Source organism: Xanthocytophaga agilis, from assembly GCF_030068605.1.
GTDB classification, from domain to species: Bacteria; Bacteroidota; Bacteroidia; order Cytophagales; family 172606-1; genus Xanthocytophaga; species Xanthocytophaga agilis.
In genome coordinates this window covers 1-57,671 of sequence record NZ_JASJOU010000002.1, presented here as the reverse complement: position 1 = coordinate 57,671, position 57,671 = coordinate 1, and the positions used below count along the sequence as shown (strand labels likewise).

49 protein-coding genes and 1 pseudogene (1 of these 50 running past the window's edge) are annotated in these 57,671 nt (G+C 37.9%); 19 read left to right on the top strand and 31 right to left on the bottom strand.

All coding sequences use genetic code 11. From position 1 onward, the window contains the following. The 9 genes from QNI22_RS06905 to QNI22_RS06865 form a co-directional block, all read right to left on the bottom strand. Positions 1–1,131, bottom strand: partial view of an amidohydrolase gene (locus QNI22_RS06905; RefSeq protein ID WP_314509906.1) — the 5' portion only. Its footprint begins 528 nt before the window's first position; the window shows 1,131 of its 1,659 coding nt (coding positions 1–1,131); the start codon lies at positions 1,129–1,131; the stop codon falls past the left edge of the window. A 175-nt stretch (positions 1,132–1,306) separates the two neighbouring features. Beyond that, entirely contained in the window at positions 1,307–3,808 is a 2,502-nt protein-coding gene (locus QNI22_RS06900; RefSeq protein ID WP_314509905.1) for a zinc-dependent metalloprotease, read from the bottom strand. An 84-nt stretch (positions 3,809–3,892) separates the two neighbouring features. Beyond that, a complete protein-coding gene (locus QNI22_RS06895; RefSeq protein WP_314509904.1) occupies positions 3,893–5,455 on the bottom strand; it encodes a flavin monoamine oxidase family protein in 1,563 nt (520 codons plus the stop codon). A gap of 715 nt (positions 5,456–6,170) precedes the next feature. Further along, a complete protein-coding gene (locus QNI22_RS06890) occupies positions 6,171–8,144 on the bottom strand; it encodes a glycoside hydrolase family 9 protein (protein WP_314509903.1) in 1,974 nt (657 codons plus the stop codon). Positions 8,145–8,326: 182 nt separating this feature from the next. Further along, positions 8,327–9,064, bottom strand: a complete 738-nt coding sequence (locus QNI22_RS06885; RefSeq protein WP_314509902.1) for a hypothetical protein — start codon at positions 9,062–9,064, stop codon at positions 8,327–8,329. Positions 9,065–9,156: 92 nt separating this feature from the next. Beyond that, a complete protein-coding gene (locus tag QNI22_RS06880) occupies positions 9,157–9,894 on the bottom strand; it encodes a PPK2 family polyphosphate kinase (protein ID WP_314509901.1) in 738 nt (245 codons plus the stop codon). Between the two features lie 93 nt (positions 9,895–9,987). Next, positions 9,988–10,665 carry a hypothetical protein gene (locus QNI22_RS06875; RefSeq protein WP_314509900.1) on the bottom strand — a complete coding sequence of 226 codons (678 nt, stop codon included), beginning with the start codon at positions 10,663–10,665 and terminating at the stop codon, positions 9,988–9,990. Between the two features lie 82 nt (positions 10,666–10,747). Further along, a complete protein-coding gene (locus tag QNI22_RS06870; RefSeq protein ID WP_314509899.1) occupies positions 10,748–12,544 on the bottom strand; it encodes a hypothetical protein in 1,797 nt (598 codons plus the stop codon). Beyond that, the gene (locus tag QNI22_RS06865) at positions 12,522–13,082 is read right to left on the bottom strand and encodes an RNA polymerase sigma factor (RefSeq protein WP_314509898.1); all 561 of its coding nucleotides are present in this window, start codon (positions 13,080–13,082) and stop codon (positions 12,522–12,524) included. The genes QNI22_RS06870 and QNI22_RS06865 overlap by 23 nt, the downstream gene beginning before the upstream one ends. A gap of 221 nt (positions 13,083–13,303) precedes the next feature. Between QNI22_RS06865 and QNI22_RS06860 the strand changes: the two genes are divergently transcribed. Beyond that, complete coding sequence (locus QNI22_RS06860) at positions 13,304–13,579, top strand: CBU_0592 family membrane protein (protein ID WP_314509897.1); 276 nt, start codon at positions 13,304–13,306, stop codon at positions 13,577–13,579. Here the strand turns inward: QNI22_RS06860 and QNI22_RS06855 are convergent. The 3 genes from QNI22_RS06855 to QNI22_RS06845 all read right to left on the bottom strand — a co-directional run bounded on the left by QNI22_RS06855 (position 13,574) and on the right by QNI22_RS06845 (position 18,001). Next, positions 13,574–15,112, bottom strand: a complete 1,539-nt coding sequence (locus QNI22_RS06855; protein WP_314509896.1) for an NAD(P)H-hydrate dehydratase — start codon at positions 15,110–15,112, stop codon at positions 13,574–13,576. The two genes, QNI22_RS06860 and QNI22_RS06855, sit on opposite strands and share 6 nt — an antisense overlap. A 178-nt stretch (positions 15,113–15,290) precedes the next feature. Beyond that, complete coding sequence (locus QNI22_RS06850; RefSeq protein ID WP_314509895.1) at positions 15,291–16,964, bottom strand: CotH family protein; 1,674 nt, start codon at positions 16,962–16,964, stop codon at positions 15,291–15,293. A gap of 107 nt (positions 16,965–17,071) precedes the next feature. Continuing rightward, positions 17,072–18,001, bottom strand: coding sequence for a zinc dependent phospholipase C family protein (locus tag QNI22_RS06845; protein ID WP_314509894.1), 930 nt, complete (start codon positions 17,999–18,001; stop codon positions 17,072–17,074). A gap of 315 nt (positions 18,002–18,316) precedes the next feature. Between QNI22_RS06845 and QNI22_RS06840 the strand changes: the two genes are divergently transcribed. Beyond that, positions 18,317–19,138 carry a glutaminyl-peptide cyclotransferase gene (locus QNI22_RS06840; protein ID WP_314509893.1) on the top strand — a complete coding sequence of 274 codons (822 nt, stop codon included), beginning with the start codon at positions 18,317–18,319 and terminating at the stop codon, positions 19,136–19,138. A 40-nt stretch (positions 19,139–19,178) separates the two neighbouring features. Here QNI22_RS06840 and QNI22_RS06835 read toward each other — a convergent pair whose 3' ends face one another. Together QNI22_RS06835 and QNI22_RS06830 are read right to left on the bottom strand one after the other, a co-directional pair. Beyond that, a complete protein-coding gene (locus tag QNI22_RS06835) occupies positions 19,179–19,610 on the bottom strand; it encodes a DUF6174 domain-containing protein (RefSeq protein ID WP_314509892.1) in 432 nt (143 codons plus the stop codon). Between the two features lie 127 nt (positions 19,611–19,737). Continuing rightward, positions 19,738–22,563, bottom strand: a complete 2,826-nt coding sequence (locus QNI22_RS06830) for an outer membrane beta-barrel protein (RefSeq protein ID WP_314509891.1) — start codon at positions 22,561–22,563, stop codon at positions 19,738–19,740. Positions 22,564–23,045: 482 nt separating this feature from the next. Between QNI22_RS06830 and dnaK the strand changes: the two genes are divergently transcribed. Both dnaK and QNI22_RS06820 read left to right on the top strand, forming a co-directional pair. After that, on the top strand, positions 23,046–24,959 hold the full coding sequence (gene dnaK, locus QNI22_RS06825; protein WP_314509890.1) for a molecular chaperone DnaK: 1,914 nt from the start codon (positions 23,046–23,048) through the stop codon (positions 24,957–24,959). Between the two features lie 155 nt (positions 24,960–25,114). Then, positions 25,115–25,894: a DNA-formamidopyrimidine glycosylase family protein gene (locus QNI22_RS06820; RefSeq protein WP_314509889.1), complete on the top strand. Its 780-nt coding sequence runs from the start codon at positions 25,115–25,117 to the stop codon at positions 25,892–25,894. A 163-nt stretch (positions 25,895–26,057) separates the two neighbouring features. Here QNI22_RS06820 and QNI22_RS06815 read toward each other — a convergent pair whose 3' ends face one another. Continuing rightward, the gene (locus QNI22_RS06815; RefSeq protein WP_314509888.1) at positions 26,058–26,621 is read right to left on the bottom strand and encodes a lipocalin family protein; all 564 of its coding nucleotides are present in this window, start codon (positions 26,619–26,621) and stop codon (positions 26,058–26,060) included. A gap of 107 nt (positions 26,622–26,728) precedes the next feature. Continuing rightward, a complete protein-coding gene (locus QNI22_RS06810) occupies positions 26,729–28,270 on the bottom strand; it encodes a SulP family inorganic anion transporter (protein ID WP_314509887.1) in 1,542 nt (513 codons plus the stop codon). A 250-nt stretch (positions 28,271–28,520) separates the two neighbouring features. On the opposite strand from QNI22_RS06810, the gene QNI22_RS06805 reads away from it, so the two are divergent. Continuing rightward, a complete protein-coding gene (locus QNI22_RS06805) occupies positions 28,521–28,910 on the top strand; it encodes a BlaI/MecI/CopY family transcriptional regulator (protein ID WP_314509886.1) in 390 nt (129 codons plus the stop codon). Positions 28,911–29,055: 145 nt separating this feature from the next. Next, positions 29,056–31,293: a M56 family metallopeptidase gene (locus QNI22_RS06800; RefSeq protein WP_314509885.1), complete on the top strand. Its 2,238-nt coding sequence runs from the start codon at positions 29,056–29,058 to the stop codon at positions 31,291–31,293. Positions 31,294–31,530: 237 nt separating this feature from the next. Here the strand turns inward: QNI22_RS06800 and QNI22_RS06795 are convergent, their stop codons facing one another. Continuing rightward, positions 31,531–33,666, bottom strand: a complete 2,136-nt coding sequence (locus QNI22_RS06795; RefSeq protein ID WP_314509884.1) for a T9SS type A sorting domain-containing protein — start codon at positions 33,664–33,666, stop codon at positions 31,531–31,533. Then, positions 33,623–34,093 (bottom strand): hypothetical protein, encoded by a 471-nt coding sequence (locus tag QNI22_RS06790; protein WP_314509883.1) that lies wholly within the window; start codon positions 34,091–34,093, stop codon positions 33,623–33,625. The genes QNI22_RS06795 and QNI22_RS06790 overlap by 44 nt, the downstream gene beginning before the upstream one ends. A gap of 531 nt (positions 34,094–34,624) precedes the next feature. Here QNI22_RS06790 and QNI22_RS06785 point away from each other — a divergent pair. From QNI22_RS06785 to QNI22_RS06760, 6 genes are all read left to right on the top strand, one after another. Beyond that, positions 34,625–35,104, top strand: coding sequence for a DinB family protein (locus QNI22_RS06785; RefSeq protein WP_314509882.1), 480 nt, complete (start codon positions 34,625–34,627; stop codon positions 35,102–35,104). A 187-nt stretch (positions 35,105–35,291) separates the two neighbouring features. Beyond that, positions 35,292–36,542, top strand: coding sequence for an Ig-like domain-containing protein (locus QNI22_RS06780; protein ID WP_314509881.1), 1,251 nt, complete (start codon positions 35,292–35,294; stop codon positions 36,540–36,542). Positions 36,543–36,635: 93 nt separating this feature from the next. Next, positions 36,636–37,187, top strand: a complete 552-nt coding sequence (locus QNI22_RS06775) for an RNA polymerase sigma factor (protein ID WP_314509880.1) — start codon at positions 36,636–36,638, stop codon at positions 37,185–37,187. Continuing rightward, positions 37,171–38,922 (top strand): hypothetical protein, encoded by a 1,752-nt coding sequence (locus QNI22_RS06770; protein ID WP_314509879.1) that lies wholly within the window; start codon positions 37,171–37,173, stop codon positions 38,920–38,922. The genes QNI22_RS06775 and QNI22_RS06770 overlap by 17 nt, the downstream gene beginning before the upstream one ends. 155 nt (positions 38,923–39,077) lie before the next feature. Further along, the gene (locus tag QNI22_RS06765; RefSeq protein WP_314509878.1) at positions 39,078–39,494 is read left to right on the top strand and encodes an alkyl hydroperoxide reductase; all 417 of its coding nucleotides are present in this window, start codon (positions 39,078–39,080) and stop codon (positions 39,492–39,494) included. Positions 39,495–39,533: 39 nt separating this feature from the next. Next, positions 39,534–39,848 carry a hypothetical protein gene (locus QNI22_RS06760; protein ID WP_313974631.1) on the top strand — a complete coding sequence of 105 codons (315 nt, stop codon included), beginning with the start codon at positions 39,534–39,536 and terminating at the stop codon, positions 39,846–39,848. A 78-nt stretch (positions 39,849–39,926) separates the two neighbouring features. Here the strand turns inward: QNI22_RS06760 and QNI22_RS06755 are convergent, their stop codons facing one another. Together QNI22_RS06755 and QNI22_RS06750 are read right to left on the bottom strand one after the other, a co-directional pair. Beyond that, positions 39,927–41,486, bottom strand: a complete 1,560-nt coding sequence (locus QNI22_RS06755; RefSeq protein ID WP_314509877.1) for a M56 family metallopeptidase — start codon at positions 41,484–41,486, stop codon at positions 39,927–39,929. A gap of 25 nt (positions 41,487–41,511) precedes the next feature. Continuing rightward, positions 41,512–41,895 (bottom strand): BlaI/MecI/CopY family transcriptional regulator, encoded by a 384-nt coding sequence (locus QNI22_RS06750; RefSeq protein ID WP_314510573.1) that lies wholly within the window; start codon positions 41,893–41,895, stop codon positions 41,512–41,514. Positions 41,896–42,403: 508 nt separating this feature from the next. Here QNI22_RS06750 and QNI22_RS06745 point away from each other — a divergent pair. From QNI22_RS06745 to QNI22_RS06735, 3 genes are all read left to right on the top strand, one after another. Beyond that, positions 42,404–43,210 carry a universal stress protein gene (locus QNI22_RS06745; protein ID WP_314509876.1) on the top strand — a complete coding sequence of 269 codons (807 nt, stop codon included), beginning with the start codon at positions 42,404–42,406 and terminating at the stop codon, positions 43,208–43,210. A 215-nt stretch (positions 43,211–43,425) separates the two neighbouring features. Beyond that, positions 43,426–44,733, top strand: a complete 1,308-nt coding sequence (locus QNI22_RS06740; RefSeq protein WP_314509875.1) for an MFS transporter — start codon at positions 43,426–43,428, stop codon at positions 44,731–44,733. A gap of 205 nt (positions 44,734–44,938) precedes the next feature. After that, entirely contained in the window at positions 44,939–46,198 is a 1,260-nt protein-coding gene (locus QNI22_RS06735) for an aspartyl protease family protein (protein WP_314509874.1), read from the top strand. A 98-nt stretch (positions 46,199–46,296) separates the two neighbouring features. On the opposite strand, the gene rpmB is transcribed toward QNI22_RS06735, so the two are convergent. Both rpmB and QNI22_RS06725 read right to left on the bottom strand, forming a co-directional pair. Beyond that, positions 46,297–46,533 carry a 50S ribosomal protein L28 gene (gene rpmB / locus QNI22_RS06730; protein WP_313974622.1) on the bottom strand — a complete coding sequence of 79 codons (237 nt, stop codon included), beginning with the start codon at positions 46,531–46,533 and terminating at the stop codon, positions 46,297–46,299. 99 nt (positions 46,534–46,632) lie between these two features. Beyond that, on the bottom strand, positions 46,633–46,806 hold the full coding sequence (locus QNI22_RS06725; RefSeq protein WP_314509873.1) for a C1orf53 family protein: 174 nt from the start codon (positions 46,804–46,806) through the stop codon (positions 46,633–46,635). A 127-nt stretch (positions 46,807–46,933) separates the two neighbouring features. Between QNI22_RS06725 and rocD the strand changes: the two genes are divergently transcribed. Then, positions 46,934–48,166 carry an ornithine--oxo-acid transaminase gene (gene rocD / locus QNI22_RS06720; RefSeq protein ID WP_314509872.1) on the top strand — a complete coding sequence of 411 codons (1,233 nt, stop codon included), beginning with the start codon at positions 46,934–46,936 and terminating at the stop codon, positions 48,164–48,166. 48 nt (positions 48,167–48,214) lie between these two features. On the opposite strand, the gene QNI22_RS06715 is transcribed toward rocD, so the two are convergent. The 4 genes from QNI22_RS06715 to QNI22_RS06700 form a co-directional block, all read right to left on the bottom strand. Next, positions 48,215–48,586, bottom strand: a complete 372-nt coding sequence (locus QNI22_RS06715) for a nuclear transport factor 2 family protein (protein WP_314509871.1) — start codon at positions 48,584–48,586, stop codon at positions 48,215–48,217. 101 nt (positions 48,587–48,687) lie between these two features. Next, entirely contained in the window at positions 48,688–49,254 is a 567-nt protein-coding gene (locus QNI22_RS06710) for a Crp/Fnr family transcriptional regulator (RefSeq protein WP_314509870.1), read from the bottom strand. 191 nt (positions 49,255–49,445) lie between these two features. Further along, positions 49,446–50,345 carry a helix-turn-helix domain-containing protein gene (locus QNI22_RS06705; protein ID WP_314509869.1) on the bottom strand — a complete coding sequence of 300 codons (900 nt, stop codon included), beginning with the start codon at positions 50,343–50,345 and terminating at the stop codon, positions 49,446–49,448. Between the two features lie 100 nt (positions 50,346–50,445). Then, the gene (locus tag QNI22_RS06700; RefSeq protein ID WP_314509868.1) at positions 50,446–51,270 is read right to left on the bottom strand and encodes an SDR family NAD(P)-dependent oxidoreductase; all 825 of its coding nucleotides are present in this window, start codon (positions 51,268–51,270) and stop codon (positions 50,446–50,448) included. Positions 51,271–51,673: 403 nt separating this feature from the next. Here QNI22_RS06700 and QNI22_RS06695 point away from each other — a divergent pair, with 403 nt between their 5' ends. Further along, complete coding sequence (locus QNI22_RS06695) at positions 51,674–52,243, top strand: Crp/Fnr family transcriptional regulator (protein ID WP_314509867.1); 570 nt, start codon at positions 51,674–51,676, stop codon at positions 52,241–52,243. A gap of 78 nt (positions 52,244–52,321) precedes the next feature. After that, complete coding sequence (locus QNI22_RS06690; protein ID WP_314509866.1) at positions 52,322–53,185, top strand: SDR family oxidoreductase; 864 nt, start codon at positions 52,322–52,324, stop codon at positions 53,183–53,185. A 549-nt stretch (positions 53,186–53,734) separates the two neighbouring features. On the opposite strand, the gene QNI22_RS06685 is transcribed toward QNI22_RS06690, so the two are convergent. The 5 genes from QNI22_RS06685 to QNI22_RS06665 all read right to left on the bottom strand — a co-directional run bounded on the left by QNI22_RS06685 (position 53,735) and on the right by QNI22_RS06665 (position 57,207). Continuing rightward, the gene (locus QNI22_RS06685; protein WP_314509865.1) at positions 53,735–54,214 is read right to left on the bottom strand and encodes a PIN domain-containing protein; all 480 of its coding nucleotides are present in this window, start codon (positions 54,212–54,214) and stop codon (positions 53,735–53,737) included. A 2-nt stretch (positions 54,215–54,216) separates the two neighbouring features. After that, entirely contained in the window at positions 54,217–55,332 is a 1,116-nt protein-coding gene (locus QNI22_RS06680) for an XRE family transcriptional regulator (RefSeq protein ID WP_314509863.1), read from the bottom strand. Between the two features lie 7 nt (positions 55,333–55,339). Further along, positions 55,340–55,912 carry an Nmad2 family putative nucleotide modification protein gene (locus QNI22_RS06675; protein WP_314509862.1) on the bottom strand — a complete coding sequence of 191 codons (573 nt, stop codon included), beginning with the start codon at positions 55,910–55,912 and terminating at the stop codon, positions 55,340–55,342. A 9-nt stretch (positions 55,913–55,921) separates the two neighbouring features. Next, positions 55,922–56,647, bottom strand: a complete 726-nt coding sequence (locus tag QNI22_RS06670; protein ID WP_314509861.1) for an iron-containing redox enzyme family protein — start codon at positions 56,645–56,647, stop codon at positions 55,922–55,924. A 191-nt stretch (positions 56,648–56,838) separates the two neighbouring features. Then, positions 56,839–57,207: a transposase gene (locus QNI22_RS06665; protein ID WP_314509860.1), complete on the bottom strand. Its 369-nt coding sequence runs from the start codon at positions 57,205–57,207 to the stop codon at positions 56,839–56,841. A 70-nt stretch (positions 57,208–57,277) separates the two neighbouring features. Between QNI22_RS06665 and QNI22_RS06660 the strand changes: the two are divergent. Continuing rightward, a pseudogene (locus tag QNI22_RS06660) lies at positions 57,278–57,534 on the top strand (transposase); the annotation flags it as partial. Positions 57,535–57,671 lie beyond the last annotated feature (137 nt).

Genomic DNA, 57,671 nt, shown 5'->3' with positions numbered 1-57,671 from the left:
ATCTAATCCTGTAATTTTGGGAGCATTCATTTCTTTCTGGCTGGCTTTGGCCAGCATCTGATCTGCTTCAGTCCAGGTTGGCAGGCCTACGCGTTTGATATTTTCATACATTGTTTCTGCAATAGGCTTATTGAAGTGTCCAGGCCACGCACTTCCCATTACTTCATATGTCATCTTTGTATCTGTCATCATTGCTGCGCCGTTTGCAATCTTGATGCCTGCATCATAGAGTGATTTTATCTTGGGATAAGTCCGTTCTCTAAAGTAGTACCAGACAGAAGCCTTTGACGGAACAACATTGGGCTGATCGCCCCCATCAACAATCACATAATGAGAACGTTGGGTTGGTTCAAGGTGCTCTCTTTTAAAGTTCCATCCGATATTCATTAATTCTACGGCATCCAGTGCACTTTTCCCTCGCCAGGGTGCTCCTGCGGCATGAGCTGCTTGTCCTTCAAAGGTAAACTTGACAGATATCATTCCATTGTAACCTGCATCTCCCCAGGATACCGCCAGGTTGTCATCTACGTGTGTGAAAATACATGCATCTACATCTTTGAAGTAACCATCCCGAATATAGAAAGCTTTAGTTCCTAATTGTTCTTCTGCTACTCCAGGCCAAAGCATCAAGGTGCCAGGAATTTTTTCACGTTCCATGATTTTCTTTAAGGCAAGTACAGAAGTAATATTGAGTGGAACGCCTGAATTGTGCCCTTCCCCATGTCCTGGAGCTCCTTCAATAACAGGATCATGATAGGCAACACCCGGTTTTTGTGAGGCCTTAGGAATACAATCAATATCACTACCGACAGCAATCAGAGGCTTTCCTGTTCCCCATTTGGCAATCCATGCTGTTGGAACGCCTGAAATACCATACTCTATCCTAAAGCCGTTCTTTTTAAGAATATCTGTTAGGTATTTGGAGGTTTCAGTTTCCTGGAAACCTAGTTCGCCAAAACTGAATACCATATCTATCATTTCCTGAGTAAACTTGGCATTCTTGTCAATTTCCGTTACCAGTTCCTGTTTTAATGTTTCTAATTTTTCAGGAGAAATGGATGGCTGATTTTGGGCAGAGACCCACATGGGTACACATAACAAAAGACAGAGGAGGCGAATACAGCTTTTCATAATACATTGTTTGGTTTGGAGTTAATAGGTTATTCTGAACATCTATTGTTATCATGGTAATTCAGGATTTATAATGATCACAAACCATAGCTGTACAATCTTAACTATGATGTCTTGCCTAAAAAGAAATTGCCAACCTGAATGAAGTTACTTCATTCAGGTTGGCAATTTCTTTTTATCTGGAACTATTTTCCCAACTACACATATCCATATCCAGCCATTCATAACCAGGATCGATAGGGGCTCCATCCGGAGGTGTTAGTGGTGTAACTACTGTGGACTCGGCACCTTTCTGTTCGTATTCACTAATTTGATTCAACGCAAACAGATAATGGGCTTTCCAGTTTACATCTGTCTGTTTGCCGACACTAGCAGAAAGCCAGGTTTTAAGTTCATTAACTTTCAGATTGGCAATAGCTCGTGCTTGTTCAGATATATTTTTGTTGGCGGCTAATTGTATAATATTCTTTAAGACAAGATTATTTACGATTCGGCTTACTTCACCTGTATATCCATTTTGGGTGTTGCTTTTCCAGGTTGCCGCATATGTGTTTTCTATAATGTCTGCCAAGCTTGGTAGAGATGAGTCAATAGCTTGCTGGCTTACCAGGCGGGACGCCCGTTCCGGATTAAATAACAACCGTAATGTCATGCCCGCTGCTGCTTCCGCTGGTCCAAGTGGATCAAATGTCAGGCCTGTACGTCCTTTAAAGACCTCTCGCGGATTGGCATCGTATCCAAATGCACGAGGGGGTATTAACTTAAGAACTTTATCTGGCACTACCAATGCTTCAGGCTTTATAGTGGCTAACAACGCCGTTAAGGCTTGCTTTTGGTCAGATGCTGAAACAGGTTCATAGATTTTCTGACCATCACCACGTGCTGCGTAGGTATAGAAAGCTCCACCTATTACTTTGGCTGTGGCTTCAGTTTGATAACGATGAAACATATACATCGGAACAAGAACCTCTTCCAGGGTTGCCATCGGAGAACCTACAGGGATCTTCTTTTCTGAAAAATGATCCAATGCAATTTTTCGTATCTGCATCATTCGATTTAATTCCTCTGCCGCGCTTTTTCCATTGTCCCATAGGTGAGTAGTTGGATGTGCACTGCCTTCTGGACGGGCATCCTGGTCACTAAGGAAATAAAGACCTTTCTTTATGTAATCTGATAAAATCTTATCCAATGCAGTTTTTTCCTCTGTTCCTTTAGGAAAATCCTGATAGGCATAGTTTATGGCTACCTTGTCCCATTCTCCAATGCCAGTTGCATAGGCATTCGATAACTCCAGGTTGTTTCCTTTGATATCTACCAATGGATGAGGATAATCCATTACAGAGGCTCTGTCGTTGGTACTGGCAATATAATTGTGAGGCAATCCTAATGTATGTCCTACTTCATGGGCAGCTAGCTGGCGTAAACGTGCAAGGGCCATTTTCATCATGGCTTCTGACACAGGCTTTCCTTCTTCATAGGCTGCTACCAGACCTTGAGCAATCAGGAAGTCTTGTCTAACCCGCAGAGAACCTAAAGTTACCTTACCTTTCAATATTTCACCTGTACGAGGGTCAATAATGCTGCTTCCATATGACCAGCCACGTGTGGAACGATGCACCCACTGAATAATATTGTAACGTACATCCATAGGATCGGCATCTGCAGGTAATAACTTAACCTGAAATGCATCTTTATAGCCTGCTGCTTCAAATGCTTGATTCCACCAGGCTGTTCCTTCCATGAGTGCTGACCGGATAGGTTCAGGAGCACCTGGATCCATATAGTATACAATTGGCTTTACGGCTTCACTAACTGTTGCTGTTGGGTCTTTCTTCTCCAGTCGGTGGCGGATGATAAAACGTTTAATAATGGGTTCACTTACAGGAGTGGCATAGTCAAAATACTGCATAGGAATCATGCCAGAACGTGGATCGAATACTCTGGGTTTATACGTTTCCAGTTCTGGTAACTGAACAAAAGAGTAATGTTGACGCATTGTTACCATGGTAGGTGTCGGTACTACTTCCTGCAGGTATCCGCCTGGTTGATCTCCTACTAAAGTGATGGTTGCCTCAACTTCTGTATTTTGTGGAAAATTCTTTATGTGAGGTAGATAGAATGCACAGCGGGATGGGTCTATTCGAAAATTACCTTGTTTGGTGCGACTAATTGCCTGAACTGCACCCGCTGCATCTTGTATGAAGAAGTTAGTGGCATCAACCAGCACCTTACCATTTTCTTCAGCCATCACCTCAAAACCCCAATGTACAGACTGAGCAAATGATTCTGTAACTGCCTGTTGTTCCAATGGGTCTTTACTTATAGCTCTATATGCATAATTAGATTCAATCAGTAATACTTTGTTGCCGCTGCGTTGAAATTTTACGACATGCTCTTGGCTCAGCCGTCCACGATCTAGTCCAATATCATTTGATCCGATACCCGAAGCAAGGGATGGATAATATAAAAACTCAGTATCAAAGCGACTAATCTCAAGAAATATCTTTCCTTTTTTAGCATCCCAGTAAAAAGGAATAAATCCCTCCATGCGTTCAGCTCCCTGAGTGGCAGATGATAGTGAGGAAGCTGCAGATTCTGTTCCTGAGGCCTTCTTCTGTGCAAGTGCGACTTGAAAGCCAATGATAACTGCATAAAGTAGAATAAGTGATTTTTTCATAGGTTTAAAGGATTACACTGTTTTTTGCAGCATAACCTATCTGTGATTACAGGTGATAAGTGGTAGTTTGTTGTAATAGAATAATTAAGACTTTTGTACACGTTCGTGGATGGATTTTACTGTTTGATGTGCGGCTTCGAATGCACCAGCAATCCATGCGGTTAAGTAAGAAGTATGATCTCCTGCGAAATAGATATTGCCTTCTGCTTGTTGCAGGGCTGGATAATATTTATCACGTACGTCCTGTGGATACATAGCCCAGCCAGCCTGACTGTAACGTACCTTCTGCCAGGCCACAGAAAACGAACTTTCAAACTCTGTTTTGTATTGTGGATGTATCTTACTGCCTTGTTCTAATGCCAGTTTTTCACGATCTGCCAGAGATAGATTGCCAATGCGTTCCGCTGTAGATCCGTAATTATAGTAGCCGATAACCACTCCTTTTTTAGAAAAATAGCCTGTACTAGGATATACAATTTGAGTAATATCCATATTGGTACGACTAATTCCTCCAAATATATTATCATCTTCTTCCCAGAATCTTCGTTTGAACTGTAGTCCTATTTTACAGGCACTGTTATGTGGTATTAGATCAATGGCACGGGAGATATTGGAAGAAAAGTTGTGTTCAATGCTGCTCAAAACAGGTAATGGAATAGTGCAGATACAGAAATCACCTGTGATTTCATGTACAGAGCCTTTGGTTGTATCTTTGTAAGATACTTTTGCCCCATTTTCTGTTTTATATATCTTGGTGACTTCTGCATTGTAGGTGATTTTCTTGCCTAACTGTTTTGTAAATGCTTCTGTAAGTTTATCTGTTCCTCCGGAGACCATAAGCATAGTATTTTGTTGCTCATATGTGTATTCCGGAATGTTGTAAAAATAGGGATCATAAAAACCTGACTGAAGAAGGTCTACTAACGAAGGAAGAGGGGCGGGTTTACCTGCCTGACTATATGCCCCGGGAGGAACATCAAAACCGCGACGAGGTGATCCTTTGTATAATTTACTTTTATCCAATGCTCCTTCTGCCATCAGATATTCGATAATTTTCTCTTTGTCTTCTTTGGTGAGGGGTGTATCCAGTGAACTTTGATCCATCACTTTTGCCAGCATTTCTGACGTATATCCTCGTATATCATTGTGAATTTCCCGTTGTCGAATGCGTTTATTGGAGTAAGGACCTTTGCCTTCACTATAATAATAGGCTCCTTCATTGGTATTAGGGAAGTTTTCCATTGGCACACCTAATTCCCGGCAATATTGAATCACAGATGTATGATGGTGTGGAATACGCATGGCACCTGCATTGTAGAATTGTCCTTCATCAAATCGACAGGTTTGTAATGCTCCGTTCAGTTCTGTTTCTTTCGCACCTGGCCGGATTGTCCATACGCGTCCTCCTGCTCGTCCGCGAGCTTCAAGAATGGTACAATCATAACCAAGTTTGGTTAATTGATAGGCAGATGCCAGCCCTGCCATACCTGCGCCCAATATGATTACTTTTTTTCCGGCTTGCCCTTGTAATGATAGTGGTTTTGCTGGTGCTGCAGGGATCATGTCAAGGGCAACCATTGCAGTGTATCCAGACCCTGTAATAGCGGCAACCTTCTGTATAAAATTACGGCGTGTAAATGTGGTCATAGGTGGAAAGGTAAAAATGATCTTTGGTTTGTTGTATCAAGTGGTAACCAATATTATATTATTTCATAGTATACTCAAAATTTAATTCCAGTAATTTGGGATTATATAGTTTAATATTCTATTAGTGCTGTGTGTTTTGAAATATTCCAATAGCATTTTTGATTATAGCCAAAAATACATCTATCTCATGTGACGTTCCTATATCAATGCTGGTTTCTATACACTATTTGAGGCTATGAACCAATGAAGTTAGGCTATGACTTTAAATACATGGCAAAAGTAGGGGAGAAGATAATAGTATATCATCCCAAAGTTCAGTTAACGACTTGTCTACCCAGGAGATGGTAGTGGATTCACACCAATAGGTTTGAGACGCATATTTCGTTGTTGATAGGATGTTCTTTATGGTATCTCCGTAGTTTGTAGTGAATTCCGCTCAAAAAAAGTTTTGCCGTGAGTTATACGCAAACAAAAGTTTTGCTGTGAACTATGCGCAAGAGAAAAATTGACTGGAGTTCAGGTCAAACACAAAATTGCCGTGAGTTCTGATCAAAATGATCTTTCGTGGCCAGGCAACCGAGTCAGCCCCATTGAGGAGCCATGCCGTGAACTATGCGCAAACAAAAAATCTTCAGTAAAAGATACCACATCTCTTACTGAAGATTAAGGATTAATTCTGTTAGTTTGAAATATTGATAAATTATAAAGAGAATACTTATCCTTTTGGTGGATCAATACCACCTAGTTTCTTTTTACCCTCCCATACACTGATCTGATTTACTTTTACAGGAGATTTTCCCTGGGTGGTAATTCCTTTGAATGACCAGTCGTTTGCATTATTCCAGCTGCCGGAGCTCTTCAGACGAAAAACAACTTCTTTTCGATAAAATGGCGTCCATCCGTTATTGGGATCAAGGCCTCCCGGAAAAATAGGTATATTGGGGAAGGTAACTGTCACAAAATATATACTTCCTTGGTAGAGAGTTGGCTGGGATATGGCTGCACCTTTACCATTTACAATTTCTGCCTGTATTTGAGTACCGGGTTCTGCCTGAAAATAATACCTGAAGGAAAGGTTAGATGATACTTTTGCAGGAAAAGCAGAACGGTTATTCAACCATGCCTTTATCTCTACAGATTCATTATCCGTGTCTGCAATAGATGCTTCAACAAAATATTCATCATCTGGTTTTTCTTTGGGTGGGAAATTAGGAAGTGGTTTACCTCCAATTACAGATGTCATACGAGCCATATTGGCTGTAATACCTGCATTAAAGTCCAAGGCAACTTCAGTTTGTGCTGCATTTCCAACCTCTGCTTTGAATTCATCGTTCCAGTTTGGTCCCCCTAATAAACCTCCATATAAAATATGACGTGGTTGATACCGAAATTCCGGTTTCTCCTTATTCAGGTGTTCCCAACCTGCCCAGGGTGCATGTGCTGTGCCATGATGGGGAGTATTAACAACCGTTTTACCTGCTGGCTGGAAACCCAAAAGATAACTTCTGTTTTGAGGGTTGCTGCCCAAAGAGTAATCTAGCTGACTTTTAGCCCATTGTTCATATTTAGTTTTGCGTGCACCTTCCGCTAAGTGATCTGCATACACAAAAAATAACCATGCTGTATTGTTTGCATGTCGGAGAGTACCCCATTCATATCCTATTTTTGCTAGTCCGCCCGGACTTTTAGGGAGATTAACAAAACGATCCAGGGCAGCTTCTGTCTTTTGCTTATACAAAATATTATCTGGAAATTCTTCAGAAAGTAGTATGAAGCAAGGGATTTCATATGTACTATAACTATAATAAGCTTCTGGTACCCGATTTGCAAATCCACCAGCTAGTTTTTCCGCCTGTTTCAGATATTGAGCAGAAGCCTCTGGTTGTAAGGATTTGGTGGCACGATATAACCAGATTGCTGCCAGACAAACTTGATCCTCAAAGCGATTCTCATCATAGTTCTCTGTATGTTTTACAATTTCTCCTCTTGCATTTTTAACGGTTCCATTTCCTTGATAGGTAGTAGCAAATTCGTATAATTTTTGTGCATTTAATAGTAGAGCATCTGCATATTGAGTATTTCCATTAGTTCGAAAAACAATGGAAGATACTGCCTGAGAAGCTGCCATTGCAGCTACTATACTGGTTGCAGGAGCATCTTTATCTGCATAAAAGGAGGGACGATTAGGATATAATGCCTGCATAACTTCGTTCGCAACCCATGATTTATGTTCTTCGTCTACATTACCTACTTCGACAAAAACCCGATATGTAGGCAGATCATTAATGGTTTTAAATCGAAGACATTTAATAAAATAGTCGCCTACCCATTTTAAATTATTTAGCAAATAGGAGATTTGACCTGATTGTTGATATCCTTTGGGGTATTCCAGCGCACTCCATGCCAGAGTAGAGGCTGCAAATGACATAGTTGCATTCCACTTAGGCGAATCTCCTGCATCGTACCAGCCTCCTGTCAGATCAATACCTACATCCTTTCCATCACGTAAATGAGAATCGCCTCGCCAACTAAGGCGATTGTTGGCGGGCATCTTTCCTGAACGCTGAGCTTCATAAAAAAGCAATGTTTTTTGCAAGCCTTCTGCGTAATTGTATTGTGCATATAGGCTTTGTAGTCCAAAGATGGAAAGTAAAATACTACAGGTCGTAAGAGAAAGTAGGCTTTTCATAGTAAGTATGAATAGATAAAAGAATTATAAAACAGTTTATTAAAAAATGTCTGTTTTATATGCTGTTGTATATAACATAAAGTTGGACAAAATCCAAATAGAAAGGCCCACCGATAGGCGAGCCTTTTAGTACATTAGTAAGATCAAAATATAAAATGTAAACGCATTATTTTGGGAAAGTATCAAAAGGATAAGCCTACTCGAATAGACATACGATGCAGAATAATATTTTTGGAAGAGGTAGTCTCCTCATTTACAAAGCTTTGATATACATGTTGTCGGCGATAACCTATTGCAAAGGAAAATGCTGTTCTTTTCTCTGACCTGGCAATAAAGCCAACTGCCGGATTTATAAATAAACCGCCCTGAGAAAGTTGACCATTAGTGGGGCTGCCATTGAAAACTCTTGTATAGAGTCCATAACCTATATCAAAAGAGATAAGAGGGGTTAGCCGGTTAGTGAGAGGAGTGTACATACTTCGCAGAAATAGGGGTAAGATTGTGCCTGTCTGATAGATATCCATTGCTGCTCCTATACCAGTAGCCCAATGAGAATTCCATTGATAGCCTGAGACAATCTGGAGTGACGCATCATTATTCCGTTTCTCTATCGTTGTGGTTGTATTTGTACTATGTCCGGAAAGGAACCCAGCTTCAACAGCAAGGAAGTATCCATGTGTACGAAACTTAACTCGGACAGGTTCACGGGCGATACTGTCCAGATCACTGAGTTCAAACCGGAATATTGAGCCTTCTGTTGTATGGATTTCTATTAGAGAATCCAGGTACTGTAAGGATTTTGCATTTCGAATAATGCTACCATTTTTTAAATAGAGGACTTCTTGAGTACGCTTTTGTTGTGCTTTACTGAATTGACATAGGCTAATGCACATGAATATAAACAATACTAGCTTTTTCATAAGGGGATAAATATTATCCCATGCTTACTATCTTCTAACATGAGATAATGGATGTGAAAATATTGTTGAAACAACTAGTCAGGTTGTATCTACTATTTTAAGTCTGGATATTTCAAGGGTAGTTGTTCCAGTGCCTTTAATGTTGCTTTGGCTATTATATGGTTTTTGTACCAGTTCTTATCTGCCGGAACAATGTGCCAGTCTGCAGCCTTCGAGCAGTGTTCAAAAATATCTTCGTATGCATCCAAATATATGTCTCTTTTTGTTGCAACCTGCCAGTCATTGTCATTATGTTTCCAGAACTTGGTGCGATTTTCCATTCGTTCTGTTAACCGTTCCTTTTGTTCTTCTGCAGAAACATGCAGGTAGAATTTGAGAATAACTGTATTGTTCTCAATAAGTAACGATTCAAAGTCGTTGATGTGTTTGAAGCGTTTCTTTATTGTTTTGTCATCTATCCATTTTTCTACCCGAGGCACCAGAACATCTTCATAATGTGAACGATTAAAAATGCCAATTATACCTTTACCTGGTACTTTCTGATGGATGCGCCATAAAAAATCGTGCCGGGATTCTTCTTCTGTAGGAGCTTTAAAGGCTGCAACCTGTACTCCTAATAGATTTAACCCACTGAATACATCATTGAGAACGCCGTCCTTTCCTGATGCGTCTAATCCCTGAAGAATAACTAAAATACTATATTCTCCCTGTGCATAAAGGATCTTTTGCTTTTCCCGTAATTGTTCCTGCAATTCTCCTGTTTTGAGTTTACATGCTTCTTTATCAGTTTCTTGAGGAGGTTTTGTATCTGTATTTTTAAGCTTATGCATAGGATCGTCTTATTTGACAATAGTATAACTTTAATATAACAAGTATACGTAAAAATCTATGCTCAATGTAAGAGAGCCAAGATAGGGGTGAGATTACCTGGCCTGATAACGTTCAACATGAATAGATACTAATTTCTGATCCTGAAAATTAAGCTGAACACGTTCTGTCTTGTTTATATCATAGCTATACCCGAAGTACCATTGTGGAGACATTCCCATATTGGAGTCATATACCTTGTTAATATCCTTGAAAAAAAGACTGATTCGTTCGAACTTCTTCCTATAGACAGAGTTAGCAGCTATTCTTTCAAGTTTTGAATAGAGATTATCTACAGATTCACCAAGCTGGATAGATACTTGAGGAAAAGAATTAGGCCATCTGTTTAGTTTTTTACCACTATTTAAGTATATGCTTTTAACCGTATTATTCTCAAAATAAATTTGTACTCCAGAATCTGTTCCTTTTTCTTCATCCAAAAAGATAGATGTATATAATGATAATGTGTTTTTTACCAAAGGCAGATCTGTATAAATAGAGTGGGTAATAGATAAATTATTTAACCCTTTGCTAGTGATTAGTGCTTGAGTCTTTGTATAAGTTGTTTGGGGAGAATCACCTATAGTGAAACCAAGATATGTACCAGTTGTTAGTGTTTCCGTTCCAAGATGGATTGGGGTGACAGGGTCAATGATGATTGGATGTATCTGCTCCTGATTGTCACAGCTAAAAAGCAGTATGTTAGTCAAAATGCAGAGTAAAATTCTTTTCATCTATATGGCAATGTATTTGTGGTAGATTGGCTAGTTAAAAATATGAATTATATTGAAAAAGCAACCTTTTGGTTGCCTTCTGTTAAAATCTATACATTATACCTGTTCCTACTCCCCACCATCCAGGAAAACTACTCAAAGTAGATGAGGTAGTTGAAGATGATAATGTTCTGCGGAAGCTGGGTTCAAGATAAATACTGTATTTATTGTCAATGGCATAATCCAGCTTTACACTTAACAATCCACTAAAAATTGTACTCTTATAGAATGAATTCTGTGAACGATTGAATTCGAGTGTTTCTATATTGTTTTCAGAACTACTAATCTGGCTCTTCAGAAATAGGTCTGTAGACACTCCTGCACCTATACTGGCTTTTACTTTTCGATTGAGTACTTTGTAAAGAACTCGCATTGGAAATCCAATATAATGATAGGTATTATCCAGACTTTGTACTTCATTGGTGTTTAGAGACGTCCTATAAGATATATTATTTTGGGCCAGTGTATTAGTAGGTGTACTTCTTGATGAAGCCCCAAATAATTCATAAAAGTCGGGCTGAATAGCAGAACTATTACTAAATGCGGTATACTGAGTCACATCTATCTGAGACTTACTATAAGTATACTGAACTCCTCCTAGGATGGAAAACCTTTCTGATAGTGCAAACTCTGTTTGTAAACCTGTTGCATAAAAAGTACCCGAATGTGTCATGCTACCTATGTCCTTACTTGATGGGCTAACAGCATTGGTTTTTCCTACTGTTGTCGGAGTAAGTGCTTGATCAGCATAACTATTCATTGCAGAATAACTGGTTGAGTTAAAATTTGGATTAAAGCTTCCTGGAGTTGCACCACCATCTAATCTCCAACGTGCTCTGTGCATTTGTTTCTTTTGCTGTGCTGCCAGATCCTGTGCTGTCAACTGATCCCAGAAATCCTGATTAAGTTTCCAGCGAATATCTTTCACTACAGCTTTTGCCATTTGCGTATGAACAGACTTTCCTGAGATAGGTTCAACAGCTACTATATAATTATTTGCTTGATAATTATTTGATTGGGAATGAATTGCTGATATATAATTTTCACTAGCTGGGTTAAGGTTTTGATCTACTATTGATGAACTCTCAACATTTTTTCCGGTATTTTTGAGTGTGTTTTTCTTTGTTGGTGAAGCTTCGTAATAAGCAACATTATCTTCCACATTCGTTGTCTGTAAACTTTTCTTTTGTTTATCCGATAATAATTTACCATTTGTAACAATAGATGTTTCCTGATTTTGTGGTGCTTTGCCTATAGATGTTGTTTGTGCATCTGTCTTAATAGCTGATGTCTTAGTACCTGATTTTGTTGATTCATAGGAAAGTTGATCCTGTTTTTCTACAAACTGAGTTGAACTGGTCTTTCCACTTTCTGAGTTGTTTCTGACTGTATTGGAAGATGATTCTGTTTTTGTAGCTGGTTGAAGGACAGGGGTTGACGAATGCTGAGATAAAGTATTACTGGCTGTATTAGAGGCAGACACATTAGAAATAGCAGATCGCGTAGAATCTGTATTGAAAGTTTTGTCTCCAGAAGATATGGATACTCCTTTGTCAGGGCCAGAACTATGGATTTCTTTCTCATAATGATTTACAATGGCAATACTATTCCCTTTCATGGACTGCTGGATGGTCCATATACCAGTTGCCAATACCAGTAATGCTACGGCAGCAGCGACTCGCAGCTTAAATAAATATAGCTTTCTTTTATATTTATCTCTTTCTGCATCTGCCAGTTTTGTTTCAATATTTGACCAGATCATTGGATCTGGGGGTAACTCAGCGTTTTCAAACGCGTCTCTCCACTGCTCTTCAAAGCTATTCTTTTCGGAAGCGTTCATATTTTATTTGTTGTTTATCTTCTATCATTTGGCGGAGTATAGCTCTAGCACGTGCATATTGCGACTTGGAAGTGCCTTCGCTAATACCCAGCATAGTGCCAATTTCATTATGTTGATAACCTTCAATGGCATACAGGTTAAAAATGACCTGATAACGTGGTGCCAGCTGTTGCACCATCTCCAGTAATTCCTGGAAACTCAGATCTGAAAGGGATGAATGACTATCTTCTGCTTCATGTATATCATCTATATCTACTGCTGGAAACATGTATAATTTACTACGATTCTGATTCAATGCTGTATTGATAACAATACGTTTGATCCATCCCTCAAGAGGACAATCTCTCCGAAAATCTTTTATTTTCTCAAAAACTTTAATAAACGATTCCTGTAATACATCTTCTGCTTCCAGTCGGCTTTTTGCATAGCGCAAGCACACTACAAACATTCTTTTGGAGAAAAGTTCGTAGAGGCGTCGCTGTTGGGTTCTATCTCCTCTTATACAGCCTTCTATAAGTTCGTCTTCACTGAATAACATTCAGTCTGGTTGGGAGTAATGTGGTAAAAGTGGTAAATCAAAAGATCGATTTCATAGCTACAGACGGATTATTCAGTATCTGCTTTCTCCAAGACTCTTAAATAGTTGAAATGGTTGCATTCAGTATAAAAAATAATTTCTATTGTAATTAAAAAACATGATCTTCCTGATAATTTACAATTTTAGACTGGAATAGATTCATTTTTTAACGATTTTAACAAATGACCACAACAGATATCGTGGTAGAAACTGTCGGTTGGATAGGTTCTGTATTAGTAGTAACAGCTTACTTTTTAAATATGAGTGGTAAAATAGATGCCCAATCTACTCTATACAAATGGTTAAACATTATAGGTAGTGCAGGCTTAATCATTCTTACTTTATATCATAAGGCTATTCCCTCTGCGGTGGTAAATATAATCTGGACAGTAATTGGAATTGCGGCATTGATCAGGACAGCCAGAAAACAGCCGAAAGTAGAATCGAAGCAGTTATGAGTTTTGGGTCTGCAACGCTGTAATCTCCAAAAAAGCTTTTGGCAGATTGTCAGTCAAATCAGATGCAACCATACTATATATACTTTTCTCTTTTACTGCTATATCTCCTGCTAATCCATGAAGATATACGCCAAAGATTGCTGCATGTGCAGGGTTATACTTTTGGGCTAGAAGAGCCGTAATTATCCCTGTAAGCACATCTCCAGACCCTCCTGTTGCCATACCTGGATTCCCAGTTGAGTTAAAGTGAATGCTACCATCTGGTAGAGCTACTGCTGTATGTGCACCTTTTAAACACACAATAACCTGATATTTTACAGAAAACTCTCGTAGCAGATCTAACTTTTCATAATCATTCTGCCATGAACGATTTAATAATTTCTGAAATTCCTTGGGGTGGGGGGTAATGATTGTATTTTCAGGTAGTTTGTCTAGTAGGTCTCTACCTTCAGGAGTAGATAAATTGTTAATTCCATCTGCGTCTATAATTAATGGAATGGAACTGCCATGTTCTATAATAGAATGGATTAAGGAAAGAATCTTCGTATCAATACTAAGTCCGGGACCGAGACCTATCGCAGAATAGCTTTTGAGTTGGTCTTCTGTCCATTCGGTTGTAGATAGATACTTATTGTCATCTGCCGAAAACAAAGCTTCTGGTATGTTGGATTGTACCAGGTCATTTGCATGTTTAGGTGCATGGAGAGTTAATTTACCCACTCCGCTACGTAAACAGGCTCGTGCAGAAAGGATTGCTGCTCCCATCATCCCATAGCTGCCTGCTATCAATAATGCGTGGCCATTGGTTCCCTTATGTGAAAACTTTGATCGTTTTTTCAGGTATGTAATTGCTTTCCTTGTATGTGTATAAAAATAGTTTGTGCTAGCTTGAGCGATAGCAGTAGGATGTAAGCCAATATCTACCAGATGCCAATCTCCTATGAAATCGGCATTTTGTGGAAGCATAAATGCAAGTTTAGGAAGTTGGAAGGCAATGGTTTGAGTGGCTTTTATAATAACATCTTCTTTTGAGTTATTTGTATCTGTAAAGAGACCTGAAGGAATATCGACAGCGATAATGGTTTTGGCTTGGTTCATAGCCTGTACTATATCGGCCGCCAGACCAGCTAATGGACGATTTAACCCCGAACCAAATAACGCATCAATCAAAATATCTTCAGTGTGAAATTGAGGAAGCTTTGAGTTGGGTGTGATCCTTTGTTCAGAGATTAAAGAGGATAAGCGCTGGAGATTGATATCAAAATCTTTGGATGTTTTTGCTGTAGGCAAGATAGTATACACCTCAACTTTGTAACCATAAGAATATAAGATTCTTGCAATTACCAGGCCATCTCCACCATTATTACCTGGTCCGCATACAATTTTAATTCTCTTTATATTGGAATAATGCTGCATAAACCAGCTAGAGAACGCAGTGGCTGCCCGTTCCATAAGATCAATGGAAGTAACAGGTTCATGGTTTATCGTATACTCATCTATTTCACGTATTTGAGTTGCAGATACTATTTTCATATATAAAAGGCAGCAAATTTGTAAAAGTATAAATAGTAGGTATACTCTAAATAATTATGTAGGATAATAGTAAAATGATGCAAGTAAGACTATCTCCCTATCATAATTTACATAGATAGTTTTTCTACAAAATTAGAGTCTACATAATTAAAGAAGGTTCTTGTAAAAAATAGTTCCTTTAATTGCTTCTAATGACCTTTTTAGTAGAAATAAGTGTATCTCTTATATACAGTTTTATAAGCAGTATTCCTGGCGACAATTGTGAAGCAGGTAGTAATTTGGGAGTGTTTGTCCATTTAAAAGACTGAGTAGCAATTTTTTGTCCCAACATATTATATACTTCTGCTGTAATAGGTGTGTTTTCAGTGAGGTGATCAAATTGGATATATACATCACCAGATGATGGATTAGGATAGAGATAGACCTGACTTGACTTATTTTCATTTTCAGTTGCAAGTGCATCACATACCCCTGGAATTGCATAGTCTAGCCATGCTAGTCGGGTAGTCAGCCAGGTTTTCAGATAATCTACCTCTCCCTGATAGCTACCGGGAATGACAGCATTAGGCCATACATATTCTTTTAAGATTGGCCATCTCTGGTAATTACGGTTTTGCGCTTCCTGTAGAATAGTAGCCAATGAGTCTATAAAATGCATCAGAGAGTCTGTATAAAATGCTCCTTTGCGTAGTGTAATCCACCTGCACTTTGCTTCATCTCTATATCTTGTATCTTCCAGTAGACGTTCCCACCAGAAAGGAACTAATGAGTTATCTGTAGAAAATGAATAATTCATTCGATATGCCCACTGATCTGTTTTATTGCCATTATAGTAATCAGCATTCCCTTGTGAAATATTATAATCCCATACTGGACCCATAGTTAATAATCCTCCTTTACTGTCCTTATTTTTATGCATGAACGTACTTATACGATAACCATCGACATTAAATACTGCTTCTGTTAGGAGAAAATAATCAATAAAAGAAGCTGTATTAATATACTTGCGATATCCTCCCTGAGCAGAATCTGCGAAATTGCTGCCCTTCAGGCTACTTTCAAAAGCATGCATAAATCCCTGAATATATTGTTCCTGCTCAGGAGTAATATCATCCCCTTTAGGTGGATCATTCCGTTCTGGGTATTCATATAGAAAAGTAATCTTCTGTCCCTGATTTGTTCCAGACGGGAGATTGGGCTGATATTGAGAGTCAAAGCCTCCTCCTATAGTTCCAGTTGTCTTATCTATCTTTAGTATATAACCTCCTGTAACATTATCACCCGAGTTGTCTGTACTTTTTAATTTTGAAATATTAACCCGATTGGAATTTCGTTTGATTTTTTCAAGCAGAATATAAACACCTTTGTACTCTCCATCTACAACCAGTTCACAATATCGAAAACGGCTTGCATACCATCCCATTCTTTGGGAAAGATGATACGCAATAACATCCCTTAACATACTCTTATCACTGTAAGGTGCATAAAGAATCCAATCGTTTTCAGCAGGTAGACCTAATAGAGAAACATCATGACTCTCTTCTGTATCAGATGGATCTCGTGTTTCAAAGCCATATGATTTCTTAGGATACATTTGTGAACTGGAACCCCGGATTTCTATGCCAATTTTACCAGTATAATTATTCCAGTTATCTGTGATTTTATTGATGGTCCCTGGACCATTATCTATCATACCCATGTCTGCAATGATTTTGGGATCATCAACTATTGTCTGACCATGAGTATCAATGATGATAATAGGAAGGTTGGATGTTGTAAAATTCTGACTGTAGATTACAAATGGGATAAACGCAAATAGAAAACTATAAACGATAGTAGTACAAAACTTCATAGTGATATATAGGGGTTATAAATATTTTTTCTGTTCGGGTAAAAATAAGTAAAAAAAGCTGGTAGATTTAAATTGAATGTTGAAATAGTTCAAGGTGTTAACTTTTTCTAGGCAGAATAATAGCTGCGTCGTCTGACATAAAGAGGTCTTTCCAGAAAAGGATATTTTTCCGGATTGGCTAGTTGGGAGCTATTCTCATGTGGGCGGACTTTAAGATTTCCTTTATCCCATAATTGTTTAGCTCTTTCTATAGAATCTGATTCTGAAGGAGAAAATTCAAATACCGAAAGAGGGTAAAGATCAGGTTGTCCTGCATCTACCCAGCAGGTAAACCAGAAATCACGGACAAGTTCAATTGCCATACGCATCTGCCGTTCAACCTGGCCATTAAGCATATGATGATAGGCGTTTACATAGTCTCGTGAGTATACACGTTGCGTTGTGGCACCTCGCTGTTCAAAGCTGTATTTTTTATCATCTGAGAATTTTTGGGAAACTAGCTTCTCAAAACGTAATACTGAGTCTACAGCATTATTCGCCTGTTGCAATGCTTGCCATATACGTTGTTGTGGATGGTACAGGTAATGCGCCTGACCTATCCAGAAGTCATAATTTGGGGAAAATAACTCTGGTATGCGTGCTTCCCATAATCCATGGATACCATGCTGGTTGGTAAGTTGCCCATTATAATTCCGGGTAGTATGTAATGGTACATTCAGATCTCCAATATAATGTCCTATATCAGCTGATAATGTTAAAATACGTTTGGGATTGCGTTGAAGAAAAGCTTCTGTCAATTGAAACTTCATTTGCATAACCCACCATGGAACAATACCATGGGTCTGAAGCGTATCTTCTGTATAGTGTTTTATCGCATCCTTCCAGTTACGTGGTAGTTTAAAAATAGCACTATCACCATACGCCTCCATATCAATATAATGTTTTACAGCTTCTCCTGGCACAATGTAACGCCTGCGATCTGGATTAACGGCATTCTCTGTAATAAACACAATGTGATGTTTATAGAATGAGATCATTTCAGGGGGAAGGCCAAAAATGGCTAATCTGTTAATCTGTTTGTGGGCATAAAATCCCCATCCAAAAGATGTGGAGGTGCTACAGAATAAAATAAAAATGCAAGATAGTCTTTGGAGGTTCAAGAAAGTGTCAGATAAAAATGGAAAAATACACACATATAAAGTTTGCGTAAAATAAGTGATTGAATAATTATTTGTTTTGTGGTATCCCATTTTTTTTAATAAAGTGTAATTTATTGTGTTCTTTGTCCTGTTGTTTTGATGAGAAAATCTCGCATTGTACTTTTGACACATATATCAATTGAATACAAATACATGATAAGATCATACATACTTTGGGGAGTAATTCTAGTTAGCATACTTGTGGGATGTACGAGTGAGACTCATACAGATGAAACTTCTACAACGGCAATATCTTCAGTTTCTGCTCTCAATTATGGTGTACTAACAACCTATCCACATGACGCTACTTTATTTACTGAGGGTTTATTGATGTATAAAGGTAAGTTATATGAAAGCACAGGATCACCTAGTGAATTACAACAAACACGATCTCTGGTAGGAGTTGTAGATCTCGCTAATGGTAAGATGGAAGAGAAAATAGAACTTGATCGAAACAAATATTTTGGGGAAGGCATTGTATTCCTGCATGATAAACTTTACCAACTCACATACCGAACAAAGATTGGATTTATATATGATGCCACTACTTTCAAGCAAATCGGAACATTTACCTTTCCAAGTAGTGAGGGATGGGGATTTACTACAGACAGTACCGCTTTAATTATGAGCGATGGTTCTAACAAACTAACCTATCTGAATCCAAAATCTTTTAAAGTTGAGAAAGTATTATCAGTTATAGAGAACGGAAATCCAGTCACAAATCTTAATGAACTGGAATATATTAATGGATTTATTTATGCAAATGTCTATACAACAAACTTTATTGTTAAAATAGATCCTGGTACAGGCAAAGTGGCAGGTCGGCTGGATTTTTCTACTCTTGTCTATGACGCCAAGGCTAAAAACCCTTCAGCTTTGGAAATGAATGGTATTGCCTATGATTCGACACGAAATACAGTCTATATTACTGGTAAGTTTTGGCCTGTTATCTATGAGGTGAAAATAAATAACTGATTCCATGTGGCAAAGGAATCAGTTTATGCGATTAGTAGTCCTAATGGGATATATTTTCAGAATCATAGCCAATCTCCTCATCCGCCATTTGTTCGCTCTTATCTATATAGATAGACTTAGGATATCCTAATACATCATCATAGGTAACTTTGATAACAGCCACGCTTTTAGGATCTGTAGTTTGGATGAGCTGAAAAAGTTCATCAATGGTTTTATAGCTTTTTTGCAAATCTGCAGGCAAGCTAACTCCATTAGTATCTTTCACATCTACAATCTGGTTATTTTGTACTATTACTGTCATCTTTTCACCTCCTCTGATACAGAAACAATTTAATCGTTGAGTGAAGGTATAATTTACTAATTGATTGGATGCCCAGCGAGATGAGTTGGCTTTTAGGTCTGCAGATGTAGATTCATCTTTAGAACATGCTAGAAATAGCAGGAGACTTACAATAAATAAAGCAGGTTTCATAAGATCACGTTTTTTAGTCAAGACACGATCTTAGATTAAATGGTTGCATTAGCTATTACATTTCCGAATTCTTTTCCAGCAGCATTATGTACACGATTCTACTGGAAAAGGATTTGAATTCTTTATTCTATTTTTTTCCGAAACTTCTCAGAGTGTAGGTGAAGGTAAGCATAAAGTATTGCTTTAGCACCTGTGTTTGTGAGTCTTCTATATATGTTTCCGTTACATTACGGGATATGTTGTTATTCTGATTGAGTAAGTCAAACACTGAGAGTTTCAATTCTCCATTCTGATCCTTGAGGAATTTTTTTGCAAAGCTTGCATTCCAGAGTACATAACTTTGATTATATCCACCTTCCAGACCGAAATATTGGGTATAGCTGACATTATTCTGCAATACAAACCCCTTCCCAAATGTCCAGTTGAGCTTACCATTTGCCAGATGATAAAAGTAATTGTTGTTCAATTGAGGTTGCAGTGTATTACGTACTATATTATAGTTGCCTGTGTAGCCAAGGGTGAAATCTATTTTTTCGCTTATGTTACTACTTAAAGTCAAGCCCTGACTAAGTGTGTAACTGTTGGATGTATTGATAGCAGTATTGATTAAGGCAGGTGTGTTATTGTACGTAACACTTGATGTCAGATTGAGATTGCTTTTCAGAAAACCCACTGGTAAACCATACGTAAATAATGAACGTGCACTCCATGATCCATTCAAATTAACTGGGGTTGATAATTGAGCACCTTTTTTTAAGGTTATATCCTGAGTTAATACTGAGTCTTTAGTGGCAATAAATGTGGAGTTCCCTATATTGTTGTTAGTTCGTGTAAGAGAGATCATAGCCAGCAATGTTCTGCCTTTTGTGGGTTGAGCAGCAGAGTAACGTGCCATAAACGAATGAACAAACTCTTGTCTCAGATTGGAGTTACCACCTGTAAGTAAAAGCGGGTTGTTGTTATTGATGACATTTTGCAACTGCGTGATTGACGGAAGATTGGTTGACGTGCGATAGAATATACGAATATTTCGACTGGTGGTAAACTTATAATTAAGCATCAAAGAAGGTAATGCATTATAGAAGCTCCGATTAATTTTATTGGTTATTGGAAAAAGTTGATTGCCAATAAGGTCAGCTTTCTGAAACCCTACATTAGCCATCATGTTAAGTTTTTTGTCGTTGATCCGATACCCAACACTCGCCCGATTTACATAATTCTGATTGTCAAATGTATTGGATAAACTTGGATTCAGATTACTGTGAGAATCTGTATTTTCATCATAATCATACGTTTCCTTTAAAGCATTTGATTGAGTGAAAGATGAATTATAATTGAACTGTAACTGGCTTTTACGACTTACTGGTTCTGTATATACCACATTACCTGACAGTGTATAGCCATCTGTATTGGATATAGATACTTGATCAGTTGTTTCCTGAGTAGCTATTTCATCTGTATAATAGTGAGCTAATGAATACAGGCGATTATTTCCATCGTTTTTGTTCCAACCGGTATTAATTCCAAAAGAAAATGTTCTGCCTTGCTTGGTGAAACGATGTCTGTACAAAATCTCGTTTCCAATAGTATATCCTTTTCTATCAGAGTTATAAGTATTGGTGATGTCATTCAGTAAGTTGCCATCTGACAATTGGGTACGACCCAGGGTGTTGCTTATTGAATTGTTGGTTTGAAAACTGAGTCTTGGTGTAAATACAATAGAATTGGCTGAGTCTATTTTGTACTCAATTCTCAAGTTAAAACGGTGATTCCAGTTTGTGTTTCCAGAAAAAGTATTGGTAGTATAATATTGACTTGAATCAGCATCAATGAAATATTCACGATTCAGTAATGTCTGATTCTGAGTATTTGCTTTATTAAAAAAATAACTGCCGTTTATCGTTACCTTTTTACCCCAGTTTCCTGAGTAATTAAGTCCCAGTGAATTGGTTGTTGAGATACCACTTTGTTGTCCTACCAGAAAGTTGTTGGAGGCATTATTTCCGCCTCCTCCCTGGCCTCCACCACCTCCACGATTTCCACCTCCGCCTCGTTGATTACCACCACTACTAAAGGCACCTACCAAGTCTTGTGTCGCAAAGTTCTGTTGATTTATATTGTTAGATAACCCCAGAATAGAAATTCTGTTACTTCCTTTAAAGATATTGAGATTACCACCAGCCTGATAGCGGTCATCTGTGCCGTACCCAGCGTATATCTTCCCAAATTTGCCGTTACGTTTATCTGCCTTAGTAACAATGTTAATAGTCTTTACAGATTGCCCGTCATCAAAACCGGTAAACTGTGATTGCTCACTCATTCGGTCAAATACCTGAATTTTATCAATCACTTCTGCCGGCAGATTGCGTAAGGCTAGGGTTGCATCATCTCCAAAGAATTCTTTACCATCTACCAAGACCTTTTTTACATCTTCGCCTTGAGCCTTCACTGCTCCGTTTTCCATTGATACACCAGGCATTTTAGTAACTAAATCTTCTGCACTGGCATCTCTATTGGTTTTAAAGGCACCCGCATTGTACTCTGTTGTATCGCCTTTCTGGACAGTTCTTTCTTCGTATCGTTTGGCCCGGATCTGAACTTCATTTAATTGGGTGGTTTTAGGATTGATCTGTAGATTACCCAGATCTTGTTTAGGTGATGTTACAAATACAGTCTGTTTGAATGGTTCATACCCTAGATAACTTACAGATAGTATGTATGTCTGATTTGAGAGTGATGCAAAGGTGAATCGACCTTCTACATCTGTTAATATATAAACCTTTTTGGTAGTGTCTGCCTGTGGAGCAAGCATGACAGTTGCTCCAATCAAAGGTGAATGATCTTTTTGATCTGAGAGGAGTCCTGTTAATTGCAGGTTCTGAGCCTGAGCAGAAAAAGTAAATAATAGTAGTACTAAAGTACAGATTGAGTATAACTTATGTTGAGCGTTCATCGCTAACAGAATGTGAGTAAAATCGCATAATTTATATTTAAAAGTTGCTTTAGAGTAAAATATACAACCTTAGATTTACAAAATTGTATAAAGTTTAAAACAATGTAGAAAATTTTATTCCTACGTCTGACAAAAAGGAAAATTGATATGTAAGAAATAATGACAAATTCAGATGACTTTACTGGAGGATGAGGTTACCAGAGTAGTTAGCTATGACATACTTTACGTTAATTCGGCAGTAAATTTACTTTTCGAAGAATACAAAACTGTCATTATGTCATCAGAAATGCTCCGGATTTATGGATGCTTTGTCAGCTGGATTTATCGGTTTTTGCGTTAATTATTTGTTTTTCAGTGTGTTATGTACGTGGTTTGTCTTGCCGATAGCCTAAAATAAGTTGTAAGTTCTGGTAATGGCACAGCTCTTGTTAGATTAAGATCGTTACAAAACAGAATATTCAACTATCAAACTAGTTATAACAATGGGAAAAATTATTGGAATAGACTTAGGTACTACAAACTCCTGCGTTGCTGTAATGGAAGGTAACGAGCCGGTTGTAATTCCAAATAGTGAAGGACGACGTACTACACCTTCTATTGTTGCTTTCTTAGCAAATGGTGAGCGGAAGGTAGGAGACCCTGCAAAACGTCAGGCTATCACAAATCCTAAAGATACTATTCAATCTATCAAACGTTTTATGGGAAAACGCTTCTCTGAAGTTACAACAGAAGCAGGTCGTGTTTCCTATCAGGTTGAAAAAGGACCAAATGATACACCTCGTGTACGTATAGGTGATCGTCAATATACTCCTCAAGAATTATCAGCTATGATTCTTCAGAAAATGAAGTCTACAGCTGAAGATTATCTGGGAACAACAGTAACCGAAGCTGTTATTACAGTACCTGCTTACTTCAATGATGCAGAACGTCAGGCTACAAAAGAGGCGGGTGAGATTGCAGGTTTGACTGTAAAACGGATCATCAATGAGCCTACTGCTGCGGCACTGGCTTATGGTCTGGACAAGAAAAACCAGGAATTGAAAATTGCTGTATTTGATTTGGGTGGTGGAACGTTTGACGTTTCTATTTTAGAGTTGGGTGATGGTGTATTTGAAGTAAAGTCTACTGACGGGGATACTCACCTGGGTGGTGATGACTTTGATCAGAAGATTATTGACTGGCTGGCTGAAGAATTCCAGAAAGATCATCCGAAAATAGATCTGCGTAAAGACCCAATGGCTTTACAACGTTTGAAAGAAGCTGCTGAGAAAGCTAAGATTGAATTATCCAGCTCTACTCAAACAGAGGTGAACTTACCATATATCATGCCGATTGATGGTATTCCTCAGCACTTGGTTCGTACTTTGACACGTGCAAAATTTGAGCAACTGTGCGATGATCTGATTCAGCGTACATTAGAACCTTGCCGTCGTGCTATGAAAAATTCCGGTTTCTCTACTTCTGAGATTACTGAAGTTATTCTGGTAGGTGGTTCTACTCGTATCCCACGTATTCAGGAAGAAGTTGAAAAGTTCTTCGGAAAGAAACCTTCCAAGAATGTTAACCCAGATGAGGCAGTTGCTGTAGGTGCTGCTATTCAAGGTGGTGTATTCACTGGAGAAGTAAAAGATGTGTTATTGTTGGATGTAACACCACTTTCTTTGGGTATTGAAACTTTAGGTGGTGTGTTTACCAAATTGATTGAGTCTAATACTACTATTCCTACTAAAAAATCAGAGGTGTTCTCAACGGCGTCTGATAATCAGCCTTCAGTAGAAATACATGTACTGCAAGGAGAACGCCAGATGGCAAGTGGTAACCGTACTATTGGACGATTCCACTTAGATGGTATTCCGCCTGCACCACGTGGTGTGCCTCAGGTTGAAGTAACTTTCGATATTGATGCTAACGGTATATTGCACGTTTCTGCTAAAGATCGTGGAACGGGCAAAGAGCAGAAAATCCGTATTGAAGCTTCATCTGGTTTGACTGATGCTGAAATCGAAAAAATGCGTAATGAAGCAAAAGCAAACGAAGAGACTGACAGAATAGAAAAAGAAAAAGTAGAGAAAGTAAATGCTGCTGATTCGCTGATCTTCCAAACTGAAAAACAGCTGAAAGATTATGGTGATAAACTTTCTGATGGAAATAAATCTGCTATTGAATCTGCATTAACAGATCTGCGTACTGCACATGGTAGTCGTGATATTGCTGCTATAGATGCTGCAATGGAAAAGCTGAACAATGCATGGCAGGCTGCTTCTCAAGAAATGTATAATGCTGCTGGAGCAGCAGGTCAACAGCCTGGAGCTGATGCAGGTCAGGGACAAGGTAATACCAATTCTGGAAAAGATTCCGAAGTAACAGATGTAGATTACGAAGAAGTTGGAAAATAATTTATTTCCCGCTCGAAAGAGTGGAGGATTTTATAGATAAGTTTATACAAAAGCCCGCTATCAAGTATTGGTAACGGGCTTTTTGTTTGTATTAGTATAGAGGAATATTTCGTCGTCTTTTGTAGCTTTACTTTCCATATCTATACTCTGATCTTATGCCGGAATTACCTGATTTAACTGTTTTCTCAGAAAATCTCACCAAAGCTTTTAAAGGAAAGACACTTACGTCTGTTCGAATTTTTCATGGAAAGAGATGCGATGCCTCTCAGGTGTTTGAAGAAAATGTACTCAATAAGACATTGAGTGAAGTAAAAACAATCGGTAAAGAAATGTTCTTTCACTTTGGAGAAGATGTTCATTTTGGTGTACATCTGATGTTGAAGGGAGGTACTGCTATCAGTGAAGACTTGGAAAGTATTTCCTATAAAATTGCAGCTTTTGGATTCAATGATGGAAAATTTGTTGTAATTACAGATCCCCAGCGTTGGGCAAAGGTAATAGTTAACCTAGCTAAAGACTCAACGCCAGATGCATTGTTAGGATCTTTAACTTTAGATGATTTTAAATCTGCTCTTAGACGCTTTCACGGTAAGCCAGTAAAAGCTTTTTTAATTGATCAAGCGGTAATGAAAGGCATTGGTAATGCATATGCAGATGAGATTCTCTATGATATAAAAGTAGATCCTGCCTCATTATGTAATAAACTACCAGATGAGATTATCGTATCATTACATAAACAGATCCCTTTAACACTACAATGGGGAGTAGATGAGATCAGAAAGTTAACCCCTGATGCAGTGTCTGGAGAAGGAAGGACTTTTATGAGAGTGCATCGTAAGGATTTAGACAAAACAACCACAGGATTTATAATTCAGCAGAAAGATGTATCTGGTAAAACCAGTTACTTTACAGAAGAGCAGATATATTATGGTTAGATTTATTGAACCATATTACATCAGTAGGCCTGCATTAATAGGGCAAGCTACAAGACTAGGGATATTCTGAGGAATCAGCTTTTGTGGCAACAAGACAATGTATAGTAGTTCGACTATATATTGTCTTGTTACATATTGCCTTGTTACATATGACAAATTGCTGTTACGCTTCTACTTGTGTAGTATAAATTAGCTTGGATGTATCAAACCCAAGATTTTGAGCATGAGTACGTAGTTTTTCAAGGCGGTTTTGATCCATTTCTGGTGTACGGCTTAAAATCCAGAGGTTGTCTCTGTCAGGTGTACCTACTAATGCAAAATCATATTTCTTTCCAACCTTCAATATCCAGTAATCACCACTAAAAGGCCAGGCAAATGTAACTTTTAACTTGGCATTAGTCTTCTTATCTACTACACAGGCTTTCCCTTTGGCAATATCTAACTCGCCTGTAAGAGAGTCTTTGTGGCATATATTCAACACATCAATATCTCCATCATCCCGTTTGGCATAAATTGCCTTTACACCATAACAACCTTTTTCGTACTTAAAAGGCAAGTGAGCAATTTCATACCATTCTCCCAGGTAGCGATCCAGATCTACTGATTCTTCGACAGGTAATTCTGAATGATTGTTTGATTTATGTAATATAGCATATGCTCCAATTGCTGCTGCTGATAACAGCGTTGAAGCTATCGCAATGTTTCGGTTATTCATAGGAATATTCATCACAGTATTAGTTTATTCTGAGAAGATAAAAAAAACTTCTATAGAAATCTAAAAATACATGCCACTCTGATGAAATATGATTATAAAGTAATTCAACATACAGGAGCCTATTTGGTATCTACTGCGATCTGATAACTAGGATCTTCAATGATATTTACCTCAACAATCTTTTCTGCATTCTTTAGTAATTGACGACAGTCCGGACTTAGATGTTTCAGGTGAAGCTTTTTTCCCGCCTTTTGATAGCGTTCTGTGAGTTTGTCAAGTGCATCAATTCCTGACATATCAGCTACTCTACTTTCTTTGAAGTCTATAACTACCTCTGCCGGATCTGTGGACACATCAAAAATCCCTGAAAAAGCAGTTACAGAAGCAAAAAATAAAGGTCCATACAATTCATAATGTTGTACTCCCTGTTTGTCTCTATATTTCTTTGCATGTATTCTTTTGGCACTTTCCCAGGCGAAAACTAATGCTGAAATGATGACACCAATCAGAACTGCCAGAGCGAGGTTATGAAGAATGATTGTAATAACTGCTACAATCACCATAGTTAATACATCTGCTAAGGGCATTCTGCCAAATGCCTTTAGGCTGGCCCATGCAAAAGTAGTGGCCGCTACCATAAACATTACACCTGTCAAGGCTGCCATAGGTAGCTTTTCAACGATATTAGCAAAGAAGACAATGAACACCAAAAGCATAACAGATGCTACAATACCTGATAACCGGGCACGTGCTCCCGCAGATATATTTATGATACTTTGGCCTACCAGGGTGCAACCTCCCATCCCATAAAAGAACCCACAGGTAATATTTGCAAGTCCCTGAGCTACACATTCTTTATTACCACGTCCTCGTGTTTGTGTAACTTCATCAATAAGATTCAATGTCAAAAGACTCTCCGTTAAACCTACACAGGCTACCACAAGAGAATAGGGGAATATAATGATTAGTGTTTTCCATTGCAAAGGAACTTGAGGAATATGGACTGGAGGAAAGCCAGCCTGAATAGATGCTACATCACCTACTGTTTTAGTCTCAATACCAAAACCTAGTACAATACCTGATACAATCAGAATAGCAGCCAGAGAGGACGGAACGGCTTTAGTAAAACGTGGAAGCCAGATAATGATAAGAAGTGTAAGTATTACCAGACCAAGCATAATCCATAGGGGGGGACCTGTAATCCAGTGCTGTACTCCTGTTGAATCAGTCGTCTTGAAATGAGTAAGCTGAGCAAGAAAAATGACAATACCTAATCCATTGACAAATCCATACATTACAGGTTGAGGTACCAACCGTATAAACTTTCCCAACCGGAATATACCAATTGTTATCTGGAGCAGGCCTGCCAGTATAACCGTTGCAAAAACATATTCAGGTCCATTATCTTTGACAAGTGAAGTCAGCACAACTGCAACGGCTCCAGTTGCTCCTGCAATCATACCTGGTCTTCCTCCAAATACAGAAGTGATGAAGCCCATAATAAAGGCTGCATACAAACCAATCATAGGAGATAAACCTGCTACTATGGCAAAGGCAAGGGCTTCAGGAATTAACGCTAATGCAACTGTAAGGCCGGAAAGAACTTCTGTTTGATAATTAACTTTTTGTGAGAAATCAAATAATTGTAAAGAAAGCCTCATAAATAAGGTGAACATCTAAATAAAGAAAGACAGCAAAAAGGTTCATGTTCCCAAAGGCTAAGGCTGGTACAAACTTCCAAAAAAAACCTGAAAAGAAATACTGCTAGTAAGTTCCAACTTCTATTTTAATGTATTCTACCAAATAAAGTAAACATATACGAAAAATTTCGTAGATAAATTTGGAAATACGAAAGCAATCGTAGTATATTTGACTACGAAATGAATCGTAGATATAATACACATATTGATCATGCAAAATCCTATTCCAAAGCCAACCGAAGCAGAGTTGGAGGTTTTACAAGTTTTATGGCAAAAAGGGGAGTCTACTGTACGAGATGTTCATGAACAACTAACTCAGTCAAAAGAGTCTGTATATACAACCACTCTCAAGATTATGCAAATTATGGCGGAGAAGGGCTTGGTAACACGTAACGAAGAAAATCGGACACATATCTATATGGCAGCTGTGAAAGAAGAGGATATACAGAAAACACTGCTTGATAAGTTTATAGATACCACTTTTCGGGGATCCGCTATGAAGTTGGTAATGCAGGCTCTGGGAAATAATAAAACATCTTCAGAAGAGCTTGCTGAAATTCAGCGTCTACTGGAACAGATGAGAGGGAAAAAACCATCCTGAATATAATTATGGCACTAGGTTTCTTATAAAAGACATACGATAAAAACAGGTTAGTATGGGGCTATAGACTTTACTAAATCCAGTAAATTATTCTCCTATTTAAAATCTTCAGGTCACTATATTTATACTATTGCTTATGAAAACTATGCTTTCTTCTCTTTTATCCCCTAAGTTGACAGAAGCTATTGGCTGGACTCTGCTGCATTCATTATGGCAAGGGGCTGTCATCGCAATTCTAATGGCTTTAGTTATGTTACTAATGAATCGGAGTTCTGCTCAGGCCCGGTATTTCGTCGCCGTTTCTGCTTTATTTTCTATTTTGTTGGTAGCTGGAATCACCTTCTATAGTGTGTATGAATCAAACGAAATAGTAGATCCCAATTTTTCAGGACAAGCTTTACAAAATGAATCGACAGGAGGAAAAATAGCAACTGGCCTGGCTGTGGCTCAACAATACAATCAGCTCCACACTTCCACTGCCACTACAGTTTGGGGACAAATGCAGGATCGCTGGTATAGCTATTTTGAGGAACATTTGCCATTATTAGTGACGCTCTGGGTTTTAGGTATTCTGGTATTGACATTACGATTTATGGGAGGAATGTTGTATGTGCAACGCCTCAAAAATTATAAAACATTGGATGTCTCTCAGGAATGGATAAATAAAACACAAATATTAAGTCATAAGATGGGATTGACTCGTTCAGTACAGATGATGGAGTCTGTGCTTGTCAAAGTTCCAATGGCGATTGGCTATTTCAAACCTGTTATTCTATTGCCAGTAGGTACTTTCACAGGTCTTTCTACGCAGCAGGTAGAAGCGATTCTGGCACATGAATTAGCACATATAGTACGCAATGATTATTGGGTAAACATATTTCAATCAATCATTGAGATCTTATTATTTTTCCATCCTGCTATCTGGTGGATATCAGGTATAATACGCCAGGAACGTGAGCATTGCTGTGATGATATGGCTGTACAGCTTAGTGGTGATAGTCTTACTTTTGCTCAGGCACTGACTAATCTGGAAGTGATGCAAACGGTACCTCAACTGGCTATGGCTGCAACAGGAAACAAAGGTTCTTTGTTGGGGCGTATTCAGCGGTTACTTCAGCAGTCTCCTCAAAAGCCGACATTCAATGAAGGACTATTAGTTTCAGGTGTATTAATGCTCTGTCTGGTTGCTGCATCTGCCAGTGCCTTTTCTAATCTGAAAAACACAGCTAATCAAGAGGTTGTTTCACAGGAACGTCCAGTTGCTTTGGCTACTAAATCCGTATCTGATGATAAACCAGAGCGTTTATCCGGTAATACAACATATTACAGTACTTTCACAGATACCAATAAGGTAGTTCGGGAGATCATTATTGTAAAGGATAAGAAGGGTGCAGTGACAGAGGTAGTGGTTGATGGGAAAAAACTGAAGAAAGAAGAATTGAAAAATTACAAACAGGTTATTGAATCTAAATTAAATGAAGCAAAAGAAGACGATGAAAAACTGGCTGAAGGCTATAAAATGGATAAATACCGTAAAGATAAAGTAGAAGAAGAGGAGGATGAAGAATATGAGGGTAGTTTTCTGGCTGTACCTCCTGTACCACCAGTCCCACCTGTAGAACCTGTTCCTCCAGTAGCCCCAGTACCTCCGGTTCCACCATTTCCTCCTATGCCTCCATTTATAGGCTTTGACTCAGAGTTCAGCAATGAAATAGGAGAGATGGGAGATAAAATAAGTAGACTGGGAGATGAGTTATCCCGACTTTATAGCAAACGTTCTCCTGATGATGACCATATAGCAGAAGTAAAGAAAAAGATGAATGTTCTTTCAGATAAGATGTTGCAACTGTCTCAAAAACAACAGGAAAAGCTACAAAGAATACAGAGTGATGCTGGTAAACAATACAGAGATAATCTGCGGGATTATTTGCAGGAGCTAAAACAATATCAGAGAGAGTTAGAACAGGAAGTGAGAGAGAATGATATTTATCTGAGAAATGAAGTAAATGCCAGAACTCGGGAGCAACAGCACAAAAAACAGGAAGAAGCACATGAGCGGGCAATGGTAGAACATGCAAAGCAGATGAAACGACATGACGAACAGATGCGGGAGCATGAGAAAGCAATGGAAAAGCATAATAAGTTTATGAAGCTTTTTGTCAGTGAATTAAAGAAAGATGGACTAATAAATAATGCGGATAGTTATAGCTTGAAACTCACTAATAAAAAGATGGTAGTAAATGGAAAGACACTGCCTGATACTGTATTTCAGAAATACAAAGAATTTATAAAGAAGGAATCAGGGGAGGATCTGGATAAGTGGAGTGATAGACAACAAATGCAAATCAATAATAACTGGCATGATAACGATAATGATGAATAGTCACTAAAGCATTTATCCAATCTGAACAATGTGATGGATAAGAAAGTTGAAAAAGATAATTGTTTAGCATTTGGTGGAGCAGAACGTAAAACTGACTTTGATAATTATAACTAAACTTGTCAAGAGTGCTAAAGTTTATGTTCTTAACAGTTCATTAGTACAAAATGAAATACTCCTGCATAAACGAATTGATGCAGGAGTATTGGTATGATTGAAAAGCTACAGAGGAAATACTGTTTATTGTACTATTATCCTTTGGATAGATGTGCCTTTGTTGGTTTGAATGCTAAGCAGATACATGCCTCTTGATTTTTCACCCAACTTTACTTCCAGAGTCTGCGTGGTTGATTGCGTATAGGAAATAACTTGTTTCTCTCCCAACATATTATAAACGGTAACCTGTTCAATACGCACAGTTGCATCAGTAGCCTGTATCCATAACTGATTCTGGGTAGGGTTTGGATACAATGAAATCTTGCCTCTCAGTACTTCTGGTTCACTTGCCATCACCCTATCAATAATGCTCTCATTCAGTTGAATTGCAGGATTAATCACCTTTGGTACATCGTATATAACATTTACGGTGGTGTTAGTACGAACAGGCTCATTGTAATCAAAGAAGATATCTGCAAAGTTCTCAATCAATGTCTTTTCTGGCAGATTTGCCTTAGGTTTAATCGAAAACTGAACAAATCCATTGCTTCCTGCCTGGTCTAGGGTGCTGTCTGGAAGATTAATGTTATTAAATGTCCAGATCAAAACAGGTTTCTCTTTGCCGCTCACTTTCAAGGTATATTTATGAGAAGCCGCACTCATATGTAATGAGGAAAGATCCAGATTTTCCGAGAGTGTATCAATCAATACCACAGTATAAGCATAGTCCGTTCCTGTATTCTGGAATCGGATAGTATACTTTAATTCAGAGCCTGGTGATGTATAATGATCATTGGTTGTACCTGCAGGGCTAACCTGTTTATCATTTGGATCGTATGAATCACGTATCATCAGGCAGTTGATGGATACTTCTGGTTCTGCATCATCCTGAGGTAATACATCTACAAAGCCTTTACTGACCACATCACTTACTGATGATACACACCCTTCAATAGTAAGATTGGTTTGTGATTTACGCGGATGGCCAGTTCTTTGATCTGCTTCCAGACGAATAGTTTTACCATTAGCAGGGATTTTTAGTATCAGGCTGTCGCCTTTTGCTAACAGGTAATTTTTGCGGAAAGCTAATTGAGCATTTAGGTACACTCTGAATTCTGTGCTATCAGCCATAGCTGCTTGCCCCACATTTTTAATAATCATCTGAACACGACCATTTTCTATGCATTTAGCAGTAAGTGAGATATCTGAGCTATCCCATGGTGAGTTTTCTGGAAGAGTATATCCATTAGCAGGAGTGATCCACGCTTTAGTACAAGCTGTCAATCCTGTAATGTTTGCAACACAGGATACTGAATCAATAATATGGATAGCCCCTGTTTCACTGGCATTGAGTATGCCAATATCAAAAACATAGTTTGAGTCTTTATCAATGGTATATGGTTTATCCGCTGATTTAAAGATTACATACTTTGGCATTTTGACATATACCTTCACACCTTGAGCTGCTGCATAACCATTATTTGTGTAGGTTACGAACGTTTCATTGGTAAAACATCTGCGACGGCGATCTGAGTTTACAGCACTTTCCAGATGAGGAAGTAATGTGACTTTATTGGCAAAGTTGACATTTGTCACACTATCACCTCTATTTTTAAGTGTAACAGATGCAGATACATTATTGGCTGGACAAAGTGGCTGTACAAATTGATTGTCAGTTGCATTAATGAGCTGACTAACTGTATAAGTACCTGTATCTGCAGAGATTTGATAATAGCCTGTGGAATCTGTAATGCCATAGTAATTACCAGGTTGTGTAACTACCAGAACCTGCTTCAAAGGCTTATCAGTGTTGTCAAAAGCACAATTTTGATTTTCATCTGAATAAATGCGGCCTTTGATAGTTGTTTGGAGCTTATCTGTATAATAAGAGCAAGGCAAACCGGAGATGTACAACTGTTTTACTTCTTCTTCTGTGAGTGCCCGGTTATAAATAGTGAGATCATCTACCACTCCATTGAAGAATTGAGTCAATGTAGAACGTCCACCTAGTATGGCTCTGACTGTACCACTACCATAATAGGTAGCGCCTCCTTTTGTTTCATCTGATCCTACTAGTATACCCTGATGATAGAATTTAAGAACATTCTGATCTCTGGTAACTACAAGATGTATCCATTCTCCTACTGTTGGAAGTGTACCTGTCAGAACAAATACATTAAATGGGGTCCGAACCAGGAATGCTATATCCTCCACCTCCATACCCAGAAGGCATATTGGCGTAACTATTATTGATAGATAAATTTTGATCGCCTCCTGTACTTCCCATGGAGAAGATAATGCTAGCTTCTCCAGTGCTGGGTAGTTTGACAGGTTTTACCCATAATGAATAACTATAACTAGGGTTTTTCAATCTGGCAGAGTATAATTCAATGTAGTTACCTTTCCCATTAAATAAGTAGGCACTATTAGGTTCGCCATGACGTCCTGTAGTGAGAGTTGCTCCATTCACATAGCCATTATTGCTATTGCCACTAAAGTCATTTGCATTGCCTTCAAATGGGTAGCAGGCAACCAAGCCTTGTTGTAAATTCTGAGACCAACCTGGAAAATATAGTAGGTATAATACCAATACCAGCCAGTATGATTTCTTGAATTGTAAAGGGAAATAACTTGTAGAGATGGGCATAGTTGACTATAGATTAATTGAGATAAATAGTTAGAGGTTTTATAGAAGTAATGTATGTAATTTTGTAGTAAAAGAAACTTTCCAGTAATAGATGTAAACAATCGTTTATTCCATAAATATTTCAGGGATAAGATATTTAATAATAATATAAAATAAATACAGAGTAAAAATCCGCAAAATTATACAAAGGTATAGTTTTAATCTGTTTCGGATTTAGCAGATATATTACATGAAAATAGTGATAGTTTGATTATAGGCTTATTTATTAAAAAGTGTTAGTGAGAAATATTTATTTGAGTGAAATATATAGCATCTATAGCTAGGGGAGTCTGGTTACGTCTATTATTCATCAAAATTCAGATAGATAAATGAAGGGAATTGCTGAATAATGTTCATATAGTAATATGGCTATCTAGCTTGATTTTATTTGTTTTTGGAGGTATGATGCAATTTCATAAATAACCTTTGATAATAGAAAACTTATCCAGAACTTGAGTCGTATAGCAAGATTATATAAAATATCTTACACTTATGCAACTGCAAAGCCTGGTTCAGCAACTGGAAAATATTTATAATGGAGAACCCTGGTATGGAGATTCTGTCCTTCAGAAGGTAAATGTGATCACAACAAAGGACGCCTATTACAAAGTGGGACCTGAAGTACATTGCATTGCTGAAATTGTCGCCCATATGACCATTTGGCGAAATGCATTGATTCAATGGTTGAAAGGGAATGATGAATACAATGTTAAATTCGATAGTGAAGAAGAATGGCCTCCTTTTAGAGATGTAAAAGGCATAGGATGGGAAAGTCTTAAAGCAAATTTAGCACAGTCTCAGGATGATATTACTACTTTATTACAGAATCAGCCAGATACCTTACTGGCAAAGCGCCTGGGACCTAAACAATATACACTTAAGTTTTTACTGGAAGGAATTATTGAGCATGATGTATATCACTTGGGACAGATAGGCTTGTTGGTTAGGTTGGCAAAAATAAGTATAGTGTAAAAATGTAAGTATATTGTCTTATCTCTGATTTACATTAATAAAAATATTGTATGACCTGACAGCATTTTTTATTTTTTTCAATGTATAGACAACGTTTCAAAAAGGGTAGGGGTCTTTATAGCAGATAGCAATCTCGAGAACTGTTTATCTGTGATCTTATATCTTATTTTTGACACACATTATCTATATGAAAAATATAAAAAGTTATTGGTGGCTGGTTGCGTTTATTGCCTTGTTTATTTATGCGTGCGATATTATTAACAAAGATGGCAGCCTTACTCCCCCCTCGCCACAAAATGGAACGACACTCTACACAACACCAAAGACGGGATTAGCTCTAAACCTTCTGGAAATGGAAGAGTATAAGGGGGCAACAGGTTTTCGTATTACACAACAACCGATAAACGGAAAAGCTAGCTTTATACAGGATGCTACCTTGTTATATTTTCCGGACACAACCAAAAATGTAAGCTCAGACTATTTTCTGCTTACTGTTAGTTCTGGTGATTCTCTTAGCCCTATTTCTATAGTAGATACAGTTATTATCAAGTTTACGCCTACTGACTCTATTCCCTGTAGTAATGGCGTTATCTCAGATAACTTCACTACCAGCCTCAACACTCCGATCACGATGAATGTGCTTGGCAATGATAGTTTTTGTGAAGGAACACTAGACAGTGCAACGCTGAATATAATCAGAGCTGTTGAACATGGTACGGTCAGCATTCAAAATAAGAGGATTGTATACACTCCTTATAGTAACTATGAAGGGTCTGATTACTTTATATATCAGGTTTGTAGTAGTACAGGTTCCTGCGCCATGGCTGTTGTAACTATTCAAGTTGGTCAAAATATATCCAATTGTCTGGAGGCTGTGAGTGATTCATTTGCTATTCAGACAGCGTATAGCCTATTTCTGGATGTATTGGCAAATGATGCATTGTGTTCAGGACAAGTTGCGCCAGTGTTAACTATTATTTCAGCACCTCAATATGGTAGTGCAGAAGTATCTGGTAACAAGATATTCTATGGTTTATATACAATTAATAGTGATTATGTAGGTATGGATTATATCCACTATCGTATTTGCCAGGGCTCTGTATGTGATACAGCGAGAGTTTCTCTTCAGATTAATGCAGGTGCCTGTACCAATATTCTGAATAGTGATACAATTGCTTATAAACCTGCTTTCCTATCTGACTCCTTGTACACAAAAGGAGCAAGTTTTCCTGTGCTGAAGAATGACGATTTGAGATGTGTTTATCATGGAATACGTATTGCTGAGCAGCCTTCAAATGGAACCGCTTCAATACGAGATAATAGAGTTGTATTTAAAGCAAATCCAGGTTTTGTAGGAAAAGATTCGCTCCAGTATAGTGTATGTGTTACCCCAAGTTCCTGCACACAAAAAGCAACTGTCTATTTTGATATTAAATAGACCCTTACTATACCTCATTATTCCAGAGTCATAAACATCTTATGACTCTGGAATAATGAGGTTATCCGAAATGATTTGATCGTTAGAATATAGATGTCTGATAAAGAACTGATTTTAGGTTGCCAGCAAAATGATCCTAAATCTCAAACGGCTTTTTACCAAAAGTATAAAAGCCGTTTGATGGGTATTTGCCGTCGGTATGCCAAGAATACAGAGGAAGCGGAAGATATTCTACAAGAGTCGTTTATAAAGATCTTCAGAAACATTGCAGAAATACGTAATCCCGATGCTATAGTAGGATGGATGAAACGAATTGTCACAAATACGGCATTGAATTATTACCGGTCACAATTGCATTATCCGCAAACTGTCGACTACCAGGATATATCCCATAGCAATGATGATTACTGGAAGTTAATGGCACAGTTGTCCAATGAAGAGATTGTAAAAGTGATCAACGCGTTACCTGATGGGTATCGAATGGTATTTAACCTATATGTAATCGATGGATATGACCATGCTGAAATTGGACAGATGTTGGGCATATCTGAGAATACCTCACGCTCTCAATTGTTTAAAGCGAGAGATGTATTAAAGAAAAAACTAAAAGAGTTAGGAATCGTGAACTATGAGCAACAAACCTAACGATAACGAAAAAGAATTCTTCCAGAACAGGTTCGATGACTTTACATCCGAACCGGATGAGGCGGTATGGAAAAATATACAGAAAACGTTGGGACATCCGACGTGGCAGGATCTCTTTTGGCAAAATGGCAGACTTATTACATTAAATACAATTCTGGTAATGATGTTTTGTCTGGGACGTCTGACTATTTCGGATCATCGTTTATTTACTGGAGTACAAGAGAAGCCTGTTGTGCAGTCAACAGATCCTGTTGTATCTGAATATACAAATACCTCCCAGCTAAAGGACACAGGTTTGTCTGATATCAAAAAAGCTTCTGGCTATTCTACAAATGGAAAGAATATGTTAGCTGATAGGACTATAGACAGCGACACAAAAATAGGTCTTCCTATTCAGGATAATTTTGAAAATAAATTTACTCGTCACCAAAGAAAGCGGGTTCTAAGGAACACTGATAATAAACTGAGTAACAGAGTTAAACCTGCCACTGAAAATACTATTGCTTATACAAACAGATTACATAAAGGTGATACTATAAACTCTGTAACTGCTGATCCTGTTTCTAATCGGTCTCTGACTTCCAATACCAGAAAGCCTACCAAGAACGTCGTACCTAAAAAGACTTCTGATATTTATTCTTCTAAGGAAACCACTGGCAACAAAACTTTGAATACTAATGATTTTATTCCCGAGGATACTTTGTCTGGCATTATAGTCAGATCGGAAAAACAGCTTTTAAGAAATGAAGGACATAGTGTATTGTCCTCTGCTGAGAAACAGCCGCTCATAAAAGGGAAAAAAGATAAACAATTCGTTGTTTCAAAGAAACTTTATACCTCTTCAAACAAACAATATTCTGTTAAGGGTGAAATAAAGACCAAAATACTATCTCATGGTAATACCAGAGATGAAAATACAGGTATACTTAACTATGAATACAATGAGAGTGCCGATAAACAATTTTTATTATCTGAAAGTGAACACATCAGTGTTTTGTCAAAACTGAAATATCGTCCTTTAGAAGCAACTGATAATAAAATTTCTTTAATCAATGTTTCTATACCAAAGATAACACCCAAAGACTCTAAATTGCCAATAAGCAGATGGAGTGTATATGTGAGTTATACACATTCAAATAGTTATTATATGGTTTCACCTGTTACTACCGATTCCATATGGGTAGACCAAGTCAAGTTAGGCAAGTCTATGGCTGCTCAACGTATGGGCTGGCAATGGCAGGCAGGTATTGAATATGTCTATAATCAGAGACTGCGTTTACGCGGTGGAATTTTCTACTATCGTCAGGAACAGCAGTTACAATATAATTCAAAGAGTTTGTATCCTACGTCAACGTATGTGAGAACAGATAGCAGTACGGGAGTTACTATCATTTCAACCTATAGAAAAGATACCTATGAAATGAAGTCCATCCAGCAAAACGTTGGAGGACGCCTGGATGTATTGTATCAGGTTGGCATGCTCAAGGGCTTCCGTCATTATGCTTTGGGAGGTTTGCAAGGATCTATTTATCGTACGAATGAAAAAGTATCAGGTATTCAGACTCATGTATTAATTGGATATGGTATTGCGCATTTTTTCGGTCACAGACTGGAAGGGTGGATAGAGCCTAACTTCAGATATTCGCTGAATACCTATGCTGATCCTATGAGATATTTGCGTATACAACCTTATTATTTTGGCGTTTCAGCAGGGGTACAGCTACATCTGAAATAACTACTATCCTGAGTTGTGTGAGAAATAGGCTAATTCTGTAAAATATGAGAAAAATGTGCGTCTCTATTAAATCTAACTTACTTATGAATAGATCAGATATTCATGAAGTGATAGAGTTTTCTCTTATTTTGAGTGAGAAACTCGTCAGATAGATAATGAATCCCATAAATCGTGTTACTACGGTACCTGCCTGGATGAAAATTACCCTAAAGCTGGCAGGAATCTATAATATACTCTGGGGAAGCTGGATAGTATTGTTCCCCCATCATTTTTTTGATCTGGTAGGTATGGTACAACCAAACTATCCTGGTATATGGCAGTCGGTAGGTATGATTGTAGGTGTATATGGTTTGGGGTATTACATTGCTGCATTTGATCCTGTAAGACATTGGCCCATCATACTGGTAGGTTTTCTGGGTAAGTTATTTGGACCTGTGGGTTTGGTTCTATATGCCTGGAGAGGTGAACTACCCTGGGTATTTGGCTGGGTCAATGTAACTAATGATCTGATTTGGCTAGTACCATTTGCCATCATCCTATATTATTCCTGGAAACAGGAAAGTAAGGCATAATTTTTTCTTACTACTACTTGTACATAAATAAGTAGAACTATGAAAGCAGATAAATCAGTAGAAGAAAAAAGGCAGAAAGCTATAGAAAATAAGCCACATACTGCCGAAGATCTGTCTGTCAATGCAGACAAACAGGTTAGTAAACCAGATGAGGCGAATACCAGTGAAGCCAATGGACGTGATTTCCATGATGTCCCAAAGTTGACACATTCAGAGGGACACTCTACCATAGCAAGGGATAACGACTCAGATAATGCCAATGGGTTGCTCAGGTTTAATGATAATAAGGATGAGGATAAGCCTGAAGTAACGGAAAAATTTATGGATGAAACTGTTAAGAAAAACGACAAGTAAAAAATAGCCCGACTTTGCAGAAGTCGGGCTATTTTTTGTATAGATATAGGTTGTAGTAGCGAGTACTTTGTTAGATTTCTACAAAGTAAATTTGATAGGTAGACTAAAACGGACAGGCACTTCTTTGCCACTTTGTTTTCCGGGTATCCACTTAGGCATTAGTTTGGCTACTCGTAGTGCTTCTGCATCCATTTCAGCGTTAACTCCTTTTGCAATTTTTATATCAGAGATATCTCCGTTCTCTTTTACTACAAAAGACAGAAATACTGTTCCATATACACCTTTCTCGCGTGATTCTGCCGGGTACTTCAGATTTTCAGCCAGAAATTCTCCTAGCTTTGGAAACCCTCCCGGAAACTCTGGCATGTGCTCTACGGCAACAAATGGCTCATCTGTACTGATATTATCAGAAGGCGCATAGCCAACTACTACCAGACCTTTACCACCGGAAGCCGAATTGCTTTTATCTTTTCCCTCCAGGACAAACTGAATGGGTAATGCCATTTTTACATTGGTTGCCTGCTTGCCTTTTTGTCCGGGTGTCCATGTTTGTTTCAGATTGCTTAGTACTCTGATCACTTCCTGATCTACATCTGAGTGTACTCCCTGTGTTATTTCTATATTTTCCAGTTTACCCTCTTTATTGATAGTATAAGAGGCTACTACCTGTCCCTGCGCTCCTGCTTTACGGGCAGACAATGGATAGCGTATAGTTTGTGATATTTCTCTATACAAAGCATCTGTGCCTCCTGAATATTCAGGCATCTGATCTACAGCAGTAGTACGAGCAGATGGATTAATGCTATCCTGGCTTCTACATGCATACACTAATATAAGTACTAAAGCAGAAAGGATACTGCCTACAGCCTTCCAGGTTGTAGGCTTGTTGGTTTTAACAGAACGAAGCATACTGATACGACTTTTTAAAGATGAATGATAAAAGGACTGTACTAATGGGATATTCAGTTTTTTTAACAAAGAGTGAGTCAATAACCTGATGTAGATCTCTGATGAACCTTCCTGTAAGGCTGCCTGATCTGCCAGGTATTCATGTATGGCACGTTGTGATTTTTGGAAAGCATATACAATAGGATGAAACCAGAATAGGATCTTATATATCTCTGTCAGTAAGATATCAGCAGAATGCCATTGGCGTATATGTGTTTTCTCATGGAGTAGGATTAAGTCTGTTTCTCTATCTGTTAGTTTTTGGCTATCATCCCAGAAGAGCCATTTGAAAAAAGAAAAGGTAGGCAGCTGGCCTTTTGTAAAGATAAGTTGATAGCCTTCCTGTGATTGGTAGGTAAACGCCTGTTTTTGCCGCCAGAGGCGTACTAACTGTAAACCCAAGCGTAAACTGGCCAGACATACTCCTATCCAGTAAATCAGCATGAGTAACTGAAATCCTGTGAACCTGTTGGTTAATAAAGGTAGCTTTTCTTTAGACGCTGCAAAATCAATCTCTGCCAATGTAAATGTTGGCATTCCAACCATGTAAACCAGAGATGTATCAGCTGGGAGCTCTATAAAAGGCAACAGGGCTGAAAGACTCAATGCTACCAGAATAAATATCCGGTTAAACTGGAAGTTTCTGTAGTGACTGAGTAATACCTTATATACTATATATAGGATACTCATAGCTATACTTGCTTCAAGTAAGTAGCTAAGCATTGCTGGTATCTTCATCTGAGTCTTCTTTTGGAACGTTTTTAAGCAATTCTTCCAACTCTTTCAGATCCACATCTTCTTCTTTTGCAAAGAAGGAAACCAGACCCGCAAATGATCCACCAAAATAACCTTTCAAAAAGTTCTTAAAATAAAAACGGGTATAGTCAGTTTTTGAAATCAGAGGATAATATTCATGGGTCTTTCCATAGGCATTATGCCCTATAAATCCTTTGGTTTCCAGGATGCGAACGATAGTTGATACCGTGTTATATGCAGGCTTAGGTTCTGGCAGGAGCTCTATGATGTCTTTGACAAATCCTTTATTTAGTTTCCACAGGATTTGCATAACTTCTTCTTCTGCACGGGTAAGTTCTCTCAGGTTTTTCATGATTTTATATAATAGGAGTTATATATGACAAACTTAAAACTAATTTCTTAGTTTTCAAACTATGTTGTTAGTTATTTTTCTGAACCCTGTCTTTTAACTAAAAATCAATGATAGTAATTGCTCAAAATTTGGTAAGGAATTACTCATGGCAGGCAGGAATTGTATTTTGGGTACGGTATTTTATATTTCTTCGACTGTTTTGCAGATCGGTTGAAATAATGAACTTGAAACTGATTTTTAAAAGTAATAGAAGAGAATGTCAAAAATTATATTTTCAATTGATCTTTATCAGACCAGACCTCATAGTTACTTTCTACATTTACTTTGTTTCTGAATAGATAGCAGATCTGAATAGTAACATTTTGTTAATATCGCAGATATAAACACAGATAATGCTCTATTTTATATTGCCTTATTGAACATGAAAATATATACTTAGCCCAGGAATAGAAAAACCTGGTAGTGTGTTTCTATTATCTAACTACTTTACCTGACTCACATGCAGACCATTCTTTGTCCAATTGATTTTTCTCAAAACTCTCATTCAGAGTTAAAATATGCCTCGCAGTTTGCGAAGTTTATCGGCGCCCGGTTATTACTGGTATACATTGAACCTATTCCTTATCTGGACCCGGATACATTTATTGCCGAACCTGTTATTGCCGATCTGGAAGAGGCTCGCCAGCAGTTAGCTGCACTATGTAAAGAGTTCTCCACAGAGGTGCCCTGTGATTTTCTGGTTCAGTCAGGTGCAACTTCAGATATGATTATAACCATCACTAAAGAGAAAAATATAAATTGGATCGTAATGGGAACAAAAGGCGCCGGTAACAAGCCGGAGGCTTTAGTTGGAAGTGTTACTGCTGATGTTGCACAGGAGACATCTTGTCCTTTGATTATTGTTCCACAAAAAGTATCCTGGAAGCCTATACATACAATTGTGCTAGCAAGTGATTTTAAAGAAACGAAACACCAGTTACTTAACCCGCTGATTACTATTGCACAACAGGCAAATGCGCAGATACTTGCTTTACATATAGAATCAGAGGCAACGGAACTACCAGAAGAAAAGGCTGTAGAAGCCATTCGTTTGGAAGATTGGCTGGGAGCGGTTCCTTTTTCTATGCATACACTGGTACATGAAGATGTACAGGAAGGAATTGATGCCTTTGTTCATAAACAGAATGCAGACCTGGTCGCTGTAATTGCGCGTAAGCGTGGGTTCTTTGCTTCACTTTTTCATCGGAGTGTTACTCGTCAGCTTGCCTTATATACAGATGTGCCAACATTGGTAATTCCAGAATGAAAGTAGCCCTAAAGTGGCTATACCAAACCTCATAGGGCTACTTTTATAAATATATGATAAGTCATTATTAGAGAAGAACTGTCTGATAGGGCAGTTCTTTTTTGGTATCTGTAAAATTTGACGAATCATTGTTTTTTTATGAATAAATTGAGTTATATTTAACGTTGTAACTATAGTTTGTATCCATAGGTGGGAATTTCTACTTTACATTCTTTATGAACGTAACGCTTACAAAGCCAAGAATGAGTTTTTGGCAGATATGGAACATGACATTTGGCTTTTGTGGTATTCAGTTTGGGTGGGCACTACAGATGGCAAACATGAGTAGTATTTATGAATATCTGGGAGCAAATGCCGATGAAATACCACTTTTGTTTTTAGCCGCACCTCTTACAGGCTTAATTGTACAACCTATAGTTGGATATTTGAGTGATCGTACCTGGCATCCTGTTCTGGGGCGTCGGCGTCCTTATTTTTTGGTTGGTGCGATTCTAAGTACAATTGCTTTGGTTCTCATGCCAAATTCTTCTGCTTTATGGATGGCTGCCGGACTGTTATGGATTATGGATACTTCTATCAATATCAGTATGGAGCCATTTCGGGCGTTTGTAGTTGATAAACTCTCAGAAGAGCAGCGGACTATCGGATTTTCGATGCAGAGTTTATTCATAGGTTTAGGCTCTGTAATTGCCAGTGCGCTTCCCTGGATGATGGATCATTGGTTTCATGTACAAAACGATGTACAGGAGGCTATTCCTGCCACTGTTCGTTTGTCTTTTTATATAGGGGGTGCTGCTTTTCTTGGCTCTGTATTGTATACTATACTTACTACAAAAGAATATCCTCCGGTAGACATTGATATTGTTTTGAAGAAACAGGAAAGTAATAAAGGTTTTGGCGCAGGGGCTGTTGAGATTTTTCACGCTATTCGTCATATGCCACAGCGCATGAGACAGATTGCATTAGTGCAGTTTTTTACATGGCCGGGGTTGTTTCTTATGTGGTTCTATTATTCGCCGGCAGTGGCCCGTAATGTGTTTCAGGCGCCAGATGAAAAGTCTTCCTTATATACAGAGGGTATTCAATTTGCAGGCTTAACACTGTCGTTTTACAATCTGGTTACGTTTTTGTTTGCTTTGATACTTCCCGCTATTGCTATGCGTTTGGGTAAACGGATAACTCATATGGTTTGCCTGATTATAGGTGCATTGGGTTTACTCTCTGTAGGGTTTATCCGGGAGCCTAACCTGTTGTTTGTGTCTATGTCATGTATTGGTATTGCCTGGGCGAGTATTCTATCTATGCCTTACGCAATTCTGGCGGGCTGTCTGCCTGATGATAAAATAGGTATTTATATGGGAATCTTTAATTTCTTTATCGTTCTGCCTGAGATCATTGCTTCGTTATTCTTTGGATGGCTTATGGCAAATGTATTAGGAAATGATCGGCTACTGGCTGTGCAGATAGGAGGAGGGTTGATGGTATTGGCTGCACTGTTGTGCTTTCGTATAAAAGAAGATTAGAAGCTACCATTCATCAGGCATTTAGAGCAGTTGGCGCAGAAAGTCTGTTTTCAGATAGAAAAAAAAGGTATCTTTTGTCTATAAATGTGAGGCATACAAATTAGCAGGTCAGCAATCAACCTTTTCGTTGAAAGGATTGTTATTGTGTTGAAAATCAGTGTGAAATTTAATTCTTATTATATGTAAATTTTTAACTATAACCGCTATGAGCGCTCTGCGGGCATCTCTTATGTGGAGAAGCTTCTGTATATTTTCTTTTGTTATAACTGTAGCTGTCGAATGTGTTCAGGCACAGGATGTCGGCTTCTTTTTCGCTGAGAAACGTAAATGCATTGTTATACCATTTAAATGGCATAGCAATCTCATTGTTATCCCGGTACGTATCAACACCTCCGATACGTTAAACTTTATATTAGATACAGGTATCAGTATGAATCTGTTGACAGATCCGGAAGTAGCCAAAAAGCTGAATCTGCGATTTGTTCGCAAAGTGAATGTAACAGGTGCCGGACAGGGGTCGTCTCTGGAGGCATATGTTGCTATAAATAATCAGATTTATTTGCCTGGCATCAAGGCTATTGGACAGAATGTAGTCGCACTTTCCGATGATCTCCTTCAACTTTCAAGCTATGTAGGCATCCCTATTCATGGTATTTTTGGATTTGAACTTTTCCGACACTTTGTAGTCAAGATTGATTTTCGGTCACGTACATTACGTTTGTATCAGCCAGAAAAATATAAATACAGAGGTAAGGGTGAGAGGATTCCTATTGTGATAGAGGATACCAAACCGTATGTGTATGCAAGTGCTATTTACGCAGATAACCGAGAGATCCCCATTAAGGTTATCCTGGATACAGGAGCAGGTCATGCATTGTCTCTTGATCTGGGAACTAGTGAACACATTCAATTGCCTGATAAGATTATACGTGCCCAGTTAGGCCGGGGATTGAATGGGATCATTAATGGAAGTCTGGGACGGCTGGAGAAAGTGAAAATTGGCAATTATGAACTGGAACAGGTTATTACTTCCTTTCCGGACACAAACTCTCTTGCTATGGAAATGGCACGCCACCTGAATCGCCAGGGAAATATTGGCTGCGAATTTCTTAAACGATTTGATGTTGTATTTAATTACCCTCAGAATTATATCATTCTGAAACCCAATAAAAAATCATTCAAAGAGCGGTTTGAACGTGATATGAGTGGATTAGATGTACGGGCTACCGGATCAACTTTTCAGAAGTTTGTGTTGGAATATATACATCCGGATTCACCTGCCGATAAAGCGGGTCTTAAAAAAGGGGACGAAATAATTTCACTTAATAGCCATATGGCTTCTGATCTGCATCTGAGCGATGTCCTAAAGATTCTCCAACGGGGAGAGGGAAAATGGGTAAAGTTATTTGTAAGAAGAGAGAATAACTTTATTTATGCAGAGTTCAGGCTCAAACGAATGATCTGAGAAATTCATATACTAAAAAACTCCATCTTGTTTAACAGGATGGAGTTTTTTAGTGGGTGTCTTTGAATATATGCTGTTACAGAAAAACAGTATCAAAATTATAATACTTGTCCAGCCAAACGTGCTTCTTTCAACACTGCTTCGATACCTTTCTTAGAGATAGTACGTAAAGCTCTTGTAGAAACTTTAAGAGTAATCCACTTATCTTCAGAAGGTACATAAAAACGTTTTACTTGCAAATTAGGATAAAACTTGCGTTTTGTTTTATTGTTAGCGTGTGAAACGTTGTTACCTACTTGGGTCTTTTTTCCAGTTATCTGACAAACTCTTGCCATTTTCTTAAGTCTTTAAATATAGTAAATAGGATAAATTCAGTCCGATACAAAACAGGGCTGCAAATATCAGCATTGTTAAATAAAAAAACAAAACAATTGTTAAGATTTTGTATTTTTATAGTCATAAGGGCAATGCTTGCAGCGATTGCCGCAGCAATAGCCCCGTTTGAGATGATAATGTGCCGTAAAAACTAGTAGACCTTGTTCGTTGATATAGTAATCTTCGGGAGTAAGTCCGCGGTTGTTTAATAAATTATCTTTCTTTTTGGACATAGAAGCAAAAATGGGTAATACATCTGGCTTTTAAACAGTTTGACAGATAAAAATGTTTTGAGTATATTTCGTAATAAGCCTTTAAACTAAAGAAGCACATTAGTTTAATCTATATTATTTTACCATTATGATAACCACCCTTGACCAATCACAGACCTTTATTGAACTTGAACACCTGTATTCAGCCCACAATTATCATCCCTTGCCAGTTGTATTGGCGAGAGGAGAGGGTGTTTTTCTATGGGATGTGAACGGCAAGCGGTATTATGATTTTTTGTCTGCATATAGTGCAGTCAATCAGGGGCATTGTCATCCTAAGATTGTAAAAGCCCTGATAGATCAGGCACAAATACTGACACTGACTTCACGTGCTTTTCATAGTGATAAGCTGGGAGAATTTTCCCGATACATTACTCAATACTTTGGTTATGATAAGGTGCTGATGATGAATTCAGGAGCAGAAGCCAATGAGTCTACGATTAAGCTTGCCCGTAAATGGGGATATGAAGTAAAAGGTATTCCAGATAATCAGGCGGTGATTGTGGCTGTTCAGAACAACTTTCATGGGCGGACTACTGGTATCATTTCCGCTTCTACAGATCCGATAGCAACCAAGCATTTTGGCCCATTTTTGCCAGGATATCAGATTATTTCCTACAACGATCTGAATGCTGTTGAAGTAGCCCTGCAAAATCCCAATGTATGTGGATTCTGGGTTGAGCCTATTCAGGGTGAAGCAGGTGTATTTGTTCCTGATGCTGGTTATCTGAAGGGGGTGGAGGCACTTTGTGAAAAATACAATGTTCTTTTTATAGCGGATGAAGTACAAACCGGTATTGCCCGAACAGGTAAAATGCTTTGTTGTGACCACGAAGGAGTGCGGCCAGATATTGTAGTTCTCGGTAAAGCTTTGTCAGGAGGTATATATCCTGTATCGGCAGTGCTGGCTGATAATGAGGTTATGCTGACACTGAAACCTGGTGAACACGGTAGCACTTTTGGTGGAAATCCTCTGGCATGCGCAGTGGCCATGGCCGCCCTGGAAGTGGTAAGAGAAGAAAAACTTATAGAGAATGCACACAAGATGGGTGAGTTGTTTCGTCATCGTATGGAAATCCTGCAAACTAAAACAGACCGTGTAAAGGCTGTTCGTGGAAAGGGCTTACTGAATGCTATTGATATCAAAGAAACTACAGATGGCCGAACTGCCTGGGATGTATGTCTGGCTCTGCGTGACAATAGCTTACTGGCAAAACCTACTCATGGAGATAAAATTCGCTTTGCTCCTCCCTTAACTATTACTGAAGAACAATTACATGAATGCTGTGATATTATTGAAAAGACGATTCTGACTTTTTGATAAACTAACTATTACAATTAGTAAAAAATGATACAGGACAATCCTGTATCATTTTTTATTGGCTCCTTCCAGTAAAGGGCGTGGGTCAAAAATTACTTTAAAAGAACGTATTCTGTTGTCGATAAGCTGATACCATCCGCAGCCAAATATGGTGATACCGTCAATTGTAAAATCATACAAAAGACAAACATCATTTCCTTCCACAAAAGCTCTTTGAATCACATATTTCATTTTCATGCGCTCCATATCTGCAAAATAAGCGTCTGCTCCGTTACGTGTACCCAATGCTCCTATAAAAGTAAGATCGTCATGTACCAGTCGTCTGGCCTGGGCAAAGTCTTCTTTATTTAAGGCTTCTATAAAAGACAGCACTGTCTCTTTTGTACTGGTTTCTGGAAGTTGTGACTCATATTGTGCCATAATCTTATTGTTTATCAGTTGAATATAGATTTTTGATATATAACACAAAGATCATACTGGCTGAGAAACATATCATGTGACGATCGTCACAAAATGATAGGCTACATACGTCTGCTACGAATTCGGCTTAATGTTTCCCTGGCTATTCCCAAATAGGAAGAAAGGTGAGTAAGAGATACACGTTGTATAATATGTGGGTAGAGATCTTCTATGTATTCATACCGTTCCTGTGCAGTCATTAGTTTATAGATTGCTGCATGTTTTTCTTCTTTAGCTGCAATGTATTGCAGGCATTTTCTTCCCAATAAAGCGATCTGAGGGTCTTGCTCACAAACTTTCAGCAATTTTTTCTTGTCAAATTGTATGGTTGTTACATCTTCGCAGGCTTGAATTGTATATGCAGAGGGTTGGTCGGTAGCATAACTGTTAAGGTTGGTAGCAATATCCTTTTCAAAGAAGAATGATGTGTTAACTTCCTGACCATCTTTATCATAAAAGGCTCTGCAATATCCTTTGCTGATAAAAAAGAGTGAGTTACAAACCTGACCAGATTTGAGCAAACAGGTGGTTCTGGCAAAGGTCACCATGTGGAGTGTTGTAGATAGAATTTCCCAGCTTGTATCAGAAATTTCTGAAAGAGAACGTAAATATAAACGTAATGACTCCATTTGATAGACATGATTGATCAATAAAGTTATAAAATAATGCCAGTTAGTGATTCAAACTACAATAGTTATTGATTTGACTATATACTCGTATAAAAATGATGTGATTATAAACCACTTTCCATATAGACTTATATAGAATAGAAAAGCCAGAATGAGTTGAGTCATTCTGGCTACAGATGCAAAATTATTCTTTAGTTTAGAGATTGTTTTTTGAACTCAAGTGGTTTGATTCCTACCTGTTTCTTAAACAATCGTGTGAAGTAAGACGTGTTTTCAAAACCCAGTCCATATGCGATTTCTGCTACACTCTGATCAGACGCTCTCAGTTGATTCTTTGCCTCGGATATTAAGGAAATATGGATAAGATCCATGGCTGTCTTGCCTGTTTCCTGCTTTAATAGATCACTGAGATAGCGGGGAGATACATAAAGCTGCTCTGCCAGACTTTGTACAGACGGAAGACCTTTGGTTTGTAGATAACCCGCTTCATAATACAGTCGTAGTGCTTCATTGAATTTAGTCACCGTTTTGCCCGACATATCCGTACGATTGATAAATTGTCTTTTGTAAAAGCGCTGTGAGTACATAAGTATGGAAGAAATATGACCAATCATGATCTCACGGCTGTATTCATCCTGATTCGTACTATATTCGCCTGCTATCTTGTTAAATAAGTCCCAGATAATTGCTTCCTCTTTCGGAGACAGATGCAGCGCTTCATTGGTTTCATAGTCAAAGAAGTTGTATTTCTGTATGGCATGATGCAGTTCATGTCCTGCAAGATAATCCTCATGGATTAGTATCATAAAGCCATCCTCCTCAAACTCCATATATTTCATTTCTATGATCTGTCGTGGCTTTACAAATAACATAGAACCATTGGTATGATCATAGTGAGTACGTCCATACAGAATAACACCTGCTTTCAGCTTTTTGAACCCGATCAGATAACAATTGCTGGTAAACTCTCTATCTCCCATTGAGCAATCTTTCTTACAACTGACAACACTTAGCAACGGATGTTCGGGTGGAGGCCAGCCATTGCCTTTGTGCAGATCAGCCAGCATTTTGTAATGGACTGTCTTATTCATATCATTTCCTGTATGGAGTTGATAAATGCTTTTTCAGTTTGAAGGTAAACAAAATTATACTGGAGAACATTCCCAAAACTCAATGGGAAGATAATTATTGTTAATGCCCATGAGCAGCAATACTTACTTCTTTCCAGGTTTCTACCTCCTCCAGTTGTTTGGTATAGGCTTGGACTACACCATGATATGCTACTTTACCAAGTAATAATCGTAAAGGAGGATTAGGACTATCAGCTATTTGCAGAATAGGGGCTACTGTCGCTTCAGGTTTACCCCAGATGCTAGGGTCACTACCAGACTCTCCAAAAGCTTCACGTACAGGTGTATAGTCCTGAATTGTATTGTCTGTTTGTATAGCAGAAGCTCCAGCCCATTCAGTAGCGAATCCATTTGGCTCAATCAGTGTCACTTTAATACCCAGATGGGCTACCTCACTTGCCAGCGTTTCGCTTAGCCCTTCTACTGCAAATTTAGATGCATTGTATACACCCAGCATTGGAATAGTAGTTAGTCCCAGGAAGCTGGAAACCTGAATGATATGACCACTTTTCTGTGCCCGCATAACAGGCAATACTGCTTGTGTCACCCATAACAAACCAAAGAAGTTGGTTTCCATTTGAGCACGAGCTTGCTGTTCAGTGGACTCTTCCACAGTACCAAATAGACCGTAACCTGCGTTATTAATCAGAATATCTATTCGGCCAAATTTTTCAACCACTTTGTTGACAGCTTCAAAGTTGTCTGGTCTGTTGGTTACGTCTAATTGTACAGGTAATATGTTATCTCCGTATGTGCTAACCAGATCATCCAAAGCTGAGATATTTCTGGCTGTTGCTGCTACTTTATCACCACGTTTCAAAAAGGCTTCTGCCCATAATTTACCGAATCCTCTGGATGCACCGGTAATAAAAACTACTTTTGACATATTTGTGTTTGTTTTGTTTATTTTGATATGACAAAACTACTGGCATTTGCACCAGATAAATAGTCCATTTGTAGGGAAGAATAGCACAGATTTACGGGAGATATCTTACCGATTCCAAACCTGTCTGAAATAGCATTTATAGCCAAATAGATAACGCCATTCGAGGAATACTTAACTGTTTGAGCTAAGTTGGGAGAAAGAAACTTGAACAGCTTTTGTTATTGAATTAAGTGAGTCTGAAAATCTTTACATTGGAACATAGCCTGTAATGTCCCGCATCATTGATATCTACTTTCTGAGTAAGTCCTTGGTTCTGTTGATTGGTGTAGGAGTGCAGCATTAGCAAGTTTAATTTTTACCATATGGTAAATAAACTGCGCACAATAAATGCGAAATTTACCTTATGAAAGCATTCCTCGATTATATATTGCAGTTTGGGAATCTGAACAAGCACCAGACAGACTTCATTATGAGTAAGGCAAAAGAGCTGGAACTTCGTAAAGAAGAGTACTTTTCAGAAGCCGGGAAGATCCCACGATATGTTGGATTCGTTCTGGAAGGTGTCGTTCGTTTTTGCTATTATAACAACAAAGGCGAAGAAATCACCAATTACTTCGTTGATGAGAATAATTTTATTTCAGACCAGCAAAAGTTTGAGACACAAGTAGCTGCTTCGGACTATATACAAGCTGTCACTGATTGTAAACTTCTTGTCTTTTCAAAAAAAGACTGGGACGAGATCGGCAATACAATTGTTGGCTGGGATAATATAACAGGATTGATTTTAAAGAATTGTTTGTTAAAAACGATTGAGAGGAGGAGCCCCTTGGTTTCAGAAGATGCGACCACCCGTTATTTATCGTTCATTGAACAATTTCCGACAATTATCAATCGTGTTCCGCTTTCTTATGTTGCATCTTACCTCGGGATTACACAACAATCATTAAGCAGGATAAGAAAAAACATCCGTTAAAATCACTTTTTACCAAATGGTAAATGCTTTCGTTTTGCAGATGGCGATCTTTGTATCAGTATTTTAACTAATAAGAAAATGAGCAAGAAAGTTGTATTGATCACAGGAACAAATAGCGGGTTTGGATGGCTTACTGCCAAATCCGTCGCAGCTTTGGGGCATAAAGTTTATGCAACAATGAGAGACATCAATGGAAAGAATGCCGACAAAGCGAAAGCACTGGCACAGGTAGAAAATGTAACGGTTTTGGATGTATCGCTGACAGATGATGCGAGTTTAAAAAATGCCATTAACACGATCATTGCTGCTGAAGGCACAATTGATGTATTGGTAAATAATGCAGGAGTTACAATGTTCGGGATAGCTGAAAGCGCAACTGCCGAAGATGTTCAGCGAATATTTGATGTGAATGTGTTTGCCCCCTGGAAGTTGATGAAACTGGTTTTACCATTCATGCGTAAACAATCAGATGGCCTGATCATCAATGTTTCGAGTGGATTCGGAACATTCTCCTTTCCTTTTTCTGTAGTCTATAGTGCTTCAAAGTTTGGTTTGGAAGGACTAAGTGAAGGTTTGCATTATGAGTTACGATCTTTGGGAGTGGATATAGCCATTGTTCAACCTGGAACCTTCCCTACCGAAATGTCCCAGAAGGTACAATTTGGCTCTGATACATCGATTGTTGGCGATTATAGTGCTATCGCGGAATTTCCAGATAAAATGTTTGCTGCTATTGGGCAAATTATCGAGTCTGTAAAGCCTGATCCCCAAGATGTTGCAGATGCAGTAGTGAACCTGATTAATTTGCCGAAAGGACAAAGGCCATTACGAACCGTTGTAGACCCTTCGACAGGAGAAATTGTTCAAAGGGCCAACGACGCTGTAAATGTGGAATATCCAAAAGTATTGGCTGCGTTTGGCTTGGAAGAACTTTCAAAATAACCTTTCTTTTTGAGCAGTTTATAGTGTAGAAAGTTATTAAAAGGAGAAGTTTAGACAGTAAGACTGAGTAACAACTCCCTAAAAACAAAAAGACTGTTTAAAACCTAGATTTTAAACAGTCTTCTTCGTATTTCAGTCGGGATGACTGGATTCGAACCAGCGACCCCTTGCACCCCATGCAAGTTTTAAGTGTTGATTATCAGTGTTTTATATAATATGAGTAACAAATAGGTAACATAATAAATATATTTCCGTTTAGTTACTCTACCAGAAATTAAATTTAAAATTTATAAAAGATAGCAAATAAATTCTGCTAATGTTGCTTCTAAAATATAAAAGGTTCAAGTTACATTATCATGGGAAACATCATATTCAGACATAAGTACTTCAAGATTACAAATATCTAAGTTCATAATGAGATCTATCAACTGACTACGGATCAGAAGGTTTGGGGTTCGACACCCGGCGAGACCACTCTTAAGAGATTTACTACACTACTAATCAGCAAGTTACACCTGTTATTTTTTATATATAGAGTAATAGGTAAAGCTACTTACAAAAATAAGCTTTTCCCTTATTTGGTAAGAAACCACCTTTAGACTTCATTAATTGGAGCCTATCAATCGTACCATCACAATCGAGTAAATTCTGTATTCTCATTTCCCTCAATAAAAATAAAGTTCCTTTTACCCTTTCTTCACTCACTTCTTTGGCAGCATCTCTTCTTGCTTTAGAATCATCACATGACAAATAAAAACTAAAATTATTCATACAGTTAATAATACATTCAGTTTCACCATCACCAAGGTTATATTTACCTTTTAATAGTTTAAATTGTTGTAATGAAACATCTGGTAATAACTCAAGAAGCTCTTTAGCAATTGCATCGTCTAATTCATTATGCTTCTCACATTCTTCTTTAACAAGCGGTCCTATTTTAAAATAAAAGTTTTTCAGTGAAAAGATACTATAAAACACCTCACCATTTATTAGATTGATAATTGAGCTTGAGTCTAAAACAATGTCCATAGCTAATTGTTTGAAGCATTTAAATTGACAATTTTTGTGATAGGCATTCGTAATATCTCAGATGCTTTTCCCAAAGAAAGTTCCCCTTGATTTATTTTATCTAGTGCTGCATGAACTATGTATGCTGGTATATTGGGAAAGTCAATTTTAGCTCGTTCAGGTAGAGAGAGCTGTTTAGCTCTTTGCTCTGGACCACCATGTACTTTCTTTAAATATTCATATAAAGAAATTGCGCCTCCTTCTGGTAATAATTCTAATTCCTCACAACGTTTCGCGGCAACTTCAAAACTAACTCCATACACTCTACTTAAATATATTATTTCAATGTCGCCTATTGGCCCTTGACTTCTATTCTGAGCACGAATATATTTTAATGTCTCTCCAACACCTCGCTGAGGTAATAAAAGAGATCCTGCAAAAATATTTGCGAATGATTCTTCATGAACTCTATTATTCTTTAAATAAGTTATTTCTTTATCTATAGCACCAAAATTTTGATTCTCACTTAGATGTGCTAGAATATGACCTAATTCGTGAGCTATTGTGTACAACATCCTTCCTTCAAATCTTGGAGAGACAAAAATGAAAGGTATTGAATCTATAACAGCAGACGCTCCATCAGTGTCCTTTCCCAAATCACTGACACTTAGTACGCATTGTAATTCTTCGACAAGTATTCTTGGTAAACTTATTAAAGGAGATATTACATCATTTTTAAAGAACAACTCTCTAAACTTATAAGCTAATGCTACAGCGTTTATAGCTTTATTTGAATCAAAACTTGAAATGCTTGTGAAAAGAGGAGAAATAGATTTATTATTACCAATTAGTGCAACGATGTTACCAATAATATGTGATATCCTATCTATCTTGAATGTATCTTCTTTTGGAGTTGAACTGCGAAATAATACTTTGATCTCACTAAACTCTTCATTCTCTCCAAGTAGAAAATCAATTGAAAGCTTTAATACCTTTGATAATGCTCTTACTTCTGTCATTGAAGGTTCTGCTTGACCCTCAGTGATTGAGTTAAGTCTTTCTCTAGATATTCCAGTCTTTTTCTCTAATAGCTCCAAATTATTCTCTAAGCTTCTGAGTTGTTGAATCAAATTAAGCATCACTTATTTACAGATTAGATCTATTTCTAACTTCTTTAAACCAACTTATTAAATCATTAATTTGCGATGTATCTATCTTTCTCCATCGCCCTATTATCTTATGTACGCTATCTTCTTTTTTATTAAATAAATAGTTAAGTATATCTATCGTTTCCTCTCTTGCTTTGTCGATTGATTTCTTATCATCTAAAAAAATAGGATTCTTACCTACTACGTAATTATTAATTCTAGTTTCAAAATTAGTATGATAATCAAAATCAAGATGATTGCCATTCTGATCAATAATAATATTTCCTTTTAATGAGCCATGTTCATCTTTTTCCATTCTATACTCAGGAAACTTATCATATGCCGTTAATGCATCTAGTTTCTCATCTACTTCAAATCCGCCTACAATATATTGCTTAACATTTAGAACCCTTCCACTAATTGAGAAAATATAATCTCCTGTAGTTACAGATCTTCTTATATTTGGCATACATGCACCTAATGTTGGTATCTTTCCAAATATTGGATCTGTTAGATTCCATCCCATTCCAGGGTCAGCCCCTGCATACATTGTATAGATATAACCTTTCATACTTACAGTTTATTTACCATTCCAATAATTATTTTCACCTAATGCTGCCTGTAACATACCGTCATAGTGAAGACTAGTTGCAACGAATGCATCTCTAACACTGTCCTCTACTTCCTCCCAACCATGTAAATTTACTGCCTCATCAATCGCTGTTAAAGCCCTTTCTGCATGTGTTTGATCCATTACTCCATGTATTTCATAAGTTTCTACTGCATATGGAGTAAAACCGTAATTGTCAACATATGAGCGGAATATGTGAGGAGATAGCTGAGCATAGAAATATTCAACCATTCCTGCACCAACAACATGACAACCTGGTCCTCGCTCTCCAATAATCTTATATAAAGCTATTGCAGCAATATTGCCTGGAGTATTTCTTAGATTCTCAATCTCTCTCTCACTCATTCCTCCTTCAATAATTAATCTCTTAATATACTCTAAATGATTAGGTGTACCATCATTATCTGTACATTCTTCAAAATATGTTTCGATTATAGCTTTCCAAATCACTTCACTTACAGATGCGCTCTGAACCATTGCGTCATGTCGTAAAACTTGTCCAGCCTTAGTACGCAAATAATGTTGAGCTTCAGCTTTAACTACCTGCTCTTTAGTTAGTTGTTTATTTATGATGGCACTCCAAAGAGGATGCTTATGAAATGGAAACAAATCATATAAATCAAGCAGTTTAACTACATGTTTCTCAAACTTTGTTCTATATGAGTAATCAATCATATGAAAATCAGTTATAAGTTAAGTAACATAGCTACAAAATATTATACAAATTATAACAATATGTAACAAAAACAAAATAAATTGTTTTTCAATAATTAGATTATAAGCTTAAATTGGAATATTTGATTAACCAATCTCGTGATATTTCATTTTTAAGTATTAATTAAATGAAAATAAGTAGTTGCACACAATTAGTTTATATTAAAAGGAGAAAACTGTATTGTAAGCTCCTTACCAATTTTGGTCATAGATCGATTCACTGCATAAAAAAGTGAGTCTTTCTGTCGATAATCATCTGGCCTTATCCAGTGGGTTTTCAGTTTTCTCCACACGGTTTCCGCCAGATTTAACTGAGGGCAATACGGAGGTAAAAAGAAAATAAATAAACCTCTGCTTTGCCACACCTTCATTTGTTGTTTGACTAACCGACAACTATGAATACGGGCATTATCTAAAACCAGAAAGGTCTCTTTGGCTAATGTGAATGAAAATTGATCGAGTTGCTCAATAATAAAGTGGCTATCTATGTTTTTTTCACTACTAGCCTGACCTCCTCCCATAAAAATGGACCGAAGGGAAGTAGAAAAAATCGGTGATTTTTGTTAGTTTCAATTAACCAAAAAAGTCACCATGAAAAAAAGTAAATTTACAGAGGCACAGATTGCCTTTGCCTTAAAGCAAGCCGAGAGTGGGGTCTCGGTTGACGAAGTCTGTCGAAAGATGGGAATCACCGATCGTAGCTGATTCCTATGCGACTTTTTATAATTGGAAGAAGAAGTTTGGTGGTTTAGGTGTATCAATCTGATACCTTCGGACATGGGCTTTAACTGCGCCGCCTGCGTCAATTGGAGGAAGAAAACGCCAAACTCAAGCAACTGGTAGCTGATGGATCAGCTCTGACATAGCCGTCAGGCTAAGAAGTAAAAAGGATCTCGAAAGGGAGTCGGGAGTCAAATCGCTTTTCATTCTTCCTTTTCTCTTTTAAGCCATCTTTTACTATTTGTTTATAAACTTTTCGAGCAAA

Excerpts from the sequence above, each read along its gene's own strand:
- QNI22_RS06715 (WP_314509871.1), bottom strand. The coding sequence starts at position 48,586 with ATGGCACAATATGAGTCACAACTTCCAGAAACCAGTACAAAAGAGACA.
- QNI22_RS06880 (WP_314509901.1), bottom strand. The coding sequence starts at position 9,894 with ATGCATAAGCTTAAAAATACAGATACAAAACCTCCTCAAGAAACTGAT.
- QNI22_RS06835 (WP_314509892.1), bottom strand. The coding sequence starts at position 19,610 with ATGAAACCTGCTTTATTTATTGTAAGTCTCCTGCTATTTCTAGCATGT.
- QNI22_RS06735 (WP_314509874.1), top strand. The coding sequence starts at position 44,939 with ATGAGCGCTCTGCGGGCATCTCTTATGTGGAGAAGCTTCTGTATATTT.
- QNI22_RS06680 (WP_314509863.1), bottom strand. The coding sequence starts at position 55,332 with ATGCTTAATTTGATTCAACAACTCAGAAGCTTAGAGAATAATTTGGAG.
- QNI22_RS06745 (WP_314509876.1), top strand. The coding sequence starts at position 42,404 with ATGCAGACCATTCTTTGTCCAATTGATTTTTCTCAAAACTCTCATTCA.
- QNI22_RS06800 (WP_314509885.1), top strand. The coding sequence starts at position 29,056 with ATGCTTTCTTCTCTTTTATCCCCTAAGTTGACAGAAGCTATTGGCTGG.
- QNI22_RS06785 (WP_314509882.1), top strand. The coding sequence starts at position 34,625 with ATGCAACTGCAAAGCCTGGTTCAGCAACTGGAAAATATTTATAATGGA.
- QNI22_RS06860 (WP_314509897.1), top strand. The coding sequence starts at position 13,304 with ATGACCACAACAGATATCGTGGTAGAAACTGTCGGTTGGATAGGTTCT.
- rocD (WP_314509872.1), top strand. The coding sequence starts at position 46,934 with ATGATAACCACCCTTGACCAATCACAGACCTTTATTGAACTTGAACAC.
- rpmB (WP_313974622.1), bottom strand. The coding sequence starts at position 46,533 with ATGGCAAGAGTTTGTCAGATAACTGGAAAAAAGACCCAAGTAGGTAAC.
- QNI22_RS06685 (WP_314509865.1), bottom strand. The coding sequence starts at position 54,214 with ATGGACATTGTTTTAGACTCAAGCTCAATTATCAATCTAATAAATGGT.
- QNI22_RS06830 (WP_314509891.1), bottom strand. The coding sequence starts at position 22,563 with ATGAACGCTCAACATAAGTTATACTCAATCTGTACTTTAGTACTACTA.
- QNI22_RS06665 (WP_314509860.1), bottom strand. The coding sequence starts at position 57,207 with ATGGGAGGAGGTCAGGCTAGTAGTGAAAAAAACATAGATAGCCACTTT.
- QNI22_RS06790 (WP_314509883.1), bottom strand. The coding sequence starts at position 34,093 with ATGCCCATCTCTACAAGTTATTTCCCTTTACAATTCAAGAAATCATAC.
- QNI22_RS06760 (WP_313974631.1), top strand. The coding sequence starts at position 39,534 with ATGAAAGCAGATAAATCAGTAGAAGAAAAAAGGCAGAAAGCTATAGAA.
- QNI22_RS06855 (WP_314509896.1), bottom strand. The coding sequence starts at position 15,112 with ATGAAAATAGTATCTGCAACTCAAATACGTGAAATAGATGAGTATACG.
- QNI22_RS06815 (WP_314509888.1), bottom strand. The coding sequence starts at position 26,621 with ATGAATATTCCTATGAATAACCGAAACATTGCGATAGCTTCAACGCTG.
- QNI22_RS06820 (WP_314509889.1), top strand. The coding sequence starts at position 25,115 with ATGCCGGAATTACCTGATTTAACTGTTTTCTCAGAAAATCTCACCAAA.
- QNI22_RS06690 (WP_314509866.1), top strand. The coding sequence starts at position 52,322 with ATGAGCAAGAAAGTTGTATTGATCACAGGAACAAATAGCGGGTTTGGA.
- QNI22_RS06840 (WP_314509893.1), top strand. The coding sequence starts at position 18,317 with ATGATAAGATCATACATACTTTGGGGAGTAATTCTAGTTAGCATACTT.
- QNI22_RS06695 (WP_314509867.1), top strand. The coding sequence starts at position 51,674 with ATGAAAGCATTCCTCGATTATATATTGCAGTTTGGGAATCTGAACAAG.
- dnaK (WP_314509890.1), top strand. The coding sequence starts at position 23,046 with ATGGGAAAAATTATTGGAATAGACTTAGGTACTACAAACTCCTGCGTT.
- QNI22_RS06775 (WP_314509880.1), top strand. The coding sequence starts at position 36,636 with ATGTCTGATAAAGAACTGATTTTAGGTTGCCAGCAAAATGATCCTAAA.
- QNI22_RS06865 (WP_314509898.1), bottom strand. The coding sequence starts at position 13,082 with ATGTTATTCAGTGAAGACGAACTTATAGAAGGCTGTATAAGAGGAGAT.
- QNI22_RS06870 (WP_314509899.1), bottom strand. The coding sequence starts at position 12,544 with ATGAACGCTTCCGAAAAGAATAGCTTTGAAGAGCAGTGGAGAGACGCG.
- QNI22_RS06755 (WP_314509877.1), bottom strand. The coding sequence starts at position 41,486 with ATGAGTATCCTATATATAGTATATAAGGTATTACTCAGTCACTACAGA.
- QNI22_RS06725 (WP_314509873.1), bottom strand. The coding sequence starts at position 46,806 with ATGTCCAAAAAGAAAGATAATTTATTAAACAACCGCGGACTTACTCCC.
- QNI22_RS06805 (WP_314509886.1), top strand. The coding sequence starts at position 28,521 with ATGCAAAATCCTATTCCAAAGCCAACCGAAGCAGAGTTGGAGGTTTTA.
- QNI22_RS06710 (WP_314509870.1), bottom strand. The coding sequence starts at position 49,254 with ATGGAGTCATTACGTTTATATTTACGTTCTCTTTCAGAAATTTCTGAT.
- QNI22_RS06670 (WP_314509861.1), bottom strand. The coding sequence starts at position 56,647 with ATGATTGATTACTCATATAGAACAAAGTTTGAGAAACATGTAGTTAAA.
- QNI22_RS06890 (WP_314509903.1), bottom strand. The coding sequence starts at position 8,144 with ATGAAAAGCCTACTTTCTCTTACGACCTGTAGTATTTTACTTTCCATC.
- QNI22_RS06850 (WP_314509895.1), bottom strand. The coding sequence starts at position 16,964 with ATGAAGTTTTGTACTACTATCGTTTATAGTTTTCTATTTGCGTTTATC.
- QNI22_RS06705 (WP_314509869.1), bottom strand. The coding sequence starts at position 50,345 with ATGAATAAGACAGTCCATTACAAAATGCTGGCTGATCTGCACAAAGGC.
- QNI22_RS06875 (WP_314509900.1), bottom strand. The coding sequence starts at position 10,665 with ATGAAAAGAATTTTACTCTGCATTTTGACTAACATACTGCTTTTTAGC.
- QNI22_RS06900 (WP_314509905.1), bottom strand. The coding sequence starts at position 3,808 with ATGAAAAAATCACTTATTCTACTTTATGCAGTTATCATTGGCTTTCAA.
- QNI22_RS06765 (WP_314509878.1), top strand. The coding sequence starts at position 39,078 with ATGAATCCCATAAATCGTGTTACTACGGTACCTGCCTGGATGAAAATT.
- QNI22_RS06810 (WP_314509887.1), bottom strand. The coding sequence starts at position 28,270 with ATGAGGCTTTCTTTACAATTATTTGATTTCTCACAAAAAGTTAATTAT.
- QNI22_RS06780 (WP_314509881.1), top strand. The coding sequence starts at position 35,292 with ATGAAAAATATAAAAAGTTATTGGTGGCTGGTTGCGTTTATTGCCTTG.
- QNI22_RS06895 (WP_314509904.1), bottom strand. The coding sequence starts at position 5,455 with ATGACCACATTTACACGCCGTAATTTTATACAGAAGGTTGCCGCTATT.
- QNI22_RS06795 (WP_314509884.1), bottom strand. The coding sequence starts at position 33,666 with ATGGAGGTGGAGGATATAGCATTCCTGGTTCGGACCCCATTTAATGTA.
- QNI22_RS06885 (WP_314509902.1), bottom strand. The coding sequence starts at position 9,064 with ATGAAAAAGCTAGTATTGTTTATATTCATGTGCATTAGCCTATGTCAA.
- QNI22_RS06700 (WP_314509868.1), bottom strand. The coding sequence starts at position 51,270 with ATGTCAAAAGTAGTTTTTATTACCGGTGCATCCAGAGGATTCGGTAAA.
- QNI22_RS06740 (WP_314509875.1), top strand. The coding sequence starts at position 43,426 with ATGAACGTAACGCTTACAAAGCCAAGAATGAGTTTTTGGCAGATATGG.
- QNI22_RS06675 (WP_314509862.1), bottom strand. The coding sequence starts at position 55,912 with ATGAAAGGTTATATCTATACAATGTATGCAGGGGCTGACCCTGGAATG.
- QNI22_RS06770 (WP_314509879.1), top strand. The coding sequence starts at position 37,171 with ATGAGCAACAAACCTAACGATAACGAAAAAGAATTCTTCCAGAACAGG.
- QNI22_RS06845 (WP_314509894.1), bottom strand. The coding sequence starts at position 18,001 with ATGATCTCATTCTATAAACATCACATTGTGTTTATTACAGAGAATGCC.